This window comes from Mycobacterium sp. NGS16 (genome assembly GCF_059813225.1).
The window spans coordinates 1-56,497 of record NZ_JCALEE010000002.1; the positions used below are offsets into that span (position 1 = coordinate 1).

The following is a 56,497-nucleotide window of genomic DNA, read 5'->3' on the forward strand; positions in this document are numbered from 1 at the left end:
CCGCCACCCAACTAGCCGCACCCGCCGCCGGCACCTCCGAAGGTGCGATCTCGCCCGGTTTGGCATTCGACCTGGCGGGCGCGGTGCTGGAAGTGGGCAGCGTCGGCCCCTTCGGTGGAATCGGCCTCGGTGGCGCGTTCGGCGGGCTGGCGATCACGTTGGGCGAGCTGGCATTTCCTGAAGGCGCAGAAGGCCTTGGAGCGCTGGGCGGTCTGGGTCTGATCGGCCAGGCCACGCCTGCCGTCGGCGCCTTGGGATCCGCCGCCGGCCCGGCCGGTGCGACGTGGGCGAGCATGGGCAAGGCGGTGCCGCTGGGTTCGCTGTCGGTGCCGCAGGCTTGGGCGGCCGCCGCACCGTCGGCGCTACGCGAAGTCGCTTTGGTCTCAGCGCAATCGGGCACCGCCGCAGCGGCCGCCGCCGGAGCCGAAGCCCCCTACGCCGAGATGGCCCTGTCCAGCATGGCCGGTCGCGCCATGGCCGGCTCGGCGGCGCCGGGCCGCGGGCGACCGATGGCCACCCAGCCCAATCCCACGGCAACACCACCGAAGCCGGCCGAAGAAGCCGAAGATCCGGACAAGCCGGCCAAGTCGAAGGCGATCGGCGTCGTCGCCGAACTGCGCGCGCTCGTCGAACTGCGCGACTCCGGCGTGCTATCCCAGGAGAAGTTCACCCAACGCAAGCAACGCCTTCTCGGCGACTGACCCAAGCCGGGGTGGAAAATGATGACCGATGTCGGGTAACTCGGACCACCGCAGTCCGCGCAAAGCGATCCTCGGGCAACTGCCGCAGATCAGTCGGCCCGACGGATCACCGATCCGGGTGCTGCTGGTCGACGATGAGCCGGCACTGACCAATCTGGTGACGATGGCCCTGCACTACGAGGGGTGGGTTGTCGACGTCGCCCACAACGGGCGTGATGCCGTCAGCAAGTTCCACAGCGGCGAGCCCGATCTGCTGGTTCTCGACATCATGCTGCCCGACATCGACGGGCTACAGATTCTGCAACGGGTCCGCGAATCCGACGCCTACATTCCGACGCTGTTCCTCACCGCCCGCGACTCGGTCACCGACCGGGTCACCGGTCTGACGTCGGGCGCCGACGACTACATGACCAAGCCGTTCAGCCTGGAGGAGTTGGTCGCCCGGCTGCGCGGACTGCTGCGCCGTTCCGCCCAGCTGATGCCGCCGGTCGACGAGGCGCTCACCGTCGGCGAGCTGACACTCGATGGCGCCAGCCGACAGGTCAGCCGCGGCGACGTGCCGGTGTCGTTGTCCAGCACCGAGTTTGAGCTGCTGCGATTTTTGATGCGCAATCCGGGACGGGCGCTGGCCCGCGCGGAAATCCTGGACCGGGTCTGGAATTACGACTTCGCCGGCCGCACCAGCATCGTCGACCTCTATATCTCCTACCTGCGCAAGAAGATCGACGTCGATCGGGAGCCGATGATCCACACCGTGCGAGGAGTGGGTTACATGCTGAAGCCGCCGGGATGATGCGCTCGTCGCCGTGGTGGCGTCCGCGAGCACTGCGCCGGCAGTTGGTGCTCGGGGTATCAGCCGTGGTCACGGTGGCGTTCGCGGCCGTCGGTGTGGTGTCGGTGCTGAGCCTGCGCAGCTACGTCACCGCGACCAGCGACGCCGATGTGTCCGAGTCGCTCAATGCCTTCAGTCATTCCTTCGCCAAATACCGCAGCGTCGAGAACATCGTTGGCCCCGACGGCATGTCGACCATTGGGCGGGCCATGCTCGGTTTCAGTGATCAGACGCCAGGCAATGTGCTGGCGGTGCTGCGCAATGGCGCGGTGATCGGCTCGGCGGTGTTCACCGAGGAGGAACCCTATCCGGCGCCGGCCGACGTGGTGGCCGCCATCGGCGCGCACCATTGGCGCAACGGGCCCCCGCAGACCATGGAACTGGGCAGCCTGGGCACTTACCGGGTGGAAACCCGCGTCATCGACGATGACGATCTGCTGTTCATCGGCGGCTCACTGAACCTGGCGAACCGTACCGTCGCCCGTCGAATGGCCTCTGCAGCAGCGCTTTACACGGTGGCGTTGCTGATCACCGCCGGCTTGACGATCACCGTGGTCAGCTACGCGTTGCGCCCGCTGCGCCGGGTCGCGGCCACCGCGGCCTCGGTGGCCGCGATGCCGCTTACCGATGGCGATGAACGCATCACCATCCGGGTGGCCGACGACGACGTCGACCCCGACAACGAGGTGGGTATCGTCGCCGGCGCGTTGAATCGCTTGCTGGACAACGTCGATAGCGCCTTGGCGTATCGCAGTGAAGCCGACCGGCGGATGCGGCAGTTCATCACCGACGCCAGTCACGAACTGCGCACCCCGTTGGCGGCGATCCAGGGCTACGCCGAGCTGACCCGCCAAGACAGTTCCACGCTGCCGCCGACCACCGAATACGCGTTGGCCCGCATCGAATCCGAGGCGCAGCGGATGGCGTCGCTGGTCGAGGAGCTGCTGTTGCTGTCGCGGCTCGGCGAAGGCCAGGACCTGCACATCGAAGACGTCGACCTGGCCGATCTGGTGGCCGACGCGGTCAACGACGCGGCGGCGGCCGCTCCCAGTCACCACTGGGTCAAGGATCTGCCCGAGGCCCCGGTGTGGGTCCGCGGGGACCGCGCCCGGCTGCACCAGGTGGTGACGAATCTGTTGAACAACGCCTGGGTGCACACCCCGGCCGGGGTGACCGTCACGACCACCATCACCGAGGACCGCGCCGCGGTGGGCGGTCCGGTCGCGGAGTTGATGGTGGCCAACGACGGCCCGGCGATCGACGCCGAGATGGTGCCGCACCTGTTCGAGCGGTTCGTCCGGGCCGATAAGGCCCGCTCGGCGAAGCCCGGCAGCACCGGGCTGGGCTTGGCGATCGTCGCCTCGATCGTCAGCGCGCACCGTGGTTCGGTGGGCGCGGAATCCACCGAGGGCGCCACGGTGTTCCGGGTGCGGTTGCCGGTGGTGGAGCCGGCCGGAGAGTCCTCGGAAGAGCCGAAGAAACCATGGAGCCGCCTAGGAGAATCGAACTCCTGACCTATTCATTACGAGTGAATCGCTCTACCGACTGAGCTAAGGCGGCATGTCCCGCACGGGGACCAGCCGAGTTTACAGGTCGGCCCGCAGCGCCTGTCCGATGGTGGCGACCATGGCCCCCACGGCGAAGCGGGGCTTGACGTTGACCGCCAGCGCCTCGCGGCATTCCAGCACCGCCTCGATACAGCGCAACAGCGCCTCCGCCGGCGCATGGGTGGCCATCGCCGCCACCGCATCGGTCATGTCCGGATGGTTGGGCCGCGCCGTAGCCACCCCGGACGCGACCAGCAGCGAATCCCGGAAATAGGTGGCCAGATCGATCAGGGCCCGGTCCAGTGCGTCACGCGAGGCCCGGGTCTGACGAGACTTCTGCCGGCGCTCCAGATCCTTGATCACCCCGGCGGTGCCGCGCAGCGTCCCGGCGGTGCCCTTGCCGGTGCCGCCGGCGCCCAGCGCGGTGCGCAGCTCCTCGGTCTCGGCCTCGGCCCGCTCGGCGGTCAGATCCCGGGCCTCGGACTCGGCGGCCGCCACCAACTCGTCGACCGCGGCGAACGCCCGGGACGGGGTGGCCGCATCGCGGGCCAGCGCCAACGCCCGCTGACGGCGCTGACGGGCCTCCGGATCGGTGGCCAGCCGCCGGGCCCGGCCCACGTGGCCACCGCTGACCGCCGCCGCCCAGGCCGCCGTTTCGCCGTCGAGCCCGTCGGTGTCGATCAACACCTGGGCGATCGCCTCCGGCGCCGGTGTCACCAGCGCCACGTGCCGGCACCGCGACCGCAGGGTGATCGCGATGTCCTCCGGATCGACCGAGGGGGCGCACAGCAGGAACACCGTCGACGGCGGCGGCTCCTCGACGACCTTGAGCAGCGCGTTGGCCGCGCCCTCGGTGAGCCGGTCGGCGTCCTCGATCACCACGATCTGCCACCGGCCGGTTCCGGGCCGCCGGGAAGCGACCTGCACGATGGCCCGCATCTCGTCGACGCCGATGGACAACCCTTCCGGCACCACGCGGCGCACATCGGCGTGCGTGCCGGCCATCGTGGTGGTGCAGGCCCGGCACTGCCCGCAGCCCGGACCGCCCTCGGCGCCGTCAGCGGTGCACTGCAGGGCGGCCGCGAAGCACAGTGCCGCAACCGACCGGCCCGAACCGGGCGGCCCGGTGATCAGCCAGGCGTGCGACATCCCACCGGCGGTCGTGCCACTGTGAGATGAATCATGCCGCGACGCATGGGCGGCGGCCAACAGCGCGGCTTCTACCGCCTGTTGACCCACCAATCGCGCGAATACGCCGGACATCATCGGTCACAGTAACCGGTGACAAGGACATAACGACTCCGGCTTTGTCGGGGCGCCGGATACGGTGTTCTGGTGAGCACCAGGACCTTGGGCGGGCGGATCAGCCGATTCGTCCGCTGGGTGGTCAGGACGCCCTGGCCGGTGTTCACGCTGAGCATGCTGCAGGCCGACATCATCGGCGCGCTGTTCGTGTTCGGTTTCCTGCGGTTCGGCCTGCCGGACGAGGATCGAATCAACCTGCAGGACCTGCCGCGGACCAACCTGATCGTCTTCGCGCTCACCCTGCTGTGCCTGTTCTGCGTCGGATTCTCGCTGAGCACCTCGTTGCTGATGCCGGTGTTCCGCTGGCAACGCCGGGAGGCGCGGCTCACCGGCCCCGACCCCGACGCCGACTCCGACGCCACCGAACTGGCGCGCTCCCGCGCGTTGCGGATGCCGTTCTATCGCTCGCTGATCAGCATCGGCTATTGGATGGTGGGCGGCGTGGTGTTCGTCATCATCAGCTGGCCGGTGGTGAACGACGTCGTCCCGGTGGTCATCACCGCCACCGCGCTCGGTGCGGCGGCCACCGCCATCATCGGTTATCTGCAATCTGAGCGGGTGCTGCGCCCGGTGGCGGTCGCGGCACTGCGCGGCGGGGCGCCGGAGAATCTGCGGGCGCCCGGGGTGATCCTGCGCCAGCTGCTGACCTGGCTGTTGTCCACCGGGGTGCCGCTGGTGGCGATCGTGGTGTCGGTGCTGGCCGGCAAGGCCTCCCTGCTCGACGCCTCACCGGACAAGCTGTTCACCCCGATCCTGCTGATGGCGCTGGCCGCACTGGTCATCGGGCTGGCCGGCACCGCGCTGGTGTCGATGTCGATCGCCGACCCGCTGCGCCAGCTGCGCTGGGCGCTCGGGGAGGTGCAGCGCGGTAACTACAACGCGCACATGCAGATCTACGACGCCAGCGAACTCGGCCTGCTGCAGGCCGGTTTCAACGACATGGTGCGTGATCTGGCCGAGCGGCAGCGACTGCGCGACCTGTTCGGGCGCTACGTCGGCGAGGACGTGGCGCGGCGTGCACTCGAGCGCGGCACCGAACTGGGCGGCCAGGAACGCGACGTCGCGGTGCTCTTCATCGATCTGGTGGGCTCCACCCAGCTCGCGTCGACGCGGCCACCCAGCGAGGTGGTCAACCTGCTCAACGAGTTCTTCCGGGTGGTGGTGGAGGCCGTCGGGATCCACGGCGGTTTCGTCAACAAATTCCAGGGTGATGCCGCGCTGGCGATCTTCGGCGCGCCGATCGAGCACCCGGACGCCTGCAGCGCCGCGCTGGCGGCGGCCCGGGAACTGCACGACGGGCTGCTGCCGGTGCTCGGCTCGGAGGAGTTCGGCATCGGCGTCTCCGCCGGCCGAGCCATCGCCGGGCACATCGGGGCCCGGGCCCGCTTCGAATACACCGTGATCGGGGACCCGGTCAACGAGGCCGCCCGCCTGACCGAGCTGGCCAAGCTGGAGGAGGGCCACGTGCTGGCTTCGGCGGTGGCGGTCAGCGGGGCGGTCGACTCCGAGGCACTGTGCTGGGAGGTCGGCGAGATCGTCGAGCTGCGTGGTCGCGCCGTGCCCACTCAGCTGGCGCGGCCGTTGAATCTTGCTGTGGTCGAAGCGATCCCGGCCGAGAACGCCGAGACGTCGGCCGCGGCGGACTGACTCAGCGCTGGGCTGTCTTCTTAGCGGCCTTTTTCGCCGGCGCCTTGCGGGTGGTCTTCTTGGCGGCCTTCTTGGCCGGTCCCCGCGCTCGCCGGTCGGCGAGTAGCTCCGCGGCGCGCTCATCGGTGATCGAGGCCACCTCGTCGCCCTTGCGCAGGCTGGCGTTGGTCTCACCGTCGGTCACGTACGGCCCGAACCGGCCGTCCTTGATCACCATCGGCTTTCCGGTCGCCGGATCGGCACCCAACTCGCGCAGCGGTGGCGCCGCAGCGGCTTGCCGGCCACGGCGTTTCGGCTCGGCGTAGATCTTGAGCGCTTCCTCGAGGGTGATGTCGAAGATCTGCTCCTCCGTCGACAGCGACCGTGAGTCGGTGCCGCGCTTGAGATACGGACCGTAGCGGCCGTTCTGCGCGGTGATCTCGTCGCCGGTCGCCGGGTCGATACCGACCACCCGCGGCAACGACAGCAGCTTCAGCGCGTCGTCGAGGGTCACTGTCTGCAGATCCATGCTGCGCAGCAGCGAGCCGGTGCGCGGCTTGGGCCCGGTCGGCTTCTTGCCCTTCTTGGCAGTGCTTCCGGAATCGTCGTCGGGGGGCGGCGGCAGGATCTCGGTGACGTACGGGCCGTACCGGCCGTCTTTGGCGACGATCTCATGGCCGGTGTCCGGGTCGATGCCGAGCAGCCGGCCCTCCTGCGGGGTGGCGAAGCGTTCCTCGGCCATCGCCAGGGTCAGTTCGTCCGGCGGCAGCGAGTCATCCAGGTTGGCCCGCTGCGGGGTCGGCTCGCCGTCATCGCCGGCGACCATGCGCTCCAGGTACGGGCCGTTCTTGCCGACCCGGACATAGACCGGGCGGCCCTGCTCGTCGTCGAACAGCTTGATCGAGTTGATCTCCCGGGCGTCGATGCCCTCCAGGTTCACCCCGACCAGCTTCTTGAGGCCCCCGGCGCGGGCGATCGAGTCGTCCACGCCGTAGTCGCCGCCGAAGTAGAAATTGTGCAGCCAGTCGGTGCGGCGCTGCCGGCCGGCGGCGATCGCGTCGAGCTCGTCTTCCATCGCCGCGGTGAAATCGTAGTCGACCAGCCGGCGGAAATGCTGCTCAAGCAGCCCGATGACGGCGAACGCGACCCAGGACGGGACCAGCGCGCTGCCCTTTTTGTAGACGTAGCCGCGGTCCTGGATGGTCTTGATGATCGACGAGTAGGTCGAGGGCCGGCCGATCCCCAACTCTTCGAGCGCCTTGACCAGCGAGGCCTCGGTGTAGCGCGCCGGCGGGTTCGTGGCGTGCCCATCCGGGGTGGCCTCGGTGGCGTCCACCCGCTGCCCCTGGGTCAGCTGCGGCAGCCGGCGCTCGGCGTCGTCGGCCTCACCGCCGGCCAACTCGTCGACGGTCTCCACGTAGGCCTTGAGGAACCCGGCGAAGGTGATGGTGCGGCCGCTGGCGGCGAACGTCACCTGCTGACCGGCGGACTGCCCGCCGATCCGCAGGCTCAGCGTGGTGCCGCGGGCGTCGGCCATCTGGGAGGCCACGGTGCGCTGCCAGATCAGCTCGTAGAGCCGGAACTCGTCGCTGCCGAGCTCGTTGCGCACCGCATCGGGGGTGGCGAACGTCTCGCCGGCCGGCCGGATCGCCTCGTGGGCTTCCTGGGCGTTCTTGACCTTGCGGGTGTATTGCCGCGGCGACGGCGACACGTACTCCTCGCCGTAGAGCTGACGCGCCTGGGTGCGGGCGGCGTCGATCGCGCTGGCCGACAGCGTGGTGGAGTCGGTACGCATGTAGGTGATGTAGCCGTTTTCGTAGAGGCGCTGGGCGATGCTCATCGTCCGCTCGGCGGAGAACCGCAGCTTGCGGCCGGCTTCCTGCTGCAGCGTCGAGGTCATGAACGGCGCGTAGGGCCGCCGGGTGTAGGGCTTCTCCTCCACCGACGTGACCGTCAGCGAAGCACCCTGCAGCCCGGCTGCCAGCGCGGTGGCCGCGGCCTCGTCGAGCACCCGCACCTCGTCGGGTTTGCGCACCGCGCCCAGGGAGTCGAAGTCCCGGCCGCTGGCTACCCGCAGCTCGTCGACGGTGACCAACCGGGCGGAGAAGGTGGGCGGAGACGCCGCCGGGTCGGAGACGCTGGCGTCCAGTTGGGCGACCACGTCCCAATAGGAGGCGCTGCGGAACGCCATCCGCTCGCGTTCGCGCTGCACGATGATGCGGGTGGCCACCGACTGGACCCGTCCCGCCGACAGCTTCGGGGCTACCTTCTTCCACAGCACCGGTGAGACCTCGTAGCCGTACAGCCGGTCCAGGACGCGGCGGGTCTCCTGGGCGTCCACCAGGTCGATGTCGAGGTCACGGGGGTTCTCGGCGGCATTGCGGATCGCCGGCTCGGTGATCTCGTGAAACACCATCCGCTTGACCGGGATGCGCGGTTTGAGGGTCTCCAGCAGGTGCCAGGCGATCGCCTCGCCCTCCCGGTCACCATCGGTGGCCAGATAGAGCTCGTCGACGTCTTTGAGCAGGCCCTTGAGTTCGGTGACCGTGCTCTTCTTGTCCGGACTGACGATGTAGAGCGGCTCGAAGTCGGCGTCGACGTTGACGCCCAGCCGTGCCCACGGTTCGGTCTTGTATTTCGCCGGGACGTCGGCGGCATTGCGCGGCAGGTCCCGGATGTGTCCGCGGGAGGACTCGACGACGTAGTTACTGCCCAGGTAACCGGCAATTTTTCGTGCCTTCGTGGGCGACTCGACTATGACGAGTCGCCGCACGGGTGAATTTGTGCCGCCGTTGCGGCCGGGGTCAGCCAACTGCGCTTACGCTCCACTTCTGTCCGCACCGCCACGTCGCGCCGCCGGTGGACAACTGACAATCTCGCACTCACGGCCGTGCCCACGCAAACCGGCGTACAGCGCTGAATTCTCTCAAAGGTGGCCGAGGTGGCCGGGGATCGGCGCCTCGACACGCGGCCACTGGGTCAACGCCTCGGGGTCTGGAGGTGATTCCCCGACGTTTTCCACCAGCCGTGCCAGCCTGCGCCGACCGGTGATCCGCAACGCGGGCTTGCTGCCGCGGGTGCCGATCAAGGTGGGCGCTATCCCGACCCGCATCATGGCCGAGGCCAGCGGCGCGAAGGTCTCCGGCGCGTGCGGATCCAGGCCGAGCAGATAGCGGTCGGCGTCGGCGGCGCCCGCCGCCAGTGTCCAGGCCCGCAGTTCGCGCGGGCCCGGCAGCCATTGGGCCGGCACGGTCTTCACCGCCCCGCGGGTCCAGGCGTCGGCCAGGACGCGCAGCCGGGAATCCACCGCGGTCCGCACCAAGGGGGTGTCCTCGTCGGTGCGGGTGATCTCGGGCAGCAGCCCGGCCTCGCTGATCAGCTCGGCCAGGGCCATCGCCCGCCACTGGGCATCCACCACGACCGACAGTCGCGCGCCGCCCGCCATGACGACGATCTGTCCGGGACCTGCCAGCACCCCGGTGAGGTCGGCGACGCTGGGCGGCACCGACTCTGCCGAAAAGAAGGAAAGCTGGCTCACGTCACCGACAGTAAGCCGGTGCACCATCCGGCGGCGTCCGGGTCGGCCCTACCGGACCGACCCGCCCGAAACGAAACCCCCCGGTTCTGCTCCGTTGGGGGGAGCTGCCCGGGGGGTGTCGCCGAATCCAGTTGCTTAGACGGCGCGAACGCCCGTGGCCTGCGGGCCCTTGGGGCTCTGCCCGACCTCGAACTCCACGCGCTGGTTTTCCTCGAGGGTGCGAAAGCCGGACCCCTGGATCTCCGTGTAGTGGACAAACACGTCCGCTGACCCGTCTTCAGGCGCGATGAAGCCGAAGCCCTTCTCTGCGTTGAACCACTTCACAGTTCCCTGTGGCATTTGTCGATCTTTCCTTACTCTTCTTGCCCGGTGCATTGCACCGTTGTTCGGGGCACCGTTCGCTACCCCGGGCCTGTTCCGGCCGCCGTACCCTGGCGGTCGGCCGGTGCTGCCACCGACCACTACCCTGCGGGTACTGCGGCCGCAACCACAGATCCTGCGAAGGCTTGACACGAACACAGAAGCTACGACCGCCCATCAGTCAACCATGTTCAGCGCGCCGAGGACAGACTGCGGTGCCGAAATCACCGGGGGCTGGTTGAACAATACGGCGGCAGACTTTCTATGCAGGCGATTAAGGACGGGGTGAATGACGGTGAATTTCGGCGGTGAATTGCTAGCCACCGCCCTCGCCGGCATCGAACCCGGGGAGAATCCGCTGCGCCACGTCGCCGACCTGCCGGCGTCGGCGGGTCAGGTCGGTGCCTGGCCGGAGTGGGCCCAGCCCGACGTCATCGGCGCCTTCACCGGGCGCGGCATCGCCGCGCCGTGGTCGCACCAGCTGGCCGCCGCCGAACTCGCCCACGCCGGGCGGCACGTGGTGATCAGCACCGGCACGGCATCGGGAAAATCGCTGGCCTATCAACTGCCGGTGCTGGACGCGCTGGCGACCGATCCGCGCGCCCGGGCGCTGTACCTGTCGCCGACGAAGGCGTTGGGCCATGATCAGCTGCGCGCCGCCCACGCGCTGACCGCGGCGGTTCCGCGGCTATGCGGCGCGGCCGGCGCCGCGGCGCCGACCGCCTATGACGGCGACAGCCCGGCCGAGCTGCGCCGATTCGCCCGGGAGCGGTCGCGCTGGGTGTTCTCCAACCCGGACATGATCCATCTGTCCATGCTGCGCAACCATGCCCGTTGGGCGGTCTTCCTGCGCGGGCTGCGCTACGTGATCGTCGACGAATGCCACTACTACCGGGGCATCTTCGGGTCGCATGTGGCGATGGTGCTGCGGCGGCTGCTCCGGTTGTGCGCGCGCTACGGCTCGGGTCCGGGGCCGACGGTGATCTTCGCCAGTGCTACCACCGCGGCACCGGGGGCCAGCGCGTCGACGCTGATCGGGCAGCCGGTCGCCGAGGTCACCGCAGACGGCTCACCGCACGGCGCCCGGACGGTGGCACTGTGGGAGCCCGCCCTGCGCACCGACGTCACCGGCGAGAACGGTGCACCGGTGCGTCGCGCCGCCGGCACCGAGGCCGCCCGGGTGATGGCCGACCTGATCGCCGAGGGGGCGCGCACCCTGACCTTCGTGCGGTCCCGCCGCGGCGCCGAACTCACCGCGCTGGCGGCCCGCACCCGCCTGGAATCGGTGGCTCCGCAGCTGGCCGACAAGGTCGCCTCCTACCGGGCGGGTTATCTGGCCGAGGATCGCCGCGCCCTGGAACGCGCGCTGGCCGACGGCGAACTGTACGGGCTGGCCACCACCAACGCGCTGGAACTCGGGGTGGACATCGCCGGGCTGGACGCGGTGGTGATCGCCGGCTTCCCCGGCACCGTGACCTCGTTCTGGCAGCAGGCGGGCCGTTCGGGCCGGCGCGGTCAGACGGCGCTGATCGTGCTGATCGCCCGCGACGACCCGCTGGACAGTTACCTGGTGCATCATCCTGCGGCGCTGCTGGACAAGCCGATCGAGCAGGTGGTGATCGACCCGGCCAATCCGTATGTGCTGGGACCGCAGTTGCTGTGCGCGGCCATTGAACTACCCCTGACCACATCGGAGGTAACACAGTTGGGCGCCGCGCAGGTCGCCGAGCGCCTGGTCGACGACGGGTTGCTGCGCCGGCGGGCCGAGAAGTACTTTCCCGCGCCCGGGCTCGACCCGCATCCGGCAGTCGACATCCGGGGATCGGCCGGCGGGCAGGTGGTGATTCTGGAAGCCGATACCGGACGGCTGCTGGGCAGCGTCGACGCCGGCCGCGCGCCGGCCACCGTGCACACCGGGGCGGTGTACCTGCACCAGGGCGAGAGCTACCTGGTGGACTCGTTGGACACCGAGCGCCAGATCGCGTTCGTGCACGCCGAGGATCCCGGTTACGCGACGTTCGCGCGGGAGATCACCGACATCGACGTGACCGGCGACGGCGAGCGCGCCCGGTTCGGGCCGGTCAGCCTCGGCCTGCTGCCGGTCACGGTGACCCGCCAGATCGTCGGCTACCTGCGCCGGCTGCCGACGGGTGAGGTGCTGGACTTCATCGAGCTGGATCTGCCCCCGGCGACGCTGCCGACCACCGCGGTGGTCTACACCGTCACCGCCGAGGCGTTGGCCGAGTGCGGAATCGCCGAACCGCGGATTCCGGGGGCGTTGCACGCCGCCGAGCACGCGGCGATCGGCTTGCTGCCGCTGGTGGCCAGCTGCGATCGCGGTGACATCGGGGGCCTGTCCACCGCGGTGGGTCCCGGCGCCCTCGGCGGGCTGCCCAGCGTGTTCGTCTACGACGGCCACCCGGGCGGCGCCGGGTTCGCCGAACGCGGATTCCGGGCGGCGGCCACCTGGTTGGCGGCCACGGCCGCGACGATCGAGTCCTGCGAGTGCCCGCACGGCTGCCCGTCGTGTGTGCAATCACCCAAATGCGGAAACGGCAACGAGCCCTTGGACAAGGACGGCGCGGTGCGCGTGCTGCGATTGGTGCTCGGCAAGCTGAACGGCGCCTGACCCCCCGGCTGCGGGAGTCGGCCGACCCCCCGAACGGCCGACTCCCCCGAGCCGGTATCCCGCGGGCTCGCCGTGGCAACGTGCGCCACGCCGCAGCGCCGACGGAGCACCAAGACGAACGGTCGAAAAAGGCGAACCGTTCCCAACCCGGTACCGAGCCGGACGCGGCCGTAAGTTACCGGCTGTACGGGACCGGCGCAACTCGAAAACCGACCGGGCTACCTGCGGCCTGGCGGCAAAGCAGGGCAAACGGCCGCTGAAGGTGCTGGTAGTGAACCGTTGGCCGTAAAATCCTGAGGTTATGGCCCACGACTGGTTGCTGGTGGAGACACTCGGTGAGGAGCCGGCAGTCGTCGCGCAGGGCCGCCAGGTCAAGAATCTGGTGCCGATCGCCCAGTTCCTGCGTCGAAGCCCCCACCTGGCCGCGATCCAGACCGCGATCGCCGAATCGATGCGCAGCGCGCAGAGCCTGGCCAGCATCACCCCCAAGCGCGATCGGGTGATCCGCACCGAGCCGGTGGTGATGTCCGACGGCCGGGTGCACGGCGTGCACGTCTGGAGCGGGCCGGCCGACATCGAGCCGCCGGAGCGCCCGACCCCGGGCCCGCTGAAGTGGGACCTGACGCTGGGGGTCGCCACCGACACCAAGGAATCCCTGGCCAACAGCGGCAAGGATCCCGAAGTGGAGGCCACCCACGGCCGGGCCTTCGCCGAGGAACTGCCCACCCGCGACTTCAGCCCGAACGAGAACAAGGTGCTGGCGCTGGCGATACGGGCCGAGCCCGGCCAAACCATCTGCAGTAGTTGGGATATCAGCGATTTCCGCGGCGACACCGTCCGGGTGGGCTTCGTAGCGCGCACCGCCTGGGAGACCGACCCCGCCAGCGGGCGTGAACACCTGGTGTCGCGCGGGATGAACTGGCGCGGACAACTCGACGGCAGCGTGCAGCGCCCCGACTTCCTGGCACAGCAGATCCTGCACGGCCTGGCCCAGCCCGGCGTGCACCGCGCCATGGTGGACCTGGCCGACTGGCGGTTGCTGAAGTGGCTGGATGACCCGTGCCCGTTCTATGACTGGCGCGGCACCGTGGACGCGCCCCGGGTACACCCCGACGACGAGGCCCTGATCACCCGCATGACAACCGATTTCAGCCAGGGCCCGACGACCGGGGTGCTGCGGCTGCGGCAGGCCCACGGCGGTTGGGAGCCGGTGCATGTGACCGTCAACCGGGTGGAACTCGAAGAGGGCACCTACGCCGGCCTGATCGCGCTGCGCCTGCCCACCGCGCGGGATCTGGCCGATGCCGGGCTGGGTCCGGCTGCCGGCGCGTCCTAGGCGATCGCAAGAACGGTCGCAGCTTTAGGGCACCGGCCCGGCCCGGGCCGTCGCGCGGGCCGGACCGATCCGCCAGCCGGGTACCGCGACCGCGACCGTGATCACCAGGTCGAGTCCGTCTACCGTGCACTGACTTTCGCGGGCCCCCATTCGCGCGGCGAGTCGTTGCGCTTGCGCGCAGGCGGTAGCCGGCCCGGCGGGGATCCGGGTCGCCCCGGCGACGGCGGCCAGGTCGGCGGCCGCCTGCACGCGGTGCCGCGCGATGACCGCCGCGCCGAGCAGGACGCCGCCGCCGGTGAGACTCAGCAACACCGCGACCATCGCGGCGGCGGCCACGGTGGCCGCGCCGGCCTCACCGGGATGGCTCGGCGGCCGACACCGCTTCGCCGCGGACGGCCAGCCCCGGCAGCAGCGCCGGCCGCACGGTGACCGTCGCGACCACGAACTCGCCGTCGGAGCGCAGCTGGATCGCCGCGCCGGCCGGCGCGATCCGCCGCACCACGGCCGTGGCCGCTGGCGTGTCCCCACGGGCCGCCAACCGGGCCGCCTCCCGGGCGGCGTCGAGGCAGCGGACCTGGGCGGACACCGCGCTGATCCCGGCCAGAGACACCACCAGCACCGAGACCAGCGCCGCCAGCCCGAACGCCGCCTCCACCGTGCTGGCGCCGGACTCGCCGGCAAGTCGGCCATGACCGGTCAACGCCCGTCAGACCTTGGTGTTCAGCGCACGCCCGATCACCCGGTTCAACGCTGAGACGATGGAGTCGCCGGTGACAACGGTGTAGAGGATCGCGCCGAAGGCTGCGGCAGCGATCGTGCCGATCGCGTACTCGACCGTCGACATCCCGGACTCGTCGGACGCCAGCAGCAGCAATCTGAGCTGGATGGCTCGAAACATGTTGTGCGCCTGCCGTATCTGTGTTCTCACCGGACCTCCTTCATCCTCACCCGTTCTGGGTTCTCGCGGCTTTTCCGCGAAGTATCGGCGGGCTCACAGCAGGCCCGACCGCAGCACCTCGCCGGCCAGGCCGGCCACCACCGGCACGATGCCCAGGCAGACGAATGCGGGCAGGAAGCACACCCCGAGCGGCCCGGCGATCAGCACGCCGGCCCGCTCCGCGGCGGCGGTCGCCGCGTGCCCCGCCTCGTCGCGGCAGTGGGCCGCGAGCTCACCGAGTCCGGCCGCCAGCGCCGCTCCGGAGGACCCGGATCGTCGGGCCAGTCGCAGCACCGCGGCCGTCGACGGGTCACAGGCGTCACCTGACGGCACCGACCAGGCGGTCCCGGGATCGGCGCCCAGGGCCAACAGCTCCGCGCCGCGGCGCAGCATCCCCGCCAGCTGCGTCGGCGCAGAGCGGGCGGTCGCGGCGGCAGCTGCCGAGACCGGCATTCCGGCGGCCAGGCAGAGCGCGAACACCTCGAGGCCGGCCGCCAACGCCAGCGCGTCGGTGCCCGGCACCGCTCGACGGCGTACCGGACGGGCCGGCCGGGGCAGCCCCGCGCGTGCCCGCACCGTTGACGGGGCGACCAGCATCGCCGTGGCCAGTAACACCGCGGCGCTGCTCACCGGGCGGCGCCCACACGCAGGGTGATCCGGTCCGACCACAGCAGCCCGGTGCAGACCAGGCTCACTCCGACCACCGACAGCACCCCACCGGGTCCACCGAGTAGAAAGCCGATCGGACGGGCCCCGATCAGTTCGCCCAGCAGCACCCCGAGCACCGGCAGGCAGCCCAAGATGGTCGCCGAGGCCCGCGCACCGGCCATCCCGGCATCGGCACGCGCGGAAAACCGTTGCCGGGCAGCAATATCACTTTGAGCGGCCTGCATCAGTGTGGCCACCGCCAGCCCGTGTTCGCCGCCGAGCTCCCAGTACACCGCGAGCCGTTCCCAGTGCGAAGGCAGCGCCGAGGACGTGGCGGCATCCCGCAGCCCGGTAGCGACGTCGGCGCCCAGCCGGGCTCGCGCGACCACGCCACGCAGGGCGGCGGACACGAAGCCGTGGCTCGTCTCGGCGGCGGCAACGGCGAACGCCCGCACCGGATGTGCGCCGATACGCAACTCACCGACCAGCACATCGAGTGCACTCTCCAGGGCGCGTGATTCCGCCACCGCGCGCCGGCCCCGGCGGCCGCGGGCGTGGCGCAGCGCAGCCGTGGCGGCCAGCACCGCGCCGGCCAGGCAGGTGCTTCCCGGCAGGGCGACCACGGCCAGCACCGCGGTGCCGCAACCCAACGACCCCAGCACACCCCACCGGCCGATCCGGCGACCCGGGCGGTCGGCCGGCTGCAGCCGGCGGCGCGGCGAGACGCCGAGCAGCGCCGCCGCGGCCAGCGCGAGCGCGGCGACCGGGAGGCTGGTCATGCCGGCCTCCGATCCCGCAGTAGCGCCCGGAATTCGGCGATGTGGTCACCCGCTCCCCGCTCGGCGTGCCACACCGGCGCGGCCTGAACCATGCCGGAGGCGGTGCGGCACAACAACGAGATGTCGGTGAGCCGCCGCCGGCCGTTGCGATCGCGGCCGACGTGCAATAGCACCTGCCTGGGTTATCAGAGGTTCAACACGTTTTATTGAGTAATTAGCGTGTTTACCTGCAGATTAATCGTCGTATACATGTATCCTATTAGGTATGGTTGGCCAAAAATTTTCCGAGTTTGCACGGCGTGGCGCGCCGGCAGATGTGGGATACCGGGGTAAAAATTCACCCCATGGACCTACACGACAATCCACAACTGCTGGTGGAGAAGTTCGTCGAGCAGCATGCTCTCGTGTTGGGCGAAACGCATGGCGATCTGTGTGCGAGGTTGGCGGAGGTTCCGGACCGGTACGTCGATCAGGGCAACGATCCCCGAGGAATCACCGTGTCATGCACGCTGCTGGAGACGTTGCTGTTCTCGAGGTGGCGTCGCCAGACCGAGGACTCGACTTTGAGGGCGATCAAGGGCAACGGGTTTGGGATTGTTCTGGTCGACGGGAAGGGGTCTCGTATCGGGGTGCGCAAACATCCACGCAACTGGGACGGCAGCCTGCTCGAATCGGTGGAGTATGTGCCCGGCGAGCATCAGCTGAGTATCGAGGAGGAATTGGGGTACCCAATCGGCGGCGGGGATGGCATTCCGGAGCCTCCCGGGTATCGGCAATATGTACTGTGGTGGCCAGGCAATCTGGGCTTGGGTGGTGCGGTCTTGGCTGCGGGCATACTCACCGACAAGGTTCAGGTACTCTACGCCAGCACTCCGCTGCCGCCACCGATCATGGAGCAGCGTGCGAAAACGGCACCCACCATGGATCCGTTCGCGCAGGCTACCGAGGTTGCAATGCCCGGAAAGCGGCGCCGGGACGAGGATTTCGCGGATGCCGACGGCGTCACCGAGGAGACACTGAAGGAAGCGCCGCCGGAATCGTCGTAGCCCTCGTGCACACTGCTGGGTGCATGCGGGGCTCCCACTCGGGTGATGTTGAATCGAGCGCACGATGATCGAGGTTTTTGGTGCACGGGTCCGGCAGGCCCGGCTATTGCGGCGGATGACGGCAACTTCTGTGGTGGGCCTGGTTGGCTGGAGCAATGCCCGCCAGACGAAGATCGAGAAGTCTTCGACGATCATGTTGTCCGCTGATGAGGTTGCGCGGCTGTCGGAGTTGTTCCGCTTTCCTGCACGGTTTTTCAGCTCGGAACCGCAGTCTCGCGTTTCGGCAGGTGAGTTGCTTTTCCGGGCGCCAAAGTCGATGACTGTTGGCGAGCAGGACTTCTTGGCGACATTCGCTTCGCTCGCCGGCGATTTTCTCGGCGAGCTGGATGAGCGGTCGAAATTGCCTCATGTGAAGATCCCGTCGATCTGCGGCAAGGATCATCACAGGCCGAGCGCGGTCCAGGCCGCAGGGTGGCTGCGCGAGGCGATGGGGCTGGAACCTAATGAGCCACTGGATGATTTGATGTATGAAGCTGAGCGATTGGGTGCACCGGTGATCGTCCGTCGGCGTACTCCGGGTGAGTGGGAGAGCGAGTTCGCGGCCACACCGGGGAGAGCGCGTGACGAGAAGCACTTGGGTTATTCGAGTTGGGTGGGACGACACCGGGATCGCCCGCTCGTGGTGCTGCGCGAATCCGAGTCGTGGGAACGGACCCGATTCACCGTTGCCCATGAGTTGGGGCATTTGGTGTTGCACAGCCGTGGACACTGCTCGGTGAACTCGGGCGAGGAGTTGGAGGCCAATCGGTTCGCCACCGAGTTGTTGGCGCCCGTCGCCGCGCTGGCGCCGGAGTTGCCGCAGGTGATGTCACTGTTGAACCTCAAACCGCTCAAGGACAAGTGGGGCTTGTCGTTGGGTTCGCTGATCATGCACATGCGTGACTCGGGATTGATCGACGCTGATCGCGCGAAAATGCTTACCACACAACTCTATTCACGGATAAATCCTGAGACTGGGCATACCTGGGGTATGACGGAACCCGGATGGAACGAACGTGACCCCGAGCGGCCCCGGCTGCTGCGCAAGTGGGTGGAACGCTGCTACGGGGATGCCTCGGTGCCGATGCTGGCCGCACGCGAGTCAATGATATTTCCATCGGATCTGCTCGAATGGTTCCTGGCTACGCAACGGCCTTCACCTGCATCTGACAGGCGCCCGATGGCTGCCGTCGGGATGCGCGGCGCTAGCGGATCAGCCCCGGAAGAGCGGCATCAAGTGGTCCGCCTCGACGATTTCCGTCGCGGTAGAACTCCATGAACGGCGCGAGAGGCCGCTGACGGTGGCGCGGGTGCAGCGGCTGTGTTTCCCGGACCGGCCTGACACCTACACGGTGGTCGGCGCCGATCGGCTACCCGTTGCACCTGCCCGGGAGTACTTGCGGTTCCTCGCCGATCAGGGCGCGTCTCCAAATACTGTGCGTGCCTACGCATACGGGCTATCGGCGTGGTGGACGGTGCTCGAACACACCGGCGCGGCCTGGGATGATTTTCCCACTAGCCTGTTTGGCGAGTTCCTGTGTTATCTGCGGACCGGGGATCTGCCGGGCGTGGTCCGCATCGGTGAGCCCGGGCCTGGGATGGCCGAGTCGTCGTTGCAGCCGCGGGGGGCTGCGGTGTTGTCGATGTACCGGTACTTCGCCGACGCCCACGATCTGACCCGCCCGTACCGCCGCTTGTTCTCCTCCCACGCCCGATCCTCGCGGCGCCGCTATGCCCCCACCCTGGCTGGTGTCGGACCGCGACGTGATCAGGAGGTGCCTGTGCACCGCCGGCGTGCACCCAATCGCAGCGAGACGCCGGTGTTGTTGCCCGATCAAGTCAACACCATCCTGGATGGCTGCAGTGTGCAGTCGCCGTCGGGTGAGTGGACCGGCAGCGAGGCGGGTTTGCGTGACCGGTTGTTCTTCGCCGTCCTGGCCGAGACCGGAATTCGGATAGGTGAAGCCTTATCATTGCGCCACAATGATTTCCATATCACCGGGGGTGACACGCCGTCGATTCTGGTGGCCGGCCGCGACGATCACCCCCATGGGGTACGAGCCAAGTCCGGTGCCCGCCGGATCTACATCGGCGATGATCTGGTAGCCCTCTACAGCGAGTACGTGTGGCAGCTGATCGGGTGGGCCGCCGACGTCGCGGTTGCCGACCTGGCGTCGCACTTCGTGTTCGTCAATCTGGCGCGCGGCCAGCGCTATGCACCGTTACGCCCGGAAACCGTCTACGACAAGGTGGACGCCCTCACGGCCGCCCATGCTGATGCGTTGCCCCAGGATTGGACTCCTCACTGGCTGCGGCACACCCACGCCACCGCTCTGCTGTTGTCTGGGGTGCCTGAACACGTGGTCATGCGCCGTCTCGGCCATGCCGATGTGCAGACCACGCTGTCGATCTACGGGTGGGTGACCGCCGACGCCGAGATGCGCACGGTCGCGCAGTGGAAGAGCTTCGTCGCCGGCTGGAAGGTGAGCCATGACTCAACCCCATAACAGTCACGTCGATTCTGCAGGATCCGCGGCGGCCACCGCGTGGGATCGGCAATGGCAGCAGGTCCCTGAATCGTGGCGAACTTTGCACTACCGCATCGACGCTGCACCGTTCGACGCCGTATTCGTGCGCAACCAGCGCTACCTGAACAATCCCGACGGCCACGACTTCACCCCCGCCGGTGTCCCAGAACGCTTTCGCCAAGAAATGGCGTGGTGGGTGTGGTTGTGCGGTCACGAAGGAATCCGCAAGATCGAGCCGTTCCTGTTGAAGTGGACGGCCGTCGCCTTGACCGACGCCGCCGCCGAGCACCAGCAGCGATATCACCGGCCTCTAGTAAGCATCGCAGACCTCGCGGCCGAAGACGTCGTACGTCACGCGGTGGTGCGATTTGAGCGCCGCAACGCCCGCCTGCCCTCCGCGGGGGCTCGGCGCCAAGTCGTGGGCTTGATCGAGCACCTGCATCTTTACGTATCGGTGCGCTGCACCGATGCCCCGTGGTGGGCCCATGACATCTGGGATCTGCGGGCTGATCCCCGCATACCACAGCGCGAACATGAACCCAGCCATGACAAAGTCGTCAAACTTGCCCAGATCCACCCGCCGTGGCTGCGTGAGGGCGTGCGGTTCTGGCTGCGCACCTCCATAACCGCGGAATTGCTGCGCTGGTCATCGGTAGCCGATCGTGCTCGCAACATGGCCAGGCACCTCGGCCCGTTCTTGGCCGCCCGCAACATCAGCACCCCGCTGTTGGCCGATGACCGCGCCGCCCTGCGGTTGTTGTTCACCGAGTTTTCCAACTACCTGAAATCCCCATCCGCACAGTTCAAACCAGACCGGCCGTTGTCAGCATCCGCGGTGGACTCGACCCAGTCGCAGGCCCAGGTGTTCTACGCCTTCATGGTTGATCACGCCGAGGAAGCCGCTGCGGCGACCGGCGACCCCCGGTGGGCTCAGATCACCGACACCTACACGCGGCTGTGGGGCGCGGCGTTTCGAACCCGCCGCGCCAACCGGCAGCGGGAACTGACGTGGTTCTCCACTACGGAATTGCAGCAGATGTTGTGCTACCTCGACGTGCTGGCGGCCGATCGCGGTATGCCGGTGGCCATCACTCACCCCGATGCAACGATCTCGGTTGTCGCCGGCCTCGGAGACCCGCAAGCCGCGCGAGTCTGGCTGCTGCAGGCGCTGACCGGACGCCGAGCCTCGGAGATCCTGATGCTCGATTTCGACCCTCTGACCGCTATTCCCGGCCAGGAACGCCCCACAGATTCCGATGACCCCGACGCATTCGTCGCCAAGTTGCGCTACCAGCAGACCAAGGTCGACGGGGTACTGCCGTCGATCCTGGTTGAGAAGGCGGTGGTCAACGTGATCACCGAACAGCAACAGTGGGTTCGCCGCCGCCACCCTGGGCTGAGCCCGAAGTACCTGTTCCTCGGACTGCGCCACCAGCATCAGGGCCACCGGGCCCGCACCTACCAGTCCTACGGTGTGGCACTGAACAAACTCGACAAGGTTCACGGCCTGGCCGACTCGACCGGGCGTCCGCTGCGGTTCAGCCAGACCCATCGGCTCCGCCATACCCGGGCCACCGAGTTGCTAAACGACGGCGTTCCCATTCACGTGGTACAGCGATACCTTGGGCACGCATCCCCTGAGATGACCCTGCGCTACGCTGCGACGCTTGCTGCAACAGCTGAGTCAGAATTCCTGCGGCACAAGAAGGTCGGCGCACACGGCACCGATATCGCAATCAGTCCATCCGATATTTATGACATGACTCAACTGGCGGCCCGCACGGATCGGGTACTTCCCAACGGCGTGTGCCTGCTTCCTCCGCTGAAGAGCTGTGACAAAGGAAATGCTTGTCTGTCCTGCGGGCATTTCGCCACCGACGCCACTCATCTCGACGAATTGATCGCGCAGCGCGCCAAGACCGTCACCTTGATCGAGGTCCGCCGCGAACAGTACCGGCGACGCAGCGGGCGGGAACTAACCGACGACAACGTGTGGATCCACGAACGGCGCCGGGAGATCGCCTCTCTGGACGCCATCATCGAGCGTCTGCACACCGACACCGAGGGCCTCGCGAACGGAGCCAGTGTGGGCGGTGCTGGTGCCTCAAACCGGTTGCCGCTGTTGAAGGTCAAGACCCGCGGCAGCCACGAATCTGTTCTACGCAAAGCCGACCCCAACGCACCCGGATGAGGCAACGCCCCCCTCCCCCTTCGGATAACGCCCGCCGCGCCCTGGCCGACTACCGCAAGAACATCTCCCAGACCAAGCGCCGGGATATCGAACGGGCCATCAAACACCTACGCAAGACCAACGCCATCATCAACATATCCACCGTCGCTTCCCGCGCCGGCGTAGAACGCAAGACCGTCTACAAGCACCGCGACCTAGTCGCCATCATCGACGCCTACCGACGCCAGCCGCCTTCGCTCGACGCCGCCACGGGCCGCGAGACCACCGTCGTAGCCGCCCTACGTGCCCAACTGGTCGCCAAGGACGGTGAGATCCGCGCACTGAAAACCAAGCTTGCCGAACAAGAATCGACAATCGCACTGCTCTACGGACAACTCGACGCCGGAAACGGTGCAGGGGGCGGCGGCTAATGGGTGCCATCGCAACAACGGTGTGGGGCACCGCCTGCACTTTACTCGCGATTCCAGCCATTGTGGCGCCGAAACCACGCACCCGTATCCGGAATCCCCCAATCTGCGGCGGTTACAGAGTGCCTGTGTCGTAATACGGATCGCTCAGGCGGGCCTGACGGTGTCCAGGTGGGATAGAGCGCGGCGTGTTGGGCCACCAGCTGGCTTCGCGCAGGAGTGTGGCGATGGCGGGGACGGTGAGGGTGCGAACGAGGAATGTGTCGAGTAGGAGTCCGCAGCCGATGATGAGGCCGACTTGGATCATGATCGCGATGGAGCCGAACATCAGTCCGAACATGCTGGCAGCGAAGATGATTCCGGCTGAGGTGATGACCGAGCCGGTGCGGGCGACGGTGCGCAGTACCCCTACGCGAATGTTGTGTTTGGATTCCTCGCGCAATCGTGAGACGAGCAGCATGTTGTAGTCGGCGCCGACGGCTACCAGGATGATGAAAGCCAGCAACGGGACGGGCCAGGCGATTTCGTAGCCGAGTCCCCATTGGAAGACCAGGACGCCGATGCCCAGTGAGGCCAGGTAGTTCAGCACGACCGTCCCCAGCAGGTACAGCGGGGCGAGCAGGGAGCGCAAGAGCAGGACGAGGATGAGTCCGACGATGACCAGGGTGCTGATGGCCAGTTGGGTGAAGTCAGCCGACAGCAGCCGCTGGATGTCGGAGTTGACGGCGGGGAACCCGGCAACGGCGATGGTGGCGTTGGCCAAGGTGGTGTTGGGGCGTGCGGTGTCGGCGGTCTCGACGATCTGCTGGGCGAGGGTGATCGCCTGCGCGCTGTAGGGGTCGTAGCTGGATTCGACGACAAAGCGGGCGGTTTTGCCATCGGGTGAGAGGAATTGTTTGGCGACGTCGGTGAATTGACGGTTATCAAAGGCACTGGCGGGCAGGTAGAAACCGCTCGCTGCGTCAGAGCCGGCGCTGGCGCGGGCCGAGTTCTGCAGTTGGGCCGCGACCTGGCCCATCCGAGCCAACATTTCGATGTTGCTGTCGGCCAGGGCGTGCACACCGGCGGCCAGCGCTTGCGCCCCGGAAGCGAGTTGGCCGATGCCCTCTTGGAGCCGGCCGATGTTGCCGGCCGGGTCCGCGGGATCACCCTGGGTTCCGAAGGCCTTGTCGAGTGCTGCGGCAGCGACTTGTATGTCGGCAAGGGTGCCAGCAATGGTGGCGTCGGTGTCAGGGTTGTAGCGATCGCCGAGGGTGGCGACTTCGGTGAAGAATCCATTATCGCGCAAACTCACCAGGATCTGGACCTGGTCACGGATCTGGGCGCATTGCGGCGTGGCGGCACACCACCCGGAAGTGTTCAGGCCATCGACGAGGGGGGCCAGCACAGCGAGGGCGGTTTCGGCTTGATCCGCCCGAGACCGCAGCCCGGGTCCGGATTGGATGGCTTGGTCGACGGTGGGTGCGGTGGCCGAAAGTTCTTGCAGCAACGGTCGAGATGACCACAGCAAGGTGTCACCGGATTGGGCTCGGGCCAGTACGCCCGACAGGGGAATCAAGATGGCGTGCAGGGCGGCATCGAGCTGGGTCAGGCCGCCGGCGAGTTGATCGGCGCCGTCGGTGAGTTGGGTGAGGTCGCCTTTTCGTGCGTCGCCATCGGCGACGGCGTCGGCCATCTTGTCGCCGATCTGCCTGTTCTGCCAGGACAGTTGGGCTTGTTCGAGGCGGGTGCCGGTGGGGCGGGTTATCCCGACGACTTTGGTGACCCCGGGTACTTGGGCGACCCGGGAGGCCATCTCGTCGAGGTCGGCCAGCCCTTTGCTGGTGCGCATGTCGTCGGGGTTTTCCACGACGAGAAATTCGGTGATGACGACGTCTTTGGGGAAGTGGCGATCCAGCAGTTGGTAACCCTGGTTGCTAGCGGTGGTGGCAGGCTGGCCTTTGCGGTCGTCGTAGCTGATCTTCATCGTGGTCGCGACCGCAGAGAGGGCCAGCAGGATCACCAGGCTCACGGCCAACAGCGGCACCGGCCGGCGGACCACCGCGACAGCGACACTGTTCCAGTAGCGGCGGGTTCGATCGGATTTCGGCTCGCCGATTCCACGGCGGGCTGCCAGCGCCAGCACCGGCGGCAACAAGGTGACGGTGGCCAGGAATCCGACCAGCACGGCGACCGCGCAGGCCGGGCCGAGCCCAGCGAAGACACTGAGGCGAGCGAAAACCATGGCAAAAAAGGCCAGCGCAACGGTGGCCGCCGAAGCCAGGATCACGCGGCCGATGCTGGCGGTGGCATCAATGACGGCCTGATCGGCGGGGACGTGTGCGCGGCGCTGTTCGTGGTAGCGGCTGATCAAAAACACCGTGTAGTCGGTGCCCGCCCCGAGCAGGATCACGGTCATGAACGCCACGGTGAACTGCGAGACGGGCATGCCACTCTGGCCGAGGGCAGACAGCACCCCACGGCCGACGGCCAGGCTGACCCCGATCACCAGCAGGGGCAACAAGGCGGTAAACACCGACCGGTAGACGATCAGCAGGATCAGTGCGATCAACGCGGCGGTGGCGATCGAAATCAGCAGCAGGTCGTGTTCGGCGGCGGCGATCTGGTCGTTGAAGGTGGCCGCCGGGCCCGTCACGTACACCGTCGTCGGTGAACCGGCGAATACGCCGGCGGCGATGTCGCGCACGGCTTGGACGGATTCGGCGGCCTTGGGGTCACCCAGGGTGCCGGCCACACCCACAGGCAGATACCAGGCTTTGCCGTCATTGCTGGTCGCGTGCGCCGCGGTGACGGGGTCGGCGAGCAGATCTTGAACCAGCAAGACGTGGTCGGTATCGGCGCGCAGCTGCACCACCAACTGCTCATAGCGGTTGCGCACCGGCGCGGTTAAGCCGTCGGGGTCTTCCATAGCCACGACCAGCATCGTTTTGGAGCCCTGTTCACCGAAGGCCGCGCTCATGCGGTCCACGGTTTGAAACGACGCGGCGTCGCGGGGGATCAGGTTCACCGACTGCTGCCGCACCACCGTTTCCAGCTGCGGGAACACCAGTGCCAGCAGCACGGCGGCGGCGATCCAGCCGCCGATGACCAGTGCTTTATGACGCACCGTGAACCCGGCCAGCACTGCGAGCCGGCCGCTGTACTCACTGGATTCGCCCGGACCGGCCACAGCGTTGCGGGGCCGGCGAGACATGGTTGCCGTGCCCGCACCGTTGTCCGCACTCACCGCGCCTGCGCCCACACAAGACGCTGCCACCGGCCACAAGGTCCTGGCCGACGACGACGAAGATCCTTAGTTGGGGGTCGTTGCACCGGCATTGTCGTCCTCGTCGTCGGGGATGTCGTGGCGGACCACCTTGACCCTGCCGTGCGGCAGGCACGCCATGTAACCGTGGTGTTTGCCGTAGAGCTCCCAGGCGGTGGCGCGCTCGTTGGCGCTGACCTCGATGCGCAGGCCGTTGGAGAAGCTCAGGAATAGCCGACCGGAATCGTCGTGGCATGCCTTTGTACACACCGCACCCGCCAGATCCAGTAGCGGACGTTGGTGGGCGGCGACCTCGCGCGGGTCGATGAGCACTTCCTCGGCCGGAAACTCACCGTTAGCGGGCAGGGCAAGCCACAGCAGGCAACTGATGACCACCTCGTTAGCGTCATCGAAGCTCAACACCAGATCGCCCTGCAACGACATCCGCTGCACGGTGCAACCTTCGATCCACGTGGTGTACATCGCGCACCTCCGTCGACGCCCAACCGGTCTGCACTGAAATGGTACGGCACGTAGCGCTGCGCTACTAGCAATAGCGTTACGGGCTGCGGGTCAGGACTCCGGATCGCTCGACGCCCCGTTGCCCCCGAGCCGCCGAAGAAGATGCTCGAACGCTGCTACGTCGCCATAGGCGGCGAAGTGATCGGCGGTGACCACGACGAACACCGCTTTTGCGGTGAATCGGGTGGTCCCTTCGGGGTCGGTGCCGGTCGCGCCGATGTGCAGCACGCGGCCTTCCCGGGTGGCGACGTGCGCGGTGATGCGGTGGGATCGATGCAGCACGACCGGCTGGAGATATTCGACGGTCAGGCTGCGTGTCACAGCGGGCGCGCCGGCAATCCACAACGCGAACCCCAATACGTCGTCGCAGGCGGCGGCGACCGCCCCGCCGTGCGCCAGACCGGGCGCCCCGATGTGGCGTTCGTCGAAGGTCACGTCCGCGTACACCGTGTCGCCGCTGCGGTAGACCACCAGGTGCAAACCGTGTGGATTCTGCGGCCCGCAACCCATACACGTCGGAGTGTGAGCGGGCAGCAGCTCAGGTCGTGCCGCACCCGAGCGGCCGGACGCGACGTCTTGATGTGATGAGTGATCGGCCACCAACGACACCTTCGGTACACATAGTTTCGCTGCGCTACCGTTGGTACGGTACCCGTTACGGGCGGCGACGCGCGTAATTGGTCGGGAATCTGGAATGAGGCGAGGTGAGCGGGTGTGAGCAGCGAGCAGGTACCGCCGGCCCCCGATGACGACGATATTGACCCCCGCCGGACTCGGTCACGCAACCGCTTGCTTGACGCCGCGACCGCGCTGCTCAGCAGCGGCGGCATCGAAGCCGTCACCATCGAGGCGGTCACCAAGGCTTCCAAGGTGGCCCGCACCACCCTCTACCGCCATTTCGGCAGCTCATCGCAGTTGCTCGCGGCCACCTTCGAGCGACTTCTACCTCAAGTGACCCCACCCGGGCCGGCCAGTGGGACACTGCGCGAACGGCTCATCGAACTGCTTACCCGACAGGCCGCGCTGTTCGCCGACGCCCCAGCCCACATCACCATGCTGGCCTGGCTCGCCCTGGGCCCGACCACAATCGATCACGCCAGCACCGAACATGCCCCGCAGGCGCTGCGAGCGCGGGTCATCAACCAATACCGGCAGCCCTTCGACGCCATCCTGCAAGACATCGAGGCCGCTGCTGAATTCGACGGCCTGGACCCGGATCTCGCACTGTGCCAACTCATCGGACCACTCGCGTTCGCACGAATGACCGGCCTGCGATCCATCACCGCACACGACTGCGCCCGCATCGTCGACGACTTCCTGGCCACTCACCGACCCCAGGAAGCCCAACCCGCAGTTCCACAGCCCGACGGCCAAAGGGTCACAGACGACAACCGCCCGGGGTGAGCCTCTCCCGGGGCGCAATCAGTGCAACCGGGCAGACGACAGGAGCAACGGGTCGGGATGGCAGCCGCTCAACCCCTAGGCGGGCACACCGTGCGATTCGATCGTTCCCGATTAGGCTGATCGGCACAGGACGCACCTAATCGGTAACAGTCATACACATATGCTCGCGACCCCAGATAACACGGCCGCGGCCAACTGGCTGTGCAGCCCGGCGCGGTCCAGTCCGCCGAGCGCGGCCAGGGCTTCCAGGCGGGCCGGAACCTCGGCCGGGCTGTTGGCGTGCACGGTGCCCGCGCCGCCGTCGTGCCCGGTGTTCAACGCGGCCAGCAGGTCGACCACCTCGGCGCCCCGGACCTCGCCGACCACCAGCCGGTCCGGCCGCATCCGCAGCGCCTGCCGGACGAGATCCCGCAGGCCCACCGCACCGGCGCCTTCGACGTTGGCCGCGCGGGCTACCAGCCTGACCAGGTGCGGGTGGCGGGGCTGCAATTCGGGGGCGTCCTCGACGCAGACCAGGCGCTCTCCGGCCGGTACCGCCCCCAGCATGGCGGCCAGCAGCGTGGTCTTACCGGCGCCGGTGCCACCGGAGACCAGAAACGCCAGCCGGGCGTTGATGATGTCGGCCAGCAGTGCCGCCGCCGGGGGCGCAATGGCGCCGGCGCCGATCAAAGCGGCGATGTCCTGGGTGGCCGGCCGCAATACCCGCAGCGACAAGCAGGTCCCGTCGGCGGCGACCGGCGGCAGTATCGCGTGCAGGCGCACGCTGAACTCGCCGGTGCCGATCCCGCTGAGGTGGCCGTCGACCCACGGCTGGGCGTCGTCGAGCCGGCGTCCCGCCGCCACCGCAAGCCGCTGGGCCAGCCGGCGCACCGCCGCCTCGTCGGGGAACCGGATCTCGGTGCGCCGCAAGCCGTCCCCGTCATCGACCCATACCGCGTCCGGGGCGGTGACCAGCACATCGGTGGTGCCCGGCGCGCTCAACAGCGGCTGCAGGATCCCGGCGCCGGTCAGTTCGGTCTGCAGCACCCGCAGGTTGGACAACATCTCGGTGTCGCCGAGCACCCCGCCGGATTCGGCCCGGATCGCGGCGGCCACCGCCTGGGGCCGCAAGGCGCCAGACTCCCACGACTCCGATGCCAGCCTCTCGCGGACCCGGTCGATCAAGGAATCGCTCATGCCGCGGCAACCTTTCGCGCGGGCAGCACGTCGAGGACCCGGTCGGCGGCGATCGCCAGCGTGGATCGGCGGTGTAGGCGCAGTCCCGCGTGTTCGAGCCGCTCGGCCAGCCGCGGCTCGGCCCGCGTCGCCGCCAGCAGCGGCAGACCGATGATCTCGGCGACCTCAATGGCGCGAAGTCCGCCCGGAGCCGGCCCGCGCACCACCAGACCGACGTTGGGATTGGCCGCACGCAGCCGTGGGGCGATCACGGCGCCGGCGGCACACGAACGCACGTCGCAGGGGCTGACCACGACCACGAGATCGGCGGCGGACAGCGCGGTTTCGACCGGGTCGGTCAGGGTGCGAGGCAGATCACAGACCACGGTGATCCCGCCGCGGCGGGCCGCATCCACCACGGCGTCAACGGTTCCGGCTGAGACCTCAACGACCTCATGGGCCGCGTCGGCGTCATGGCTGCGGCGGGCGGCGGAGAGCACACTGACCCCGCGCTGCCGGGGCAGCGCGTCGCGCAGTGCCGGCCAGGTCAGCCGCCCGCTTCGCGCGGTCAGGTCGCACCAGCGCAGCCCGGCGGCGTTCTCGGTGCCGGCGAGCAGGTCGATGCCGCCGCCCCAGGCGTCCAGGTCGACCAGCAGCGCGTCGCCGGCGCGCTGCGCCAGCGCGGTCGCCAGCAGCGACGCCCCGGCGCCGCCGCGTGCGCCGATCACCGAGATCGCCTCGCCTCGGCACCCACCGTCGGGCAGTGCGTCGGCCGCCTCGGCCAGCTCGGCCACCAGCTCGTTGCCGTCGGCGGGCAGCGTCAGCACTCGCTGGGCCCCGACCGCGACGGCGGCCTGCCAGCTGGCCGCGGTGGGCTCGGCCGCGGTGAGCACGATGACGTGGGTGCGGCGCGGCAGCCGGGCCGCGGCACAGGAGCTGGCGGCGGCCTCGTCGAGCACCACCGCTGCGGCCGCGGCCCAGGCCTTGCGGCTCGGTGTCGCGGCGCCGAGGTGGATGACGCGCACGCCCACCGCCGCACCCACGCGGTCCAACTCGTCACGCAGTAGGGGCTCAGTGACGAGGGCCAACAGGCCGGCGGCGGTGCTCACGCCCCCACCGTGGCGGCGCGCCCCCGCCCGGGCCAGTCGCTGGACCCCCGAATGTGGATGGAATCCGCGACTGTGCAAAACCGTCCGACAGCAGCCAACGCAATTTCAAGTCGAATCGGATCATAATTCCGGTTTTGGAGCACGTTCCGGAAGGACGGGAGCCCATTCCAGCGAAGAATGACCGATTAAAAAAGACGACCCCCGCCAGGGGGGGAGGAGGCGGAGGTCGTCGTGTATCAACCCCGGGGGGTCGGGCCGATACACCCTCAGCATAAGCCGAGTGATGCCACTATACACACGACAGGCCGGTCCGGCGCAAGTGTTAGTGCCAAATGCCGACACTTCGGCTCCGCACGGCCGCTGAAGTGCTCTTTCCGGCATTGCACCGGGCCGGCCGACCCCTCGCCCCTATGCTGTACCGGTGACCGCTTCCGACCCGGGCGCCGGGGGCCCGCAGGCGCTGCGATCGCCGAGGCCGGTGGGCAGTCGAACCCGCACCGCGGCCTTCCTAGACCTCGACCACACCGTCATCGCCAAGTCCAGCGCGCTGGCTTTCAGCAAACCATTTATGGACCAGGGACTGATCAACCGGCGCACCGTGCTCAAGTCGAGCTACGCCCAGTTCCTCATGCTGCTCTCCGGCGCCGACCACGATCAGATGGAGCGGATGCGCACCCACCTGACCAACATGTGCACCGGCTGGAACGTCGAACAGGTCAAGGCGATCGTCAACGAGACCATGCATGACATCGTCACTCCCCTGGTGTTCGCCGAGGCGGCTCAGCTGATCGCCGACCACAAGCTCTGCGGCCGCGACGTGGTGGTGGTCTCGGCCTCCGGCGAGGAGATCGTCGCGCCGATCGCCCGGGCACTGGGGGCCACGCACGCCATGGCGACCCGCATGGTCGTCGCCGACGGCAAGTACACCGGCGAGATCGCGTTCTACTGCTACGGGGAGGGCAAGGTGCAGGCCATCCGGGAGCTGGCCGCCCGGGAGGGCTACCCGCTGGAGCACTGCTACGCCTATTCGGATTCCATCACCGACCTGCCGATGCTGCAGGCGGTCGGCCACCCCTCGGCGGTGAACCCCGACCGGGCGCTGCGCAAGGAGGCGATCGCCCACGGATGGCCGGTGCTCACCTTCTCCCGGCCGGTGTCGCTGCGCGACCGCATTCCGGCGCCGTCCGGTGCGGCGATGGCCACCACCGCAGCGGTCGGCATCAGCGCCGTTGCCGCCGGGGCATTGACCTACTCGCTGCTGCGCCGGCTGGCGTTCTGAACGCTCCAGCAAACACCGGCGGTCACAATCCGGTGACGTCATAACCGCCCTTCGCAATTGGGCCTTGATGTGGCTTGCGTCACGTAGTACAAAGGAAGCACGGAAGCCCGGCAAGGCCAGGGTCGAGCCGGAAGAGAAGGATCGATCTCCCGAGCCGCACTTCCCAGTACGGAAAGCGGTACCCACGCGGAGCCACAGCCGCGAAGATGGCAGAAGTGTTGTGGGCCTGCGTAATTACGGAACGTGTTCGGTATCGACAGCCCTTTGGGTGGGGCAGCAGCCGAAGCACACCGGATGAGCGCCGAGGCCACCCACACAACCCACGTTGGACGCTTGGTAACCGTGCACCGTGCTAGCGGGCGGCGAGCCGAATCTTTCGGAGCGCCGCCCGCTTCGTTCGTCCGGACGGCCGCTGAATCAGCGCTTGGCGCCCGCTTCAGCTATCCCCAGCGCATCCAGGGCGCCGGCGTGCATCGCCGCGCAGCACCCCAGCAGCCACCCGGTCACACCCTCGGTGGAACCGCCGGCGAAACCCTGCGCCGCACGGCGGTACTCCCCGGCCTTGCGCATCCAGGTCACCTCCGGCACCCCCAGCCCGTGCCGGTCCAGCCCACTGGCGATCGTCACCAACCGGGCCGCCCCGCGAGCGACCACGCCGTCGGCGCTGCCGAACGGCGCGAGCGTGAGCAGCTCGCCGTGCACCACCGCGGCGAACACCGGCGCCGGCACCGTGGTGCCCCCGGTGGCCAGATCGGCCAGCATCTCCAGGCGGCGGCCGACCTCGGCGCCGCCCGCCGGGCGGCCGAGGTGGTCGTCGTCAACCAGGTCGGCGGCGGCCAGCACGTGCAGCCGGGCCAGGGCCTGCAGCGGGGCCCGCCGCCACACCTCGACCAGCGAACCCTCCCCGCCTTCGAGGGCCTGGGCCACCCGCAGCGCGCCGGCGAACACCGGATCGCCTGCCGCGCGCGCGTCGACGGTGGTGGGTCCGCCGTCGAGCACCGACGACGCCCGGGCCGCCCGCAGCGAGGCCTCGGCGGCACTGACCGGCCAGCCCCGCACGTTGGTCCTGTGGCGATGGGCCCGCGCCAGCTCATCGCGGACCTTCTCGCTGGCCTCGGCGACACCGGGCAGTTCGAGCAGCGGAGCCAATGGGTCGGTGATCACGGGCTGTGACACTACCGCCGGGTGGTTAGGCTGCTGGGCGTGAGCCAGAACCCCGATAGCGCCGCCGTCGATTCGCTACCGTCGTACCCGCCCTCCCCGGCGTTCGCCGCCCGCGCCAACACCGGCGCCGAGGCCTACCAGGCGGCCGAGCGCGACCGGCTCGGATTCTGGGCCGAGCAGGCCAACCGCCTGCACTGGGACACGCCGTTCACCGAGGTGCTGGACTACTCTCGGGCGCCGTTCGCCCGCTGGTTCGCCGACGGCAAGCTCAACGTCGCCTACAACTGCGTGGACCGTCACGTGCAGGCCGGCCACGGCGACCGGGTGGCGATCCACTGGGAGGGCGAGCCGGTCGGCGACGCCCGCACCATCACCTATGCGGAGCTGCTCGCCGAGGTGAGCCGGGCCGCCAATGCGCTGACCGGGCTGGGTCTGGTCGCCGGAGATCGGGTGGCGATCTATCTGCCGATGATCCCCGAGGCGATCGTCGCGATGCTCGCCTGCGCCCGGTTGGGGGTGCTGCACACCGTGGTGTTCGCCGGGTTCTCCGCACACGCGCTGCGATCCCGCATCGACGACGCGCAGGCGAAGGTGGTGATCACCTCCGACGGGCAGTACCGGCGCGGCCAGGCTGCGGCGCTCAAGCCGGCGGTCGACGAGGCGGTCACCGGTGCCGAGTCGGTACAGCATGTGCTGGTGGTTCGGCGCACCGGTGGTGAGGTGGCGTGGGCGCCGGGCCGCGACCTGTGGTGGCACGACGTGGTCGACGCGGCGTCACCGCAGCACACCCCCGAGGCGTTTGAGGCCGAGCAGCCGCTGTTTCTGCTGTACACCTCGGGCACCACGGGCAAGCCGAAAGGCATCGTGCACACCAGCGGCGGGTATCTGACCCAGGCCGCCTACACGCACTACTGCGTGTTCGATCTGCGGGCCGACACCGACGTGTTCTGGTGCACCGCGGACATCGGCTGGGTCACCGGCCACACCTACGCCGTCTACGGCCCGCTGGCCAACGCCGCCACCGAGGTGATCTACGAGGGCACCCCGGAGCACCCGGACCAGCACCGGCACTTCCAGATCATCGAAAAGTACGGTGTGACAATCTATTACACCGCACCGACGCTGATCCGCACCTTCAAGAAGTGGGGCCGCGAGATCCCGGACACCCACGACCTGTCCAGCCTGCGGTTGCTGGGTTCGGTCGGTGAGCCGATCAACCCGGAGGCCTGGCGCTGGTACCGGCGGGTGATCGGGGCCGACGCGGTGCCGGTGGTCGACACCTGGTGGCAGACCGAGACCGGCGCGACGATGATCTGCCCATTGCCCGGGGTGGCCGCGGCCAAGCCCGGTGCGGCGATGCGGCCGCTGCCCGGCATCTCCGCGCGCATCGTCGACGATCACGGCGATCTGGTCTCCCCCCAGGACGCCGGCGGCGAACCGGTGTCGGGCTACCTGGTGATCGATCAGCCGTGGCCGTCGATGGCCCGCGGAATCTGGGGTGACGAACAGCGCTTCATCGACACCTACTGGTCGCGGTTCGCCGAGCAGGGCTGGTACTTCGCCGGTGACGGTGCCCGCTACGACGCCGACGGCGACATCTGGGTGCTGGGCCGTATCGACGACGTGATGAACGTGTCCGGGCATCGCATCTCCACCGCCGAGGTGGAGTCCGCACTGGTCGGTCACGCCGCGGTGGCCGAGGCCGCGGTGGTCGGGGCTCTCGACGAGCAGACCGGCCAACGGATCTGCGCCTTCGTGGTGCTGGCGGCATCGCACCGCGACGTCGGCGGCGCGATCATCGACGAACTGCGCCAACGTGTCACGGTGGAGATCTCGCCGATCGCGCGGCCCCGCGACGTCCACCTGGTCCCGGAACTGCCCAAGACCCGCAGCGGCAAGATCATGCGACGGCTGCTGCGCGACGTCGCCGACGGACGCGCACTCGGTGACACCTCAACCCTGGTTGACCCCAGCGTGTTCGACGCGATCCGGGCGGCCGACTGAGCCGATGCGGCGCCAGCTCCGCCGCGCTCCGCGAGCGCCTGAGCCTCAGGGAATCGGGACGAACCCCGCGCCCGGCCGGTCGTTGGCGTCGATATCGCCCAGCACGGCGTTGATCGACACCACCACCGCGGGCGTGTGCAAGGGGATGTACTTGACCACGCAGGTCGGCAGCGCTTCGCTGAACGCCCCGTGAATCATGCCGACCAGCATGTTGTTCACCACGACGGGCCCGCCGGAGTCGCCCGGGCGACCGCACACCTGCATCACGATGGTTCCCGGGTCCTGGCCCGGCCCCCAGGTGACCCCGCAGGAATTGCCGGTGGTGCGGCCCTGCTTGCAGGCGATCTGGCCGAAGATCGGGTCCGGTCCGATACCGCCGACGACGAAGCCGCCGAAGTTGGACACCGGCGTCACCTTGTCCGGGTCGAATTGGATCACCGCGTAGTCCAGGCCGTCGTTGCCGGCCACCATGCGGCCGATCGTGCCGTTGGCCTCCGCCCCCTCGGCGGCGACCTCCGCGCCGGGGCCGCCGCAGTGCGCGGAGGTGAAGCCGATCAGTGCACCGGTCTTGTCGTGGCCGATGGCCGTCAGCGTGCACATCGTGTCGCCGTCGACGACGATGCCGGCGCCGCCGCCCATCACCACCTTGTTGTCGGCGGAGGCCCGCGGGGCCGGTGCGGCAAGCGCGGCCAGAGCGGCCCAGGCCGCGCAAGTCAGCAGCGTCGCCAGAGCGCGCAGCAGCCAGCGGTGTGCGATCTGCACAGCGGTACTCCCGTCCGATCAGCTCCACCCCCGGTGGGCATAAAACAGCGTAGCGGCGGTCGCACGTGCGGCGGAGCCAGACGCGCGGACCGCTGCCATCACCACGGCACCAGCCCTGCCCAGTCCGGCCGCAGCTTTACCGGGGTCGCTCCTCGGCGCCGCTGACGCATGGCAACATTAAGCCGCGACGACAGCGAACGGGAGGACAGCCAGTGAGCAAGGCCGATCGCAGAAACGCAAAACGCGCCGCGGCTAAGGCGGACCGCAACGGGGTGCCCAACACGCTGGCGACCATCCCGCTGACCGATCCGCACGCCCTGCCCGCCGACCCGTCGCTGGGGGATCTGGTCAAAGACGCCACCGCCCAGATGTCGACGCTGGTGCGCGCCGAGGTCGAACTGGCCCGTGCCGAGATCACCCGGGACGTCAAGAAGGGCCTGACCGGCAGCGTGTTCTTCATCGCGGCGCTGGTCGTGCTGTTCTACTCGACCTTCTTTTTCTTTTTCTTCCTCGCCGAGGTGCTCGACATCTGGCTGCAGGACTGGGCCGCCTATCTGATCGTCTTCGGGATCATGCTGACGGTGGCCGTGGCCTTGGCCCTCCTGGGTTTCCTGCGGGTTCGGCGCATCCGCGGACCGCGCCAAACCATCGAATCGGTCCGAGAGACGCGCGAGGCGCTGCGCCCCGACCCGGAGCGGCTGCATTCGTCGGGGCCGCACGCGCTGGACGTCCAGGACGGCAAACCGGCCACCGATCCCTCGGGCTGGTAGTGCCGCCACCGGATCCGTCGATCACCCGCATCGACGGGCCGTGGCGACACTGGGACATCCACGCCAACGGCATACGTTTTCATGTCGTCGAGGCGACCCCGCCCGGCAAAGACCCCGCCGACGGCCCGCCGACGGCGCGGCCGCTGGTGATGCTGCTGCACGGGTTCGGCTCGTTCTGGTGGACCTGGCGCCACCAGCTGCGCGGGCTGACCGGTGTCCGGGTGGTCGCGGTCGACCTGCGCGGATACGGGGGCAGCGACAAGCCTCCCCGCGGCTACGACGGCTGGACCCTGGCCGGCGACACCGCCGGGCTCATCCGCGCCCTGGGGCACTCCTCGGCGATCCTGGTCGGCCACGCCGACGGCGGCCTGGTGTGCTGGGCGACCGCGCTGCTACACCCGCGGCTGGTGCGCGCCATCGCGGTGGTCAGCTCGCCGCACCCGGCGGCGCTGCGCAAGTCGGCGCTGACCCGCGCCGATCAGGGTCGGGCGCTGCTGCCGTGGTTGCTGCGCTACCAGATACCGTTCTGGCCGGAGCGCACCCTGACCCGCCGGGACGGCGCCGAGATCGAACACCTGGTACGTAGCAGAGCCGGGGTGAGTTGGCAGGCGGGCCAGGACTTCTCCGAAACCATGGGCCATCTGCGCGCCGCGATCCAGATACCGTCGGCAGCGCATTCCGCGCTGGAGTACCAACGCTGGGCGGTCCGCAGCCAATTACGCTCGGAGGGCCGGCGATTCATGAAGGCACTGGACCTTCGGACGCTGAACATCCCGCTGTTGCACCTACGCGGCGAGGACGACCCCTACGTACTCGCCGATCCGGTCGAGCGGACCCGGCGGTACGCGCCGCACGGCCAGTACGTGTCCTTGCCCGGCGCAGGGCATTTCGCCCACGAGGAAGCCCCCGATGCGGTCAACACCCACCTGATGCGGTTCCTGGCTGCCGCCCGGGCCTAACTTATTCGCCGCCCACGCAGGTCTGGGTCGACACGGGTTGGGTATCGCCGATCCGGGCGAGCTGGTTCGCCACCTCCTCGGCGGTCATCACGAACCCGGTGTCGGCGTCGTCGACGGCCGCACCGAAGACCACACCGAGCACCCGGCCGTCCATGTCGATCATGGGACCGCCCGAGTTTCCTTGTTGCACAGTGCCTCTGATGGTGTAGACCCGGCGGGTGATGGTAGCGGTGCGGTAGATGTCGGGTCCTTCGAGGTTGATGATGTCGCGGACCCGGGCCGGGGTCGCCTCGAAGACGCCGCCGCCGGGGTAGCCCAGAACCAGGGCGTCGGTGTCGGGCGCGGCCGGCGAGGAGGCGAACGCCAACGGCGGCAACGGCAGATCCGGCACGGCCAGGATCGAGATGTCTTCTTTGGGGTCGAAGGAGATCACCGTGGCGTCGTAGGACTTGGTACCGCTTTCCACGGTGACGCTGTCCGATCCGGCGACCACGTGCGCGTTCGTCATCACCCGGTTCGGCGAGATCACGAAACCGGTGCCCTCCAACACTTTCTGGCAATTGGGCGCCACCCCACGGATCCGCAGCACGCTCGGCGAGGCGGTCTCGACCACCGGGCTGGCGGCCAGTCCCGGGTCGGGCGCATCCACGGCGGCGATCGGCGTGCGGCTGAACGGCTCCAGCACGGCCGGCAGCCCGGAGTCGTCGAGCACCGCCGACAGCCGGCGCGGCACGTTCTTGAGCCAGCCCGGCGCGATCTCGTCGACTTGGCGCAAGACCCGCGAGTCATTGACCGCGGCAGCCAGATTCGGCTGATCGGATGCGGTCAACGGGGTGGCCAGCAGCCAGGCCGCGATGAGCACCACCACCAACTGCAGCACCACGCCGACGATCGAGTCCATCCCCCGCACGCCGGGGCTGCGGATCGCCCCGCGCACCGCCCGGCCCAGCACCACACCGGCGACCTCACCGATGACGACCATGGCCAGGATCAGGAACAGCGCGGCGAACAGCTTGAGCCGGGCCCCGGCGACGTGCTCGATCAGGTGCGGCGCCAGCAGCACCCCGGCCATCGCGCCGAGCGCCACACCGACGAAGGACAGCAGGGAGCCGAGCGCCCCGGAGCGCCAGCCGGATACTGCGGCAACAAAGGCGATCGCCAGCACGGCGATGTCCAGCCACTGCGACGACGTCATATCCCAGTCATCCCCGTTCCACCAGGTTCTCCTCCAAGCAGAGCCATGGCCTCGTCCAGGCCGCGCACCTCGGTGTGGTCCCAGGGCTGCGCCCAGCCGGCCACGTCCAACATCGCCGAGATCACCTGGGCGGTGAATCCCCAGACCAGCATCTCGTTGAGCCGAAACGCCGGCATGGCCCAACGCCGACTGCGGGCATCACGGTAAACCATCAACCGGTTCTCGGGGTTGATGAATGCCCGGACCGGAACCCGGGCCACCACAGCGGTCTCGGCCGGGTCCACCACGCGCACCGGCCCGGGATCTTGCGCGTAGGCCAGCACCGGCACCACCTGGAATCCCGAGGGGGCGATGAAGACCTTCTCCAGCACCACCAGCGGATGCACCCGGTCCGGGTCGATCCCGGTCTCCTCGTTGGCCTCCCGCAGCGCGGTGGCCACCGGCCCGGAGTCCCCGGGGTCGACGGCCCCGCCCGGGAATGCGGCCTGGCCGGCGTGGTGGCGCAGCGTCGAGGCGCGGACGGTGACCAGCAGGTCGGCCGATTCGATGCCGCCGCCCGACGGCGGACCGGAGAACAGCACCAGCACCGCCGCGTCACGGCCGTGCCCGGTGACGCGGGCCTTGGCGCTGGCCGCGGTGGTCATCGCGCGAACGTCGGCGGGCAGCCGGTGCAGGTAGGCGTTCGGCATCTTCTCGACGTTGTCGACCAGCGGGCGCAGCCAGGGTGGGGCCAACAGCCGGGGATCGCCAGCGTTCACCGCGTCTCCCTCTGTCCCGGATCCTGATCGCCCCACGTCAGCGCCCACTGCCCTCCACGGCGGCGGCGATCTCCTCGACGGTGGCGAAGGACTGCGGCAGGATGCGGGCAACGCTACCGTCCACGGCCAGCACCACGGTCGCGGGCATCACGTTGGGAACCCGCAGCGCCGCCGCCACCGCACGACGGCCGTCCTGCAGGGTGGGCAGCTGCACCCCCAGCTCGGTCAGCAGCGCCAATCCGGCCGCGGCGTTGTCGTCCTGGTGCACCGTCACCACCGTGACGTCCGGCCCGGCCCGGCGCTGGTATTCGGCGAGGGCCGGCAGCTCCTCACGGCACGGCCGGCACCAGTACGCCCACAGGTTCAGCACCACCCGGCGGCCGGCGAGCATGGCCGCCACGTCGACGGGCGCACCGTCGGCCGCGCATTCGACGGTGACGTCGCGCAGCGCACTCGGGCCGGCGCCGCCCGGGCCGATCCGGCAGGGCGGCAGCGCGGCGCGTTCACGCAGGTGGTCCAGGTCTGGCCCGGCGCTGGTCACCCCCGTGCTGCGGCCGGGCGGCACCGGCTCACGGCGCAGTTCGACCACCAGGCCGACGACCAGCGCGGCCGCCACCACCAGCACCGCGACGGTCCACCGGGTTCGCATCAGCGGCGGCCGCTACAGCCCGGCCAGGGCCAGCAGGTGCTCGGTCTCGGGGCCTTTGACCAGCGCGGCGGCCTCCATCGTGTTAGTGGGGCCGAGCCCGAACGAGGGGCAGTCCTTGGCCAGCACGCACACCCCGCAGGCCGGTTTACGGGAGTGGCAGACCCGCCGGCCGTGGAAGATCACCCGGTGAGACAGCAGGGTCCATTCCTTGCGTTCGATCAGCTCACCGACCGCGTGCTCGACTTTGACCGGGTCCTCCTCGCGCGTCCAGCCCCAGCGCCGCACCAGCCGCCCGAAGTGGGTGTCGACGGTGATTCCCGGTACGCCGAACGCGTTGCCCAGGATCACGTTGGCCGTTTTGCGGCCCACCCCGGGCAGGCGCACCAATTCGTCCATGCTGGCGGGTAGTTCACCGTCGTAACGCTCGACGAGCGCCTGCCCCAGGTTGATCAACGACGTCGCCTTGTTGCGGTAGAAGCCGGTAGGCCGGATGAGCTCCTCCAGCTCGGTGCGGTCGGCTTGGGCGTAGTCCAGCGCGGTCGGGTACCGGGCGAACAGCGCCGGCGTCGTCAGGTTCACCCGCACGTCGGTGCATTGAGCCGACAGCACCGTCGCGACGGCCAGCTCCAGCGGCGTGGTGAAGTCCAGTTCGCAGTGGGCGTCCGGAAAGGCTTGCGCCAGAGTTCGATTCATCCGCCGAGCGCGTCGCACCAGCCCGATTCGGGTCTCGGTGCGGGGCGCTCGGGAATCTTTGTCCACTGTCACCTCCGACAGGGTACTAATTTGTGACCGCAATGAGACCTTGCCCAGGTTTACTGTCACCTTGTGTCCTGGCTGCTGATCACCGCCATACCCATGCTGCTGATGTTGGCAGCGGTGGGGCTGGAGCGCATTGAGACCGGGTTGAACGAGGTCGAGACGACAAATCCGCAGTTTCCCCGGACTCGCCGCGCCAATCGTGTGTAGCGTTGGCACGTCGCTTGGCGCTTAGCCGTAGACTCAGATGGCTAGCCGGGTAGAGGCTGGCGCTTGCGCGATTCACATTTTCATCAAGAGCATCTAAGGGGCAACGTGGACGAGATCCTGGCGAGGGCCGGAATCTTCCAGGGAGTTGAGCCCAGCGCCGTCGCCGCGCTGACCAAGCAGCTTCAGCCCGTGGACTTTCCGCGCGGACACACCGTGTTCGCCGAAGGGGAGCCCGGCGATCGGCTGTACATCATCGTCTCCGGGAAAGTGAAGATCGGCCGGCGGTCGCCGGACGGCCGGGAGAACCTGCTGACCATCATGGGCCCGTCGGACATGTTCGGTGAGTTGTCGATCTTCGACCCCGGCCCGCGGACCTCCAGCGCGACCACCATCACCGAGGTGCGGGCGGTCTCGATGGACCGCGACGCGCTGCGGTCGTGGATCTCCGATCGGCCCGAGATCGCCGAGCAGCTGCTGCGGGTGCTGGCCCGCCGGTTGCGCCGCACCAACAACAACCTGGCCGACCTGATCTTCACCGACGTGCCCGGCCGGGTCGCCAAGCAGCTGCTGCAGCTGGCGCAGCGGTTCGGCACCCAGGAGGGCGGCGCCCTGCGGGTTACCCACGATCTGACCCAGGAAGAGATCGCCCAGCTGGTCGGGGCGTCGCGGGAGACGGTGAACAAGGCGCTGGCCGACTTCGCCCACCGCGGCTGGATCCGGCTGGAGGGCAAGAGTGTGCTGATCAGCGACTCCGAGCGGCTGGCCCGGCGCGCGAGGTAGTTTCGCCGAGGCTGTCGTTAGCGTGGAAAAGTACGAGTAGCGGCCGCGCTAACTCTCCCCCGCAAGCGGGAGGTGCCCCCAGGCTCGCGGGGGGGTGTTCAGCTCCGCAGGTAGTCGAGCTGGGCCTGCACCGACCATTCCGCCGCGCCCCACAACTCCTCGTCGACGTCGGTGTAGACGTATTCGACGACCTGGCGCGCGGTGGCGTCGTCCCCGAGGGCGGTCAGGGCCGAGCGCACCTGGTCGAGTCGTTGCTCGCGGTGTGCCAGGTAGCCGGTGGCGGCGGCCTCGAGGTCCGGCAGCTCGGGACCGTGCCCGGGCAGCACCGTCCGTCCGCCCAGCCCGCGCAGCCGGCGCAGCGAGTCGAGGTACTGCGCCAGGTCGCCGTCTTCGGTGTCGATCACGGTGGTGCCGCGGCCCAGCACGGTGTCGGCGGTCAGCACGGCATCGTCGAGCACGAACGACAGCGAGTCCGCGGTGTGCCCGGGCGTGGCCAGCACCGTGATGCGCAGCCCGGCCGCATCGATCACCTGCCTGTCGGCCAGGCCGCCACCCATCCGGCGCTGAAACCCGCTGCCGGCCGAATACACCGGCGCCCCGACCGCGTCGGCCAGCTTGTCGATGGCGTCGGTGTGGTCGAAATGCCGGTGGCTGATCAACACCAGCGCGATCTTGCCGACCTCGGCGAGCCGGCTGATGTGCTCGTCGTCATCGGGCCCGGGGTCGACGATCACCACCTCGTCACTGCCCGGCCCGCGCAGCACCCAGGTGTTGGTGCCCTCCAGCGTCATCAGGCCGGGATTGTCGGCCAGCAGCACCGACGCGGTCGCGGTGACCGGTCGCAGCTGACCGTAGGCGGGGTGGCTCAGGGCGCGATCTCCACGATCAACTCGACTTCCACCGGCGCGTCCAGCGGCAGCTCGGAAACCCCGACGGCCGAGCGGGCGTGCGCACCGGCCTCGCCGAACACCTCGCCGAGCAGCTCGGAGGCGCCGTTGATGACGGCGGGCTGGCCGTTGAAGTTCGGGCCCGATGCGACGAACCCGACCACCTTGACCACCCGGGTCACCGAGTCGAGCCCGACCAGGGCGTCCACGGCGGCCAGCGCGTTGAGCGCACAGATGCGGGCCAGCGCATAGCCGTCCTCCGGGCTGACCTCCGCGCCCACCTTGCCGCGGCGGGCCAACTTGCCGCCGGCCATCGGCAACTGACCGGAGGTGTAGACCAACTCGCCGGTCCGCACCGCCGGTACGTAGGCCGCCAACGGCGCGACCACCTCGGGCAGCTCGATCCCGAGTTCGGTCAACCGGGCCCGCCAGCTCATTTCGGGCGCTTCAGGAAGGCGATGAGCTGCTCACCGGACGGCCCGGGCAGCACGGTGACCAGCTCCCAGCCGTCCTCGCCCCACTGGTCGAGGATCTGCTTGGTGGCGTGCGTGATCAACGGGACGTTGGCGTACTCCCACACCGTGCGTTCGCTCATGGGAGCGAGCTTATCGCTAGCACGCTCAACCCCTTGGTTAGCATGCAGTGGTGACAGCCACACCCAGCGGCGAGCCCGCCATCGGCTGGCCTTCGCGTTTGTCCAAGGCCCGGCTGCATTTCGTGACCGGCAAGGGCGGTACCGGCAAGTCGACGGTGGCGGCCGCACTGGCGCTGTCCCTGGCGGCCGGCGGGCGCCGCGTGCTGCTGGTGGAAGTCGAAGGGCGCCAAGGCATTGCGCAGCTCTTCGATGTGCCGCCGTTGCCACCGGACCCGAGCAAGATCGCGACCGCCGAGGACGGTGGGCAGGTCGACGCGCTGGCGATGGACATCGAGGCCGCGTTCCTGGAATACCTCGACTTGTTCTACAACCTGGGCATTGCCGGGCGGGCGATGCGACGCGTCGGGGCGGTCGAGTTCGCCACCACCATTGCGCCGGGCCTGCGCGACGTCATCCTCACCGGCAAGATCAAGTACCACGTGATCCAGACCGACAAGAACAACAGGCCGGTCTATGACGCGATCGTGGTCGACGCGCCGCCCACCGGCCGGATCGCCCGATTCCTCGACGTCACCAAGGCGGTATCGCAGTTGGCCAAGGGCGGCCCGGTGCATTCGCAGGCCGAGGGTGTGGTGAAGCTGTTGCACTCCGATCAGACGGCGATCCACCTGGTGACGCTGCTGGAGGCGCTGCCGATGCAGGAGACCATCGAGGCCATCGAGGAGCTGCGGGAGCTGGAGTTGCCGATCGGCAGCGTGATCGTCAACCGCGACATCCCCGCGCATCTGGAGCCGGACGATCTGGCCAAGGCGGCCGAGGGCGTCGTCGACGCCGACGCGGTCCGGGCCGGCCTGGCCGCCGCCGGGATCACCCTGGACGACGACGATTTCGCCGGCCTGCTGACCGAGACCATCCAGCACGCGACCCGCATCAGCGCTCGCACCGAAACGGCCGAACAGCTCGAGAAGCTCGACGTGCCGCGTCTGCATCTGCCGACGATCACCGACGGCGTCGACCTCGGCAGCCTCTACGAGCTCTCCGAGATCCTCGCCCGACAGGGGGTTCGATGACACCCGACCCGGCCGGCAAGCCGCTGGCACTGGACATGGCCGCCATCCTGGCCGACACCGCCAACCGGGTGGTGGTGTGCTGTGGCGCCGGCGGCGTCGGCAAGACCACCACCGCCGCCGCGATGGCGCTGCGGGCCGCGGAATACGGCCGCACCGTGGTGGTGCTGACCATCGACCCGGCCCGGCGACTGGCCCAAGCCCTGGGCATCGACGACCTGGGCAACACCCCGCAGCGGGTGCCGCTGCCCGACGAGGTGCCCGGCGAGCTGCACGCGATGATGCTCGACATGCGCCGCACGTTCGACGAGATGGTGACGCAGTACTCCGGGCCCGAACGGGCGGAGGCCATCTTGAACAACCAGTTCTACCAAACGGTGGCCACCTCGCTGTCGGGCACGCAGGAGTACATGGCCATGGAGAAGCTCGGCCAGCTGCTCTCCGAGGACCGCTGGGATCTGGTGGTGGTCGACACCCCGCCGTCGCGCAACGCCCTGGACTTCCTGGACGCACCGAGGCGACTGGGCAGTTTCATGGACAGCCGGCTGTGGAAGCTGCTGCTGGGTCCCGGACGGGGCTTTGGCAAGCTGGTCGCCGGAGCGCTCGGCTTGGCGATGAAGGCGCTCTCGACCGTGCTGGGTTCTCAGATGCTTTCCGACGCAGCGGGTTTCGTCCAATCGCTGGACGCCACCTTCGGCGGCTTTCGGGAGAAGGCTGACCGCACCTACGAGCTGCTCAAGCGCCGAGGCACCCAGTTCGTGGTGGTCTCAGCGGCCGAGCCCGATGCGTTGCGGGAGGCGTCGTTCTTCGTCGACCGGCTTTCCTCCGAGCACATGCCGCTGGCCGGATTGATCCTCAACCGGACCCATCCGATGCTGTGCGAGCTGCCGATCGAGCGCGCCATCGACGCCATCGAGACGCTGCAGGACACCCCGAACGGCCAGACGGCGTCCGACGGGGCCAAGGCGCTCACCACCGCGGCGTTGCAGATTCACGCCGAACGCGGCGCCACCGCCAAGCGTGAGGTCCGGCTGCTGTCGCGCTTCACCCGGGCGAACCCGCGCGTGCCCATCGTCGGGGTGCCGTCACTGCCGTTCGACGTCTCCGACCTGGAGGCCCTCGGCGCGATCGCCGACCAGCTGACCGCGAAGTAGACGCGAAGAAAGCTCAGCGGCCGTTCAGCCGGCGTCGCGTTGTTTGCGCTGGGCGGCGAAGTACTCCCGCCAAGAGGTCACCTCGGGGTGCTGTTTGAGCAGCGCCCGGCGTTGCCGCTCGGTCATGCCGCCCCATACGCCGAACTCCACCCGGTTGTCCAGGGCGTCGGCCAGGCATTCGAGTACCACCGGGCAGTGCCGGCAGATCACCGCCGCCTTGCGCTGGGCGGCACCGCGTACAAAGAGTTCATCCGGGTCAGCGCCTCGGCAGAGCGCCTTGGAGACCCAGGCGATCCTGCCCTCGTCCTGCACGCCACGCAGGACGGTTCGGGACGGCTGGGAAGCTGATGCCACTGATGTGCTGGTCTTGTGAACCGCTGGCCGTGTAACAGACACTGACGATCCTCCGTCCCGGCCGCCCCGGGCAGCCACCTATTCAACATCAACGCCGACCGCTATTGCGATCTACGCCACATCGTGTCATCAGTGTTACCTGAATCGCACTCGATGTCCAAGTTAGGTGGTCAGGTGGCATCTGCGCAACCGGTAGAAGCGCCCTTTTTTGGGACAACCGTGCCGTCCGATCATGATCTGCGGGGCTATCGGCCCTCGCGGGCGTTCCCGACCCGGCTTTTTCTGACGCCGGCGACAACTGCCTGGATCCGGCGTTCGGGGTCTGCTGGGGACTTCGGTGAGCGTCACCGGCCACCGGCGTTACTGTGTTAGCCATGTCGGAGCGTCCCCCGACCGGCCCAACCGTGCTCAAACTGGCCGGGTGTTGTTTGCTCGCCGCCGTGCTCCTTGCGGCGTTGCTGTTCCCGGTCGCGGGCGGGATCGGCCTGATGTCCAATCGCGCCTCCGACGTGGTGGCCAACGGCTCGGCCCAGTTGGTCAACGGCGACGTGCCGGCGGTGACGACGATGGTCGACGCCAAGGGCAACACAATCGCGTGGCTGTACTCCCAGCGCCGATTCGAGGTTCCCAGCGAAAAGATCGCCGACACGATGAAGTTGGCGATCGTCTCCATCGAGGACAAGCGGTTCGCCGAGCACAGCGGTGTCGACTGGAAGGGCACGCTGACCGGGCTGGCCGGCTACGCCTCCGGGGATATCGACACCCGCGGCGGCTCGACACTGGAGCAGCAGTACATCAAGAACTACCAGTTGCTGGTGCTGGCCCAGACCGACGCCGAGAAGCGCGCCGCGATCGAGACCACCCCGGCGCGCAAGCTGCGCGAGATCCGGATGGCGCTCACCCTGGACCGCACCTTCAGCAAGCCGCAGATCCTGACCCGCTACCTCAACCTGGTGTCGTTCGGCAATAACTCCTTCGGTATCCAGGATGCGGCCCAGACCTACTTCGGGGTCGACGCCTCGGACCTGAACTGGCAGCAGGCGGCGCTGCTGGCCGGGATGGTGCAGTCGACCAGCGCGCTGAACCCCTACACCAATCCCGGGGGCGCGCTGGCACGGCGAAACCTGGTGCTGGACACCATGATCGAGAACCTGCCCGACCAGGCCGACGCGCTGCGGGCGGCCAAACAGGAGCCGCTGGGCATCCTGCCGCAACCCAACGAGTTGCCGCGAGGCTGCATCGCGGCCGGCGACCGGGCCTTCTTCTGCGACTACGTGCAGGAATACCTGGCGCGGGCCGGCATCAGCAAGGAGCAGGTGGCCCGCGGCGGGTATGTCATCCACACCACGCTGGACCCCGACGTGCAGGGCTCGGTCAAGCAGGCGATCGACAGTTTCGCCAACCCGAACGTGCAGGGCATCGCCAGCGTGATGAGCGTGATCAAACCCGGCAGCGACGCGCACCCGGTGCTGGCGATGGCCAGCAACCGCACCTACGGGCTCAACGGCGAGATCGGCGAAACCATGCGGCCCCAACCGTTCTCGCTGGTCGGAGACGGTGCCGGGTCGATCTTCAAGACGTTTACGGTGGCCGCGGCGCTGGAGATGGGCATGGGCATCAGCGCCGAACTCGATGTGCCCGGCCGGTTCCAGACCAAGGGCATGGGCTCAGGCGGTGCCAAGGGCTGCCCCAAGGAGACCTGGTGCGTGGTGAACGTCGCCCCCTACCGCTCGCCGATGAACGTCACCACGGCGCTGGCCACCTCGCCGAACACCGCATTCGCCAAACTCATCTCCCAGGTCGGGGTGGGCCGCACCGTCGACATGGCGATCAAGCTGGGGCTGCGCTCCTACGCCGATCCGGGCACCGCCCGCGACTACGACCCGGACAGCAACGAGAGCCTGGCCGACTTCGTCAAACGCCAGAACCTGGGCTCGTTCACCCTGGGCCCGATCGAAGTCAACGCACTGGAGCTGTCCAACGTCGCCGCCACCTTGGCCTCCGGCGGCATCTGGTGCCCGCCGAACCCGATCGACAAGGTCTTCGACCGCAACGGCAACGAGGTAGCCGTCACCACCGAGACCTGTGACCGGGTGGTTCCCGAGGGGCTGGCCAACACCTTGGCCAACGCGTTGAGCAAAGACATCGCCGGCGGTGGCACCGCGGCGCCCGCGGCCGGTTCGGTGGGCTGGGACCTGCCGATGGCCGGCAAGACCGGCACCACCGAGGCGCACCGGTCCTCGGGCTTCCTGGGATTCACCAACCGCTACGCGGCGGCGAACTACATCTTCGACGACTCCAGCTCGCCGTCAGACCTGTGCTCGTTCCCGCTGCGGCACTGCGGCGACGGCGATCTGTACGGCGGCAACGAGCCGGCCCGGACCTGGTTCGCCGCGATGAAGCCGATCGCCACCGACTTCGGCGACGTCGTCATGCCGCCGACCGACCCGCGCTACGTCGACGGCGGGCCCAACTCGCGGGTGCCCAGCGTGGTCGGCCTGGACATCGACGCCGCGCGGGCCCGTCTCAAGGAGGTCGGCTTCCAGGTCGCCGACCAACCGAACTGGGTCAACAGCAGCGCCCGCTCCGGAGCGGTGGTGGGCACCTCGCCTAACGGACAGACCATTCCCGGGTCGATCATCACCATCGAGGTCAGCAACGGCATCCCGCCGCCACCACCGCCGCCGCCGCCGGAGGGCATGCCCCCGCCGGTGGGCTCGACCGTGGTCGAAATTCCGGGGCTGCCGCCGATCACCATTCCGCTGCTGCCACCGCCGGCCCCCGGGCAGCCGCTGCCGCCGTAACCGCGGAGCGTCTGCTGCGGCGCAGTAGGCTGAAACCCATGGCTGCATCACCTGCCCTGACCCGGTCCCTCGTCGCCGCATCGGCCGCGCTCGGACCGGCGGCCCTCGTGGCGTACGGCGCGATCATCGAACGCAATGCCTTCGTGGTGCGTGAGGCGACGATGCCGGTGCTGACGCCGGGCTCGTCACCGTTGCGGGTGCTGCACATCAGCGACATCCACATGCGGCCCGGCCAGCGCCGCAAACAGGCGTGGCTGCGTGAGCTGGTCCGGCTGGAACCGGACCTGGTGGTCAACACCGGCGACAACCTGGCCCACCCCAAGGCGGTGCCGGCCGTGGTGCAGGCGCTGGGCGATCTGCTGTCGGTGCCGGGGGTGTTCGTCTTCGGCAGCAACGACTACTTCGGGCCGCGGCCCAAGAATCCGGCGAAGTATCTGACCAAGCCGACGCATCGCGTCTACGGCACCCCGCTGCCGTGGCAGGACCTGCGCGCGGCGTTCACCGAACGCGGCTGGCTGGACCTGACCCACAACCGTCGCGAATTCGACGTGGCCGGGCTGCGGATCGCCGCCGCGGGCGTCGACGACCCACACATCGAACGGGACCGCTACGACACCATCGCCGGCCCGGTCGACCCGACGGCCAATCTGCGGCTCGGGCTGACCCACTCGCCGGAGCCGCGGGTGCTGGACCGCTTCGCCGCCGACGGCTACCAGCTGGTGATGGCCGGCCACACCCACGGCGGGCAGCTGTGCCTGCCGTTCTACGGGGCACTGGTGACCAACTGCGGCCTGGACCGGTCCCGGGTCAAGGGGCCGTCGCAGTGGGGCGCCGACATGCGCCTGCACGTCTCGGCGGGGATCGGCACCTCGCCGTACGCGCCGGTGCGCTTCGCCTGCCGCCCGGAGGCCAGCCTGCTGACCCTGGTCCCCGCGCCGACCGGCGGCGACGACTCTCGCCTCAGCCGCGGCTCCACGCAGCCGTCCGTGTCGGCCCGTTGACCGCACGGGTTGCCGACCACGGGCACCCACGGCGCTGGGCCGACAACGCGATCCGGCTGATCGAGGCCGACGCGCGGCGCAGTGCCGACACCCACCTGCTGCGCTATCCGCTGCCGTCGGCGTGGGCTGCCGACGCGGATGTGACGCTGTATCTCAAGGACGAGACCACCCACATCACCGGCAGCCTCAAGCACCGGCTGGCCCGCTCACTGTTCCTCTACGGGCTGTGCAACGGCTGGATCGCCGAGGGCACCACGGTGGTGGAGGCCTCGTCGGGGTCGACGGCGGTGTCGGAGGCTTATTTCGCTGCCCTGCTGGGCCTGCCGTTCGTCGCGGTGATGCCGGCCTCGACCAGCGCCTCGAAGGTGGCGTTGATCGAGGCGCAGGGCGGGCGGTGTCATTTCGTGGAGCATTCGGCCGACGTCTACGCCGAAGCCGAGCAGATCGCCGCCGAGAGCGGCGGGCACTACCTGGATCAGTTCACCAATGCCGAGCGGGCCACCGACTGGCGCGGCAACAACAACATCGCCGAATCGATCTTCTCCCAGCTGCGCGACGAAGCCCACCCGATCCCGGACTGGGTCGTGGTCGGGGCCGGCACCGGTGGCACCAGCGCGACGATCGGGCGTTACATCCGGTATCGCCGCCACCCGACCCGGCTGTGTGTGGTCGACCCGGAGCGTTCGGCGTTCTATCCGGCCTACGAGCAGTGCCGGTCTGACGTGGTGATCGAGGAGTCCTCGCGCATCGAGGGCATCGGACGGCCGCGGGTGGAGCCGTCGTTCCTACCGGATGTGGTGGACCGGATGGTGGCGGTACCCGACGCGGCCTCGGTGGCCACCATGCGGCACGTCAGCGCGGTGCTGGGCCGGCGGGTGGGCGCCTCGACGGGCACCAATGTGTGGGGGGCGTTCGGGTTGCTGGCCGAGATGGTCGCCGACGGGCGCAGCGGGTCGGTGGTGACCGTGCTGGCCGACAGCGGCGACCGCTACGCCGACACCTACTTCTGCGACGACTGGGTGGCGCAGCAAGGGCTGGACACCGCCGGTCCGGCCGCGGTGCTGGCCGGGTTCGAGCGGTCCTGCCGCTTCGCGTTCGCCTGAGCCCCCTCTTCGGCGGTGTCAGGGTTGGTGGCCACCAGCCACAGCGCAGCCAGAGCGAAGAACCCGGCATACACCGCGCCGCCCAACAGCGTCATGATCTGGCTCCCTTGCTAAACGTTATTAGCCAGTCTGCCTAGTCTTGGCTGTGTTTGCAGCTCCCCACGCCGGAATGTGGGGCGTTTCATGCTGTTGGCAGCGGGGTGACCTGCGCCGCGAGGGAGCTTGCTGCCTCCCAGCTCCCCCGTGGCGCCGGCGGGGAACTAGGTGATAGTTGCCCGCCTTTGCGCGACAACTCGACGCTGACGGGGCGGGCAGATCTCCTCATGGGCAGTGCGTTTGGGTGGCTGCGGGGGCGGTGCGATACGCTGTCGTGGCTTCACGGGGTGTGGCGCAGCTTGGTAGCGTGCTTCGTTCGGGACGAAGAGGTCGTGGGTTCGAATCCCGCCACCCCGACTCAGGTTGTTGCAGGTAGAGGGCTCCGACTGGTCAATCCGGTCAGGGGCCCTTTTCCGTCGCGGTCCGCAGTAGCTTTCAGCGCCTTCCGGCGAGCCGAGTCGAGAGCGACCTACACCTGCTCCAGAGCGGAAACAGTCGACGACCGCGTCATCGCGTGTGGCGGGGGTGCTGTAGCCGTCTTGCGCACCGCGGTGCTGGGCACGCCTTGGGCTGTGCATCACGGCAGGGTCGCGTAGGTTTTTAGAGCATCAGTATCCGAGAACTCCACGCAGCATTCAACGAAAGTCATCATGTCCGAGGACCAGAGCACAGACGTTCCACCCAATCACCTCTCCGTCGATCCGAGCAGCGCCTTCTATAACGAAGAGACGCTCCGCCGCGGCGTGGGTATTCGCTTCAACGGCGCCGAGAAAACCAATGTGCACGAATACAACGTGGCGGAGGGTTGGGTGCGGGTGGAAGTCCCCACCGCCAAGGATCGCCGCGGAAATCCGATGGTCGTCAAGCTCAGCGGCACGGTTGAACCGTATTTCCGCCCCGCGGAGTAGCGGGTGCCCCTGATTTAGCGCCGCGGTTCTAGGTTCGACGGACCGTGCCGAGGCGAGCCGGTCACCCCAACGATCGAACAGCGGTTCGGCCCGCTGGCGGAGCGCCAGATGTGCGTCAAAGCTGTGTCGATAGCCGGAATCCCACGACCGCGGACGGGTACGGCGGTGGACCGGCACTGGGGCGAGACGCCAGGAATTCCGCTTGGATCATGATGTCGGCTGCGGCGGCACCGGCCTACCCTGGACACGTGATGGAAGTACTCCCGTGGGTGGTTCCGATCATCGCGATCCTGGTCATCGTCAGCGTCCTGATCGCGCTCTCGGCGCACTTCAACCACGACTGAGCAGCACGCGTCCCAGCGGTATCCGGGTGGGGACTCCCGGGACCGCTAGATGCCACGCGTCCGGGTCGACTCCCCGCTGAGCCCCCGGGCCGTATTGACCAGGCCCACCATCGAAAACGCCTGCGGGGTGTTGCCGACCAGCCGGCCGGCGGCGGTGTCGTACTCCTCGCTGAGCAGCCCGACATCGTTGCGCAGGCTCAACAGGCGCTCGAACAACGCCCGGGCCTCATCGCGGCGGCCGATGCCGTGCAGCGCGTCGGCCAGCCAGAAGGTGCACACCAAAAACGCGCCCTCGCTGCCGGGCAGACCGTCCACCGAGCCCTGGTCGGTGTCATAGCGCCTCAAGAAGCCGTCGCTGGACAGCTCCCGCTGCACCGCAGCGACGGTCCCCACCACCCGCGGGTCGTCCCACGGCAGGAAACCCACCCGGGGGATCAGCAACAGCGCCGAGTCCAGGCCGGCGGAACCGTAGGACTGGGTGAAGGTCTGCCGCTCGGCGTCGAAGCCATGCTCGCAGACGTCGGCGTGGATCGCCGCTGCCAGCGCCCGCCACCGATCGACCGGTCCGTCCCGGCCGTGGGTCTGCACCGCGTGCACCGCCCGGTCCACGCCCGCCCACGCCATCACCTTCGAGTGCACGAAATGCCGTTGCGGGCCGCGGACCTCCCACAGGCTGGCGTCGGGCTGGTGCCAGTTGCCCTCGAGGAAGTCCAGCAGGGCGCGCTGGATGTCCCAGGCGGTGTCCTCGCACTCCAGACCGGAATCCAGCGCGAGGTTCAGCCCGTCGAGCACCTCGCCCCACACGTCGAGTTGGAACTGACCGGCCGCGCCGTTGCCGACCCGCACCGGCGCCGAACCCTCGTACCCGGACAACCAATCCAGGGTCAGCTCCGGCAGCCGGCGGGTGCCGTCCAGGCCGTACATGATCTGCAGTTTGGCCGGGTCACCGGCCACCGCGCGGACCAGCCACTCCCGCCAGGCCTTGGCTTCGGCGACGTAGCCGGTGCCCAGCAGCGCCTGCAGCGTGAAGGTGGCATCCCGCAGCCAGCAGTAGCGGTAATCCCAATTACGCACCCCGCCAAGGCTTTCCGGAAGTGATGTGGTGGCGGCGGCGACGATGCCGCCGGTAGGGGCGTAGGTGAGCGCCTTGAGCGTGATCACCGCGCGGCGCACCGCATCCGACCACTGACCCCGGTATCGGCACTGGTCGATCCAGTTCTGCCAGAACGACAGCGTCTTGCCCAGCGCATGCATGGCCTCGGATCGCACGGCGTCGGGCAGCAGATGCGACGGCGTGTGGGTCAGCACGAACGGCACCTTGTCGCCGGCGGACACCTCGAATTCCGCGACGGTTGTCATGTTTTCGCCCCGCATGGTGACCGGGCTGCTCAGACAGACCGTGTCCGGGCCGGCCACCGCGATCAGCCCCTCCTCGCTGCGGCGCATCCAGGGCACCACATTGCCATAGTCGAACCGGATCGCCAGGTCCATGCGCACCGGCACCCGCCCGGAGATGCCCTCGACGATCCGGACCACGTCGGCGGCCTTCCCCCGCGGCGGCATGAAGTCGGTGACGCGCACCGTGCCGTCGCCGGTGTCCCATTCGCTGTCGACGACCAGGGTGTCGCCGCGGTAGCCGCGCCGGGTGGCCGGGCCGCCGGCAGCCGGGGCGATGCGCCAGTAGCCGGCGGACTCGTCGTGCAACAGCGCCGCAAAACAGGCCGGGGAGTCGAACCGCGGCAGGCACAGCCAGTCGATGCTGCCGTCACGGCCCAAAAGCGCCGCGGTGTGCAGGTCACCCAGTAGCGCGTAGTCCTCGATCGGTGCCGACGCCATCGGCGATCAGAGGCGTTCCTTGACCGCGGCCGACAACCGGGAACCATCGGCCTTGCCCGCGGCGATCGCGGTAGCGGCCTTCATCACCAGACCCATGTGCTTGGAGTGCGGGCGTTCACCGATCTGCTCGGCCACCTGCGCCAGTGCGGTGTCGACGACGTCGGCCAATTCGGCCTCGCTGAGCGGTTCGGGCAGGTACTCGGCGATGATCCGGGCCTCGGCGTGTTCTTCGGCGGCGAGCTCACCACGGCTGTTCTGGGTGTAGATCTCCGCGGACTCCGCGCGCTTGCGCGCCTCGCGCGCCAGCACCTTGAGCACCTCGTCGTCGGTCAGCTCGCGGGCCTGCTTGCCGGCGACCTCTTCGGACTGGATCGCGGCCAGCAGCATCCGTAAAGTCGCGGTGCGCAGCTTGTCTTGCGCCTTCATCGCTTCGGTCAGGTCCGCCCGCAACTGCGATTTGAGTTCCGCCATGCCGCATAACGCTACGCTCAGCCACATGGTGAATCCGCCGCCTGGCTACCCCGGCCCTGGTTTTCCTCCGCCCGGTTACGGGCCGCCACCGCCGGGTTACGGCCCGCCACCCGGTTACGGGCCGCCCCCGGGTTATGGCCCGCCACCGGGTTACGGGCCACCGCCTCCCGGATATGGGCCGCCGCCACCGGGCTACGGCCCGCCACCGGGGTACGGTCCCCCGCCGGGATACGGCCCGGGATATCCGCAGCCCGACCTCAAACCCGGGGTGATCCCGCTGCGCCCGCTCAGCTTGACCGACATCTACAACGGCGCCGTCGGCTACATTCGGGCCAACCCGGCCGTGGTGCTGGGGCTGACCGCGATCGTCGTGGTGGCCACCCAGATCATCAGTGGCATCGCGCTGTTCGGCCTGCTGACGGCCGTCGGGCCGCAACACCGCGGGCCGTCGGCCGCCGAGATCTCCGGGGGCGACGTGGCGGCGTGGATGACCGCCTTCGCCGGCGCCGCTATCGTGACCGCCCTGGGCACCATCGTGCTGACCGGCATGCTGACCGCCGTCGTCGGACGTTCGGTGTTCGGCTCCCCGATCACCGTCGGGGAAGCCTGGGCGATCGTCCGCACCCGCTTTGCGGCGCTGATCGGCCTGACCGCCCTGATCGGGCTCGCGGCGGCGGTGTTGTGCGGGTTCGTCGCGTTCGTCATCGCTGTCGCCGGCGGAGCCGGAGGCACCGGGGCCGCCGTGCTGGTCGGCCTGCCGCTGGTGCTGGCATTGGTCGCGGCGCTCGGCTACGGCTACGCGGTTCTGGTGTTCGCACCGACGGTGATCGTGCTGGAGCGGCAATCGGTGTTTGACGCGATGCGCCGGTCGTTCGCCCTGGTGCGCAACAGTTTCTGGCGGGTGCTGGGCATCATGGTTCTGACCGCGCTGATCGCCTCGCTGATCAGCAGCGCGGTGGCCTTCCCGTTCAACATCATCGGGATGGCGGTCACCCACGGCGCCGACGCCTTGACCGGCTCGGCACAGCTGGGCTTGTTCTCCCGGATCGGTGCGACGATCGGGCAGATCATCGTGCTGCCCTTCACCGCAGGCGTGACGGTGCTGCTCTACACCGATCGCCGTATCCGCGCCGAAGCGTTCGACCTGGTGCTGCGGACCGGTGTTGCGAGCGGGCCGTACGCGGGCGGGCCGACCGACCACCTGTGGCTGACCCGGCCACCGGGGTGAGGATCAGCGGGTGCCCACCGTCGACATCGACCGCGAAACCGCTCGCGAAGCCGCCGAACGGGAACTGAGTAAACCGATCTACCCGCGGCCGTCCCCGAAGCAGCAGTTCATCGACTTCCTCGAAACACTGATCCGGCGGCTGGTGCTCAAGGGCGCGGAGCTGCCCGGCGGATGGTTCACCATCAGCGTGTTGTTGATCGTGCTCGCGGCGGCGGTGCTGGCCGCCGTCCACGTGGGTCGCCGCATGCTGCGCGACGGCGACCGCCACCCGCCGTTGTTCGGCACTGCGCAGCTCAGCGCCGCAGAACACCGCGCGGCCGCGCAGCGGTACGCCGCTTCCGAAGAATGGGGCGAGGCGATCCGGCACCGACTGCGGGCGGTGGCCCGCGAACTCGAGGAAACCGGGGTGGTTCATCCCGCTGTGGGCCGCACCGCCACCGAACTGGCCCGCGACGCCGGCGCGGCGCTGCCGAGCCTGGCGGGCGAGCTGCTCCGCGCCGCCGAGACGTTCAACGACGTCAACTACGGCGAGCTGCCGGCCACCCCGGAGGGATATCGGATCGTCGCCGACCTGGATGAGCGGGTGCGCTCCACAACGCCGCGGCGGCAGTACCGGTGACGGCCACCCGGCGGACGTGGCTGTGGGGCACGCTGGCTCTTGTTGTGATCGCGGTGGTTTCAGCGGTCGGCGTCTATCTGACCAATCCCCGGCCGGGGGGCCGGATGGATCCGCACGCCACCGGCCCCGAGGGCGCACACGCCGTGGTGACGCTGCTGCGTGATCGCGGCGTCGAGGTGGCGATCGCCGATACCCTCGACGACGTCACCCGCGCGGCGCGCCCGGATGCGCTGGTGCTGGTGGCCGAGACCCGGCGCATCGTCGGTGACGAGCTGCTGGACCGGCTGGCCGGCCTTCCCGGCGACCGGCTGCTGGTGGCGCCCGACACCAGGGCGCGCAAAGCCCTGGCGCCCGGCGTGCGCTCCGGCCCGGCGCGTACGTTCACCCGCCAGCCCGGCTGCAGTCTGCGCGAGGCCGAACGCGCCGGAACGGTCGACCTCGGCACGACAGCGACTTACCTTGCATCGCAAGGGAGATCGATACGCAGCTGCTATGACGGCGCGCTGGTGCGTTACCACGATGGCAGCCGGACCGTCACCGTGGTCGGCAGCGCGTCCTTCATGACGAACAGCGATCTGGCCCGCGAAGGCAATGCGGCCCTGGCAATGAACCTCGCCGGCGCCCGCAACCTGCTCATCTGGTATGCGCCTCAACACAGCGAAGGCGGACCATCAGGCCGCGCAACACTTCTCGAGCTGGTCCCGGAGAATGTGACCTGGTTGGTCTGGCAGCTGTGCGTGGCGCTGGCGCTGGCCGCATTGTGGAAGGGGCGCCGCCTCGGCCCGCTGGTCGCCGAGCGCATGCCGGTTGTCGTGCGTGCCTCGGAGACCGTCGAGGGTCTCGGCCGGCTCTACCGCTCCC

General features: G+C 68.8%; 54 protein-coding genes and 2 tRNA genes (1 of these 56 cut by a window edge). 28 read left to right on the plus strand and 28 right to left on the minus strand.

What is annotated here, in order from left to right; all coding sequences use genetic code 11:
* From AC5Y4Q_RS05755 to AC5Y4Q_RS05765, 3 genes are all read left to right on the plus strand, one after another.
* Positions 1-701: SHOCT domain-containing protein (locus AC5Y4Q_RS05755; RefSeq protein ID WP_499958344.1), on the plus strand; the 701-nt coding region annotated here is incomplete at its 5' end.
* Positions 702-729: 28 nt separating this feature from the next.
* Positions 730-1,494, plus strand: coding sequence for a response regulator transcription factor (locus AC5Y4Q_RS05760; protein ID WP_064923678.1), 765 nt, complete (start codon positions 730-732; stop codon positions 1,492-1,494).
* Positions 1,491-3,047, plus strand: coding sequence for a sensor histidine kinase (locus AC5Y4Q_RS05765; RefSeq protein WP_499958345.1), 1,557 nt, complete (start codon positions 1,491-1,493; stop codon positions 3,045-3,047). The genes AC5Y4Q_RS05760 and AC5Y4Q_RS05765 overlap by 4 nt, the downstream gene beginning before the upstream one ends.
* Here the strand turns inward: AC5Y4Q_RS05765 and AC5Y4Q_RS05770 are convergent.
* Together AC5Y4Q_RS05770 and AC5Y4Q_RS05775 are read right to left on the minus strand one after the other, a co-directional pair.
* Positions 3,018-3,093 (minus strand) — tRNA-Thr (locus AC5Y4Q_RS05770). The genes AC5Y4Q_RS05765 and AC5Y4Q_RS05770 overlap by 30 nt on opposite strands.
* 26 nt (positions 3,094-3,119) lie before the next feature.
* Positions 3,120-4,343 carry a DNA polymerase III subunit delta' gene (locus AC5Y4Q_RS05775; RefSeq protein WP_499958346.1) on the minus strand — a complete coding sequence of 408 codons (1,224 nt, stop codon included), beginning with the start codon at positions 4,341-4,343 and terminating at the stop codon, positions 3,120-3,122.
* Between the two features lie 69 nt (positions 4,344-4,412).
* On the opposite strand from AC5Y4Q_RS05775, the gene AC5Y4Q_RS05780 reads away from it, so the two are divergent.
* Positions 4,413-6,032: an adenylate/guanylate cyclase domain-containing protein gene (locus tag AC5Y4Q_RS05780; RefSeq protein ID WP_065019495.1), complete on the plus strand. Its 1,620-nt coding sequence runs from the start codon at positions 4,413-4,415 to the stop codon at positions 6,030-6,032.
* Position 6,033: 1 nt separating this feature from the next.
* On the opposite strand, the gene topA is transcribed toward AC5Y4Q_RS05780, so the two are convergent.
* The 3 genes from topA to AC5Y4Q_RS05795 form a co-directional block, all read right to left on the minus strand.
* Complete coding sequence (gene topA, locus AC5Y4Q_RS05785; RefSeq protein WP_065019494.1) at positions 6,034-8,823, minus strand: type I DNA topoisomerase; 2,790 nt, start codon at positions 8,821-8,823, stop codon at positions 6,034-6,036.
* Between the two features lie 114 nt (positions 8,824-8,937).
* Entirely contained in the window at positions 8,938-9,549 is a 612-nt protein-coding gene (locus AC5Y4Q_RS05790; protein ID WP_064923682.1) for a hypothetical protein, read from the minus strand.
* A 135-nt stretch (positions 9,550-9,684) separates the two neighbouring features.
* Positions 9,685-9,888: a cold-shock protein gene (locus AC5Y4Q_RS05795; protein WP_005138711.1), complete on the minus strand. Its 204-nt coding sequence runs from the start codon at positions 9,886-9,888 to the stop codon at positions 9,685-9,687.
* A 310-nt stretch (positions 9,889-10,198) separates the two neighbouring features.
* On the opposite strand from AC5Y4Q_RS05795, the gene AC5Y4Q_RS05800 reads away from it, so the two are divergent.
* Positions 10,199-12,538, plus strand: a complete 2,340-nt coding sequence (locus AC5Y4Q_RS05800) for a DEAD/DEAH box helicase (protein WP_499958348.1) — start codon at positions 10,199-10,201, stop codon at positions 12,536-12,538.
* A gap of 301 nt (positions 12,539-12,839) precedes the next feature.
* A complete protein-coding gene (locus AC5Y4Q_RS05805; protein WP_064923669.1) occupies positions 12,840-13,874 on the plus strand; it encodes a PAS domain-containing protein in 1,035 nt (344 codons plus the stop codon).
* 24 nt (positions 13,875-13,898) lie between these two features.
* On the opposite strand, the gene AC5Y4Q_RS05810 is transcribed toward AC5Y4Q_RS05805, so the two are convergent.
* The 6 genes from AC5Y4Q_RS05810 to AC5Y4Q_RS05835 form a co-directional block, all read right to left on the minus strand.
* Positions 13,899-14,210 (minus strand): Rv3654c family TadE-like protein, encoded by a 312-nt coding sequence (locus AC5Y4Q_RS05810; RefSeq protein ID WP_499958351.1) that lies wholly within the window; start codon positions 14,208-14,210, stop codon positions 13,899-13,901.
* Positions 14,211-14,226: 16 nt separating this feature from the next.
* Positions 14,227-14,529 (minus strand): TadE family type IV pilus minor pilin, encoded by a 303-nt coding sequence (locus tag AC5Y4Q_RS05815; RefSeq protein ID WP_064920808.1) that lies wholly within the window; start codon positions 14,527-14,529, stop codon positions 14,227-14,229.
* Between the two features lie 51 nt (positions 14,530-14,580).
* Positions 14,581-14,772, minus strand: a complete 192-nt coding sequence (locus AC5Y4Q_RS05820) for a DUF4244 domain-containing protein (protein ID WP_499958739.1) — start codon at positions 14,770-14,772, stop codon at positions 14,581-14,583.
* Between the two features lie 93 nt (positions 14,773-14,865).
* Complete coding sequence (locus tag AC5Y4Q_RS05825; protein ID WP_185746661.1) at positions 14,866-15,441, minus strand: type II secretion system F family protein; 576 nt, start codon at positions 15,439-15,441, stop codon at positions 14,866-14,868.
* Complete coding sequence (locus AC5Y4Q_RS05830) at positions 15,438-16,238, minus strand: type II secretion system F family protein (protein ID WP_125225404.1); 801 nt, start codon at positions 16,236-16,238, stop codon at positions 15,438-15,440. The genes AC5Y4Q_RS05825 and AC5Y4Q_RS05830 overlap by 4 nt, the downstream gene beginning before the upstream one ends.
* Positions 16,235-16,411 carry a conjugal transfer protein TrbB gene (locus AC5Y4Q_RS05835; RefSeq protein WP_185746660.1) on the minus strand — a complete coding sequence of 59 codons (177 nt, stop codon included), beginning with the start codon at positions 16,409-16,411 and terminating at the stop codon, positions 16,235-16,237. Before AC5Y4Q_RS05835 ends, AC5Y4Q_RS05830 begins: the two co-directional genes overlap by 4 nt.
* Positions 16,412-16,507: 96 nt before the next feature.
* On the opposite strand from AC5Y4Q_RS05835, the gene AC5Y4Q_RS05840 reads away from it, so the two are divergent.
* The 5 genes from AC5Y4Q_RS05840 (at position 16,508) to AC5Y4Q_RS05860 (ending at position 22,452) form a co-directional block, all read left to right on the plus strand.
* Positions 16,508-17,284: a hypothetical protein gene (locus AC5Y4Q_RS05840; protein WP_125225403.1), complete on the plus strand. Its 777-nt coding sequence runs from the start codon at positions 16,508-16,510 to the stop codon at positions 17,282-17,284.
* 64 nt (positions 17,285-17,348) lie between these two features.
* Positions 17,349-18,602: an ImmA/IrrE family metallo-endopeptidase gene (locus AC5Y4Q_RS05845; protein ID WP_064922693.1), complete on the plus strand. Its 1,254-nt coding sequence runs from the start codon at positions 17,349-17,351 to the stop codon at positions 18,600-18,602.
* A 22-nt stretch (positions 18,603-18,624) separates the two neighbouring features.
* Positions 18,625-19,830, plus strand: coding sequence for a tyrosine-type recombinase/integrase (locus tag AC5Y4Q_RS05850; protein ID WP_109470165.1), 1,206 nt, complete (start codon positions 18,625-18,627; stop codon positions 19,828-19,830).
* Positions 19,814-22,042, plus strand: coding sequence for a tyrosine-type recombinase/integrase (locus AC5Y4Q_RS05855; RefSeq protein WP_064922695.1), 2,229 nt, complete (start codon positions 19,814-19,816; stop codon positions 22,040-22,042). Before AC5Y4Q_RS05850 ends, AC5Y4Q_RS05855 begins: the two co-directional genes overlap by 17 nt.
* A complete protein-coding gene (locus tag AC5Y4Q_RS05860) occupies positions 22,039-22,452 on the plus strand; it encodes a hypothetical protein (RefSeq protein WP_064922697.1) in 414 nt (137 codons plus the stop codon). The genes AC5Y4Q_RS05855 and AC5Y4Q_RS05860 overlap by 4 nt, the downstream gene beginning before the upstream one ends.
* A 112-nt stretch (positions 22,453-22,564) precedes the next feature.
* On the opposite strand, the gene AC5Y4Q_RS05865 is transcribed toward AC5Y4Q_RS05860, so the two are convergent.
* From AC5Y4Q_RS05865 to AC5Y4Q_RS05875, 3 genes are all read right to left on the minus strand, one after another.
* Complete coding sequence (locus AC5Y4Q_RS05865; RefSeq protein ID WP_082952688.1) at positions 22,565-25,642, minus strand: MMPL/RND family transporter; 3,078 nt, start codon at positions 25,640-25,642, stop codon at positions 22,565-22,567.
* A 99-nt stretch (positions 25,643-25,741) separates the two neighbouring features.
* The gene (locus AC5Y4Q_RS05870; protein ID WP_064922698.1) at positions 25,742-26,176 is read right to left on the minus strand and encodes a DUF6188 family protein; all 435 of its coding nucleotides are present in this window, start codon (positions 26,174-26,176) and stop codon (positions 25,742-25,744) included.
* 90 nt (positions 26,177-26,266) lie between these two features.
* Positions 26,267-26,725 (minus strand): PaaI family thioesterase, encoded by a 459-nt coding sequence (locus tag AC5Y4Q_RS05875; protein WP_064922700.1) that lies wholly within the window; start codon positions 26,723-26,725, stop codon positions 26,267-26,269.
* Between the two features lie 204 nt (positions 26,726-26,929).
* Here AC5Y4Q_RS05875 and AC5Y4Q_RS05880 point away from each other — a divergent pair, with 204 nt between their 5' ends.
* Complete coding sequence (locus tag AC5Y4Q_RS05880) at positions 26,930-27,619, plus strand: TetR/AcrR family transcriptional regulator (RefSeq protein ID WP_064922702.1); 690 nt, start codon at positions 26,930-26,932, stop codon at positions 27,617-27,619.
* A gap of 150 nt (positions 27,620-27,769) precedes the next feature.
* Here AC5Y4Q_RS05880 and AC5Y4Q_RS05885 read toward each other — a convergent pair whose 3' ends face one another.
* Both AC5Y4Q_RS05885 and ssd read right to left on the minus strand, forming a co-directional pair.
* A complete protein-coding gene (locus AC5Y4Q_RS05885; RefSeq protein ID WP_428844439.1) occupies positions 27,770-28,795 on the minus strand; it encodes a TadA family conjugal transfer-associated ATPase in 1,026 nt (341 codons plus the stop codon).
* A complete protein-coding gene (ssd, locus tag AC5Y4Q_RS05890; protein WP_275080509.1) occupies positions 28,792-29,883 on the minus strand; it encodes a septum site-determining protein Ssd in 1,092 nt (363 codons plus the stop codon). The genes AC5Y4Q_RS05885 and ssd overlap by 4 nt, the downstream gene beginning before the upstream one ends.
* A gap of 421 nt (positions 29,884-30,304) precedes the next feature.
* On the opposite strand from ssd, the gene AC5Y4Q_RS05895 reads away from it, so the two are divergent.
* A complete protein-coding gene (locus AC5Y4Q_RS05895; RefSeq protein WP_109535707.1) occupies positions 30,305-31,162 on the plus strand; it encodes an HAD-IB family hydrolase in 858 nt (285 codons plus the stop codon).
* 417 nt (positions 31,163-31,579) lie between these two features.
* On the opposite strand, the gene AC5Y4Q_RS05900 is transcribed toward AC5Y4Q_RS05895, so the two are convergent.
* The gene (locus AC5Y4Q_RS05900; RefSeq protein ID WP_109976086.1) at positions 31,580-32,326 is read right to left on the minus strand and encodes a Fic family protein; all 747 of its coding nucleotides are present in this window, start codon (positions 32,324-32,326) and stop codon (positions 31,580-31,582) included.
* A gap of 39 nt (positions 32,327-32,365) precedes the next feature.
* Here AC5Y4Q_RS05900 and acs point away from each other — a divergent pair, with 39 nt between their 5' ends.
* Complete coding sequence (gene acs / locus AC5Y4Q_RS05905; RefSeq protein ID WP_064922780.1) at positions 32,366-34,330, plus strand: acetate--CoA ligase; 1,965 nt, start codon at positions 32,366-32,368, stop codon at positions 34,328-34,330.
* 45 nt (positions 34,331-34,375) lie between these two features.
* Here acs and AC5Y4Q_RS05910 read toward each other — a convergent pair whose 3' ends face one another.
* Positions 34,376-35,092 (minus strand): chymotrypsin family serine protease, encoded by a 717-nt coding sequence (locus AC5Y4Q_RS05910; protein WP_082952685.1) that lies wholly within the window; start codon positions 35,090-35,092, stop codon positions 34,376-34,378.
* 212 nt (positions 35,093-35,304) lie between these two features.
* On the opposite strand from AC5Y4Q_RS05910, the gene AC5Y4Q_RS05915 reads away from it, so the two are divergent.
* Positions 35,305-35,862, plus strand: a complete 558-nt coding sequence (locus AC5Y4Q_RS05915; protein WP_064922704.1) for a phage holin family protein — start codon at positions 35,305-35,307, stop codon at positions 35,860-35,862.
* Positions 35,862-36,821, plus strand: a complete 960-nt coding sequence (locus AC5Y4Q_RS05920; RefSeq protein ID WP_064922706.1) for an alpha/beta fold hydrolase — start codon at positions 35,862-35,864, stop codon at positions 36,819-36,821. The genes AC5Y4Q_RS05915 and AC5Y4Q_RS05920 overlap by 1 nt, the downstream gene beginning before the upstream one ends.
* A 1-nt stretch (position 36,822) precedes the next feature.
* On the opposite strand, the gene marP is transcribed toward AC5Y4Q_RS05920, so the two are convergent.
* The 4 genes from marP to nth all read right to left on the minus strand — a co-directional run bounded on the left by marP (position 36,823) and on the right by nth (position 40,116).
* Entirely contained in the window at positions 36,823-38,016 is a 1,194-nt protein-coding gene (gene marP / locus AC5Y4Q_RS05925) for an acid resistance serine protease MarP (protein ID WP_064922708.1), read from the minus strand.
* The gene (locus tag AC5Y4Q_RS05930) at positions 38,013-38,705 is read right to left on the minus strand and encodes an NUDIX hydrolase (protein WP_234786378.1); all 693 of its coding nucleotides are present in this window, start codon (positions 38,703-38,705) and stop codon (positions 38,013-38,015) included. Before AC5Y4Q_RS05930 ends, marP begins: the two co-directional genes overlap by 4 nt.
* 106 nt (positions 38,706-38,811) lie before the next feature.
* A complete protein-coding gene (locus tag AC5Y4Q_RS05935; protein ID WP_064922712.1) occupies positions 38,812-39,423 on the minus strand; it encodes a TlpA family protein disulfide reductase in 612 nt (203 codons plus the stop codon).
* Between the two features lie 12 nt (positions 39,424-39,435).
* Positions 39,436-40,116 carry an endonuclease III gene (gene nth / locus AC5Y4Q_RS05940; RefSeq protein ID WP_109535712.1) on the minus strand — a complete coding sequence of 227 codons (681 nt, stop codon included), beginning with the start codon at positions 40,114-40,116 and terminating at the stop codon, positions 39,436-39,438.
* 132 nt (positions 40,117-40,248) lie between these two features.
* Here nth and AC5Y4Q_RS05945 point away from each other — a divergent pair, with 132 nt between their 5' ends.
* Together AC5Y4Q_RS05945 and crp are read left to right on the plus strand one after the other, a co-directional pair.
* Positions 40,249-40,389 carry a hypothetical protein gene (locus AC5Y4Q_RS05945; RefSeq protein ID WP_165604302.1) on the plus strand — a complete coding sequence of 47 codons (141 nt, stop codon included), beginning with the start codon at positions 40,249-40,251 and terminating at the stop codon, positions 40,387-40,389.
* A gap of 105 nt (positions 40,390-40,494) precedes the next feature.
* The gene (crp, locus tag AC5Y4Q_RS05950) at positions 40,495-41,169 is read left to right on the plus strand and encodes a cAMP-activated global transcriptional regulator CRP (RefSeq protein WP_013830875.1); all 675 of its coding nucleotides are present in this window, start codon (positions 40,495-40,497) and stop codon (positions 41,167-41,169) included.
* A 98-nt stretch (positions 41,170-41,267) separates the two neighbouring features.
* Here the strand turns inward: crp and AC5Y4Q_RS05955 are convergent, their stop codons facing one another.
* The 3 genes from AC5Y4Q_RS05955 to sp36 are packed head-to-tail and all read right to left on the minus strand — an operon-like array spanning position 41,268 to position 42,651.
* Positions 41,268-42,038 carry an MBL fold metallo-hydrolase gene (locus AC5Y4Q_RS05955; protein WP_499958742.1) on the minus strand — a complete coding sequence of 257 codons (771 nt, stop codon included), beginning with the start codon at positions 42,036-42,038 and terminating at the stop codon, positions 41,268-41,270.
* On the minus strand, positions 42,035-42,493 hold the full coding sequence (locus tag AC5Y4Q_RS05960; RefSeq protein WP_064922718.1) for a RidA family protein: 459 nt from the start codon (positions 42,491-42,493) through the stop codon (positions 42,035-42,037). The genes AC5Y4Q_RS05955 and AC5Y4Q_RS05960 overlap by 4 nt, the downstream gene beginning before the upstream one ends.
* Entirely contained in the window at positions 42,490-42,651 is a 162-nt protein-coding gene (gene sp36, locus AC5Y4Q_RS05965) for a Sp36 family protein (protein ID WP_019737648.1), read from the minus strand. The genes AC5Y4Q_RS05960 and sp36 overlap by 4 nt, the downstream gene beginning before the upstream one ends.
* 47 nt (positions 42,652-42,698) lie before the next feature.
* On the opposite strand from sp36, the gene bagA reads away from it, so the two are divergent.
* A complete protein-coding gene (gene bagA, locus AC5Y4Q_RS05970; RefSeq protein ID WP_499958362.1) occupies positions 42,699-43,721 on the plus strand; it encodes an ATPase BagA in 1,023 nt (340 codons plus the stop codon).
* Positions 43,718-44,872 (plus strand): ATPase BagB, encoded by a 1,155-nt coding sequence (gene bagB, locus AC5Y4Q_RS05975; RefSeq protein ID WP_125225399.1) that lies wholly within the window; start codon positions 43,718-43,720, stop codon positions 44,870-44,872. Before bagA ends, bagB begins: the two co-directional genes overlap by 4 nt.
* Positions 44,873-44,896: 24 nt before the next feature.
* Here the strand turns inward: bagB and AC5Y4Q_RS05980 are convergent, their stop codons facing one another.
* Positions 44,897-45,268 carry a WhiB family transcriptional regulator gene (locus tag AC5Y4Q_RS05980; protein WP_064922724.1) on the minus strand — a complete coding sequence of 124 codons (372 nt, stop codon included), beginning with the start codon at positions 45,266-45,268 and terminating at the stop codon, positions 44,897-44,899.
* Positions 45,269-45,600: 332 nt separating this feature from the next.
* Between AC5Y4Q_RS05980 and ponA2 the strand changes: the two genes are divergently transcribed.
* From ponA2 to AC5Y4Q_RS06005, 5 genes are all read left to right on the plus strand, one after another.
* Positions 45,601-48,030, plus strand: coding sequence for a transglycosylase/D,D-transpeptidase PonA2 (ponA2, locus tag AC5Y4Q_RS05985; RefSeq protein WP_499958365.1), 2,430 nt, complete (start codon positions 45,601-45,603; stop codon positions 48,028-48,030).
* Between the two features lie 38 nt (positions 48,031-48,068).
* Complete coding sequence (locus tag AC5Y4Q_RS05990; protein ID WP_064922728.1) at positions 48,069-49,031, plus strand: metallophosphoesterase; 963 nt, start codon at positions 48,069-48,071, stop codon at positions 49,029-49,031.
* Entirely contained in the window at positions 49,028-50,134 is a 1,107-nt protein-coding gene (cds1, locus tag AC5Y4Q_RS05995; RefSeq protein WP_499958367.1) for an L-cysteine desulfhydrase Cds1, read from the plus strand. Before AC5Y4Q_RS05990 ends, cds1 begins: the two co-directional genes overlap by 4 nt.
* A gap of 379 nt (positions 50,135-50,513) precedes the next feature.
* A tRNA-Pro gene (locus AC5Y4Q_RS06000) sits at positions 50,514-50,587 on the plus strand.
* Positions 50,588-50,880: 293 nt separating this feature from the next.
* Positions 50,881-51,138, plus strand: a complete 258-nt coding sequence (locus tag AC5Y4Q_RS06005) for a DUF3297 family protein (protein ID WP_499958369.1) — start codon at positions 50,881-50,883, stop codon at positions 51,136-51,138.
* Between the two features lie 389 nt (positions 51,139-51,527).
* Here the strand turns inward: AC5Y4Q_RS06005 and AC5Y4Q_RS06010 are convergent, their stop codons facing one another.
* On the minus strand, positions 51,528-53,318 hold the full coding sequence (locus AC5Y4Q_RS06010) for a glycoside hydrolase family 15 protein (RefSeq protein WP_499958371.1): 1,791 nt from the start codon (positions 53,316-53,318) through the stop codon (positions 51,528-51,530).
* 6 nt (positions 53,319-53,324) lie between these two features.
* Entirely contained in the window at positions 53,325-53,789 is a 465-nt protein-coding gene (locus AC5Y4Q_RS06015) for a GatB/YqeY domain-containing protein (RefSeq protein WP_499958373.1), read from the minus strand.
* 25 nt (positions 53,790-53,814) lie between these two features.
* On the opposite strand from AC5Y4Q_RS06015, the gene AC5Y4Q_RS06020 reads away from it, so the two are divergent.
* The 3 genes in view from AC5Y4Q_RS06020 to AC5Y4Q_RS06030 are tightly spaced (at most 10 nt apart) and all read left to right on the plus strand, a layout consistent with a single transcriptional unit that may run on beyond the window.
* On the plus strand, positions 53,815-55,017 hold the full coding sequence (locus AC5Y4Q_RS06020; RefSeq protein WP_064922738.1) for a DUF7847 domain-containing protein: 1,203 nt from the start codon (positions 53,815-53,817) through the stop codon (positions 55,015-55,017).
* A 10-nt stretch (positions 55,018-55,027) separates the two neighbouring features.
* Entirely contained in the window at positions 55,028-55,636 is a 609-nt protein-coding gene (locus AC5Y4Q_RS06025) for a DUF4129 domain-containing protein (RefSeq protein ID WP_125225395.1), read from the plus strand.
* Positions 55,633-56,497, plus strand: the 5' portion of a protein-coding gene (locus AC5Y4Q_RS06030) for a DUF4350 domain-containing protein (RefSeq protein WP_499958376.1). It continues 245 nt past the right edge of the window; the window shows 865 of its 1,110 coding nt (coding positions 1-865); the start codon lies at positions 55,633-55,635; the stop codon falls past the right edge of the window. Before AC5Y4Q_RS06025 ends, AC5Y4Q_RS06030 begins: the two co-directional genes overlap by 4 nt.

Excerpts from the sequence above, each read along its gene's own strand:
- AC5Y4Q_RS05760 (WP_064923678.1), top strand. The coding sequence starts at position 730 with ATGTCGGGTAACTCGGACCACCGCAGTCCGCGCAAAGCGATCCTCGGG.
- AC5Y4Q_RS05765 (WP_499958345.1), top strand. The coding sequence starts at position 1,491 with ATGATGCGCTCGTCGCCGTGGTGGCGTCCGCGAGCACTGCGCCGGCAG.
- AC5Y4Q_RS05775 (WP_499958346.1), bottom strand. The coding sequence starts at position 4,343 with ATGTCCGGCGTATTCGCGCGATTGGTGGGTCAACAGGCGGTAGAAGCC.
- AC5Y4Q_RS05795 (WP_005138711.1), bottom strand. The coding sequence starts at position 9,888 with ATGCCACAGGGAACTGTGAAGTGGTTCAACGCAGAGAAGGGCTTCGGC.
- AC5Y4Q_RS05800 (WP_499958348.1), top strand. The coding sequence starts at position 10,199 with ATGACGGTGAATTTCGGCGGTGAATTGCTAGCCACCGCCCTCGCCGGC.
- AC5Y4Q_RS05805 (WP_064923669.1), top strand. The coding sequence starts at position 12,840 with ATGGCCCACGACTGGTTGCTGGTGGAGACACTCGGTGAGGAGCCGGCA.
- AC5Y4Q_RS05820 (WP_499958739.1), bottom strand. The coding sequence starts at position 14,772 with ATGTTTCGAGCCATCCAGCTCAGATTGCTGCTGCTGGCGTCCGACGAG.
- AC5Y4Q_RS05830 (WP_125225404.1), bottom strand. The coding sequence starts at position 16,238 with ATGACCAGCCTCCCGGTCGCCGCGCTCGCGCTGGCCGCGGCGGCGCTG.
- AC5Y4Q_RS05845 (WP_064922693.1), top strand. The coding sequence starts at position 17,349 with ATGATCGAGGTTTTTGGTGCACGGGTCCGGCAGGCCCGGCTATTGCGG.
- AC5Y4Q_RS05855 (WP_064922695.1), top strand. The coding sequence starts at position 19,814 with ATGACTCAACCCCATAACAGTCACGTCGATTCTGCAGGATCCGCGGCG.
- AC5Y4Q_RS05860 (WP_064922697.1), top strand. The coding sequence starts at position 22,039 with ATGAGGCAACGCCCCCCTCCCCCTTCGGATAACGCCCGCCGCGCCCTG.
- AC5Y4Q_RS05865 (WP_082952688.1), bottom strand. The coding sequence starts at position 25,642 with ATGTCTCGCCGGCCCCGCAACGCTGTGGCCGGTCCGGGCGAATCCAGT.
- AC5Y4Q_RS05870 (WP_064922698.1), bottom strand. The coding sequence starts at position 26,176 with ATGTACACCACGTGGATCGAAGGTTGCACCGTGCAGCGGATGTCGTTG.
- AC5Y4Q_RS05875 (WP_064922700.1), bottom strand. The coding sequence starts at position 26,725 with ATGGGTTGCGGGCCGCAGAATCCACACGGTTTGCACCTGGTGGTCTAC.
- AC5Y4Q_RS05885 (WP_428844439.1), bottom strand. The coding sequence starts at position 28,795 with ATGAGCGATTCCTTGATCGACCGGGTCCGCGAGAGGCTGGCATCGGAG.
- marP (WP_064922708.1), bottom strand. The coding sequence starts at position 38,016 with ATGACGTCGTCGCAGTGGCTGGACATCGCCGTGCTGGCGATCGCCTTT.
- AC5Y4Q_RS05930 (WP_234786378.1), bottom strand. The coding sequence starts at position 38,705 with ATGCCGAACGCCTACCTGCACCGGCTGCCCGCCGACGTTCGCGCGATG.
- AC5Y4Q_RS05935 (WP_064922712.1), bottom strand. The coding sequence starts at position 39,423 with ATGCGAACCCGGTGGACCGTCGCGGTGCTGGTGGTGGCGGCCGCGCTG.
- nth (WP_109535712.1), bottom strand. The coding sequence starts at position 40,116 with ATGAATCGAACTCTGGCGCAAGCCTTTCCGGACGCCCACTGCGAACTG.
- AC5Y4Q_RS05960 (WP_064922718.1), bottom strand. The coding sequence starts at position 42,493 with ATGAGCTGGCGGGCCCGGTTGACCGAACTCGGGATCGAGCTGCCCGAG.
- sp36 (WP_019737648.1), bottom strand. The coding sequence starts at position 42,651 with ATGAGCGAACGCACGGTGTGGGAGTACGCCAACGTCCCGTTGATCACG.
- bagB (WP_125225399.1), top strand. The coding sequence starts at position 43,718 with ATGACACCCGACCCGGCCGGCAAGCCGCTGGCACTGGACATGGCCGCC.
- ponA2 (WP_499958365.1), top strand. The coding sequence starts at position 45,601 with ATGTCGGAGCGTCCCCCGACCGGCCCAACCGTGCTCAAACTGGCCGGG.
- AC5Y4Q_RS05990 (WP_064922728.1), top strand. The coding sequence starts at position 48,069 with ATGGCTGCATCACCTGCCCTGACCCGGTCCCTCGTCGCCGCATCGGCC.
- AC5Y4Q_RS06005 (WP_499958369.1), top strand. The coding sequence starts at position 50,881 with ATGTCCGAGGACCAGAGCACAGACGTTCCACCCAATCACCTCTCCGTC.
- AC5Y4Q_RS06010 (WP_499958371.1), bottom strand. The coding sequence starts at position 53,318 with ATGGCGTCGGCACCGATCGAGGACTACGCGCTACTGGGTGACCTGCAC.
- AC5Y4Q_RS06015 (WP_499958373.1), bottom strand. The coding sequence starts at position 53,789 with ATGGCGGAACTCAAATCGCAGTTGCGGGCGGACCTGACCGAAGCGATG.
- AC5Y4Q_RS06020 (WP_064922738.1), top strand. The coding sequence starts at position 53,815 with ATGGTGAATCCGCCGCCTGGCTACCCCGGCCCTGGTTTTCCTCCGCCC.